Raw genomic sequence first — 57,671 nt, 5'->3', positions numbered from 1 at the left:
TGAAGGGCACATCCAGGTTAAGATGACGAACGACAGTAAGGAAGGAAAAATCGTGGAACTGTCTGCAGGCACAGGATTTGCACAGGGAATATTCCTGGAATACGGCATTACGGAAGATGACGAGGCGGATGCGGTGAGAAACGGAGGCTTCGGCAGTACGACAAAGAAGTAAACGTTCTGAATCGGCAGGGGAAGAGACGGGAGTGTGTTTCATGAAAAGGGGAAGTAAAGTATTTTTGGCGGCCGTACTGGCGGCTGTAGCGCTTTCGGCCTGCGGGAGCCGGAAGGAAGAGACGGAGCTCAGAATGACGGCGATCGAACAGCTGAATGCCGGCAATTATGAAGGAGCGATTTCCACCTTCGACCTGGCGCTGAAAGAGGCGGACGGAAGGGTCGGAAAAATGGAGCTGGATATTCTGAAATACCGGGGAGAGGCAGAGTATAAGGCAGGCGATTACGAAGCGGCGGCCCATACATGGGATGTTCTGATTCAGGTGGACCAGGAAGGTCCGGGTCCGGAGTATCTCTATGCCAGAAGCATGGCGAGAGCGGGAGCGGGCAAGGTGGACGAGGCTGTTGCGGACTATCAGGCGGCGGCTGATATGGACAGGCAGATGGACAGGAACGTAACAGGGCGGAGCGGAGCACTGATTGCAGTCGGGCGCGTGTGTGAAGCGGCAGGACAGCCGGAAAAAGCTACAGAGCTGTACGAGAAGGCGCTGGAAGAAGGAATCGGAAAGGAATCGGTGGAGGTCTACAACACGCTGGCCATGGCGCGTATGGCTGACGGCAGGTATGAAGAAGCGCTGAGATTTCTGGAAGAGGGAATTCGGACAGGCGACGAAAAGATCAAGCAGGACTTACTGTATAACCAGGCCGTTTCGTATGAATATACAGGCGACTATAAAAGGGCGCTCCAGATATTTGAAGATTATCAGAAAAATTACGGACCGGATGAAGGCGTGGAAAAAGAAATTGCCTTTCTGCGCACCAGATAAAAGATTCGTAAAGAGCAGGATGAAAAACAGGAGCCATATGGCGGAAACGTTAGAAATAAAAGAGATTGAAGAGCGGGTGATTCTGGTCGGTGTGAGCACGAAGGATGGGGACGATACGGAAGCATCGCTCGACGAGCTGGAAGAACTGGTAGAAACGGCCGGAGCCGTAACGCTGGAAAAAGTTATTCAGAACAGGGAAAGCGTGCATCCCGGGACATACCTTGGCAAGGGGAAAATTGAAGAAGTACGGGAGAGAATCCAGGAACTGGGAGCAACAGGGATCGTCTGCGATGATGAGCTTTCGCCCGCCCAGCTGCGCAATCTGGAGAACGCCCTGGAGGCTAAGGTGATGGACAGAACCATGGTGATTCTGGATATCTTTGCAAAGAGGGCAACCACAAAAGAAGGAAAAATACAGGTAGAGCTGGCACAGCTCAGATACAGGTCCGCAAGGCTCGTAGGACTGAGAAATTCCCTTTCCCGTCTGGGAGGCGGTATCGGTACGAGAGGCCCTGGTGAGACGAAGCTGGAGGTGGACAGACGGCGCATTCATGACAGAATCGGCCAGCTGAAAGCCGAATTGGAGGATGTCAAGCGACACAGGGAAACGGCGCGCCAGAAAAGAAGCAGAAACCATGTGACGGTGGCTTCTATTGTAGGTTATACCAACGCAGGAAAGTCTACCCTCTTAAACAGGCTGACGGATGCAGGTATCCTGGCAGAAGATAAGCTGTTTGCAACACTGGATCCGACGACGAGAAATCTGAAGCTGCCGAGCGGACAGGAAATTCTCCTTACGGATACGGTAGGCTTTATACGCAAGCTGCCCCACCATCTGATTGAGGCGTTTAAGAGCACGCTGGAAGAAGCAAAATATGCGGATATTATCCTGCATGTGGTGGATTGTTCCAATCCTCAGATGGACATGCAGATGTACGTCGTTTACGACACATTGAAACAGCTGGAAGTGCAGGATAAGGAAGTGGTTACTGTTTTTAATAAAATAGACAGGGCGGGAGAAGACGTGATTTTGAGAGACTTCTCTTCCGACTACCAGGTGAAAATTTCGGCGAAGACAGGGCAGGGCATCGATGAACTGATTGATCTTTTAGAAAAGCTTTTAAGGAACAGAAAGGTCTATCTGGAACAGGTTTATACCTATCAGGAAGCAGGAAAGATTCAGTTAATTCGCAAGTATGGAGAACTGCTGTCAGAAGAATATACAGAGGCGGGAATCTTGGTAAAAGCCTATGTTCCTGCGGAGGTTTACGGCAGTATTATGCTTCATAGGCAAACGAATTGCGCGGCGATAAAACAAGTTTGCAAACAATTATATCTTTATAAGACATGGTAATAAAACACAATATCTGGGGATAGAACAAAAATTCAACTAGATATTGTGTTTTTGTTTTGCTTCTGCTATAATGGGTACTACGGCATCAGTACCTTAGAAGGGGTACACAAGGAGAAAGGGGTTCTAATATGATAAGTGTTATTAAGCGTGACGGCGAGGTAGCAGATTTTAGTCTGAATAAGATTACGGAAGCGATTAAAAAGGCCTTTAAGGCAACGGGCAGGGAATATAATAATGAGATACTGGAGCTGCTGTCTTTGAGAGTAACGGCAGATTTTCAGGATAAAATGGAAGAGGGGTGCATTTCCGTAGAAGAAATTCAGGACAGCGTTGAGCACGTTCTGGAGCAGGCGGGATATACGGAAGTTGCGAAAGCATACATTCTTTACCGCAAACAGAGAGAAAGAATCCGAAATATGAAAAATACCATCCTGGATTATAAGGATGTTGTCAACAGCTACGTAAAGGTAGAAGACTGGAGAGTGAAAGAGAATTCCACCGTTACATATTCGGTCGGCGGACTTATTCTGAGCAACTCCGGCGCAGTTACCGCCAATTACTGGCTGTCTGAAATATACGATACAGAGATTGCAGAGGCGCACAGAAACGCAGATATTCATCTTCATGATCTGTCCATGCTTACAGGATACTGTGCAGGCTGGTCCCTGAAGCAGCTTCTTATGGAAGGGCTGGGAGGAATTCCCGGAAAAATCACTTCATCTCCGGCAAAGCATCTGTCGGTGCTCTGCAACCAGATGGTCAACTTCCTGGGAATCATGCAGAACGAATGGGCAGGCGCTCAGGCATTTTCATCATTTGATACATACCTGGCCCCATTTGTAAAAGCAGACAACCTTTCCTATCCGGAAGTGAAGAAGTGCATTGAGTCCTTTATATACGGCGTGAATACGCCGAGCCGCTGGGGTACACAGGCTCCGTTTTCCAACATTACGCTGGACTGGACGGTACCGGATGATATGGCTGAGATGAACGCCATTGTAGGCGGGAAAGAAGTTGACTTCAAGTACAAAGACTGCAAAGCGGAGATGGATATGGTGAACCGCGCATTCATCGAGACGATGATCGAAGGCGATGCCAATGGCAGGGGATTCCAGTACCCGATTCCGACCTACTCTATTACAAAGGATTTTGACTGGTCCGATACGGACAACAACCGCCTTTTATTTGAAATGACTGCCAAGTACGGCACACCTTATTTCTCCAATTACATCAACAGTGATATGAAGCCCAGCGACGTCAGAAGCATGTGCTGCCGCCTCCGCTTGGATCTGCGCGAGCTGAGAAAGAAGACGGGAGGATTCTTCGGATCAGGAGAGAGCACCGGTTCCATCGGCGTTGTCACCATTAATATGCCGAGAATCGCTTATCTTTCCAGGAACGAAAAGGAGTTCTACGATCGTCTGGACCGTATGATGGACATCTCCGCCCGTTCCCTCAAAGTAAAGCGCGAAGTGATCACAAAGCTTCTGAACGGAGGACTTTATCCATATACAAAGCGTTACCTGGGCACATTCGAGAATCATTTCTCCACTATCGGTCTTGTGGGAATGAACGAAGCAGGCCTGAATGCAAGGTGGATCGGAAAAGACATGACCAGCCCGGAGACACAGGAATTTACGAAGAATGTGCTGAATCACATGAGGGAGCGCCTTTCCGATTATCAGATGGAATACGGCGATCTTTATAATCTGGAAGCGACGCCGGCGGAATCTACTGCGTACCGCCTTGCAAAGCATGACGTGAAGCACTATCCGGACATCAAAACGGCTTCTGAAGGAGGGACTCCGTATTATACCAACAGTTCCCACCTGCCGGTCGGATATACGGCGGATGTCTTCGATGCTCTTGACGTTCAGGACGACCTTCAGACCTTATATACCTCCGGAACCGTATTCCATGCGTTCCTGGGAGAAAAGCTGCCTGACTGGGTGGCTGCTGCGAAGCTGGTGCGCACGATTGCAGATAATTACAAACTGCCTTACTACACGATTTCACCTACTTATTCCATCTGTAAGGAACACGGATACCTGTCAGGAGAGCATTTTACATGTCCTGTATGCGGGAAAGAAGCAGAGGTCTACAGCAGAATTACGGGATATTACCGTCCGGTCAAGAACTGGAACGAAGGAAAGTCTGCGGAATATAAGAGCAGAAAAACGTATGATATCATCCATTCCAGTTTGAAGAAAGAGGGCGGTACGGAAAAGATCAGGGAAGCTGTAGAGACAGCCGCTGCCAAAACGCCAGCGGGCGCGTACCTGTTTACTACGAAGACATGCCCGAACTGCAAGATCGCAAAGCAGTTTTTAAAAGGCGTGACTTACGAAGATATTGATGCAGAAGAAAATCCGGAGCTTTCCAGTAAATTCGGCGTTATGCAGGCACCGACGCTGGTACTGATCAAAGACGGCAAGATCCAGAAGTTTGTAAATGCTTCCAATATCAAAAAATATTCAGAAGAATTAAAGTAATAGTCCAGAGGGCGGTAAAACAGGTGGGGAACCGGGCTTTAAGCTTGCTTATAAGGTCGTTTCCCCACCTGTTTTCACATCGGATGATATCGGATGAAGAATGTTACAAAAGGAGTAAAGCGTTACAACTGATACCAGATGAAGTGACCTAGCTGCTGCCTGGAATGGAATCTGGTATCAGTTGCAATGCGGTTTTAACGTTTGCAACATCTTCAGACCGCCCCAACGATTGCAAAATAAAAAATACCCCAAAATAAAATACGAACCCTTTCCAAACCAGAATGTTTTTGGTATAATGACCACATAGAAGTGGTCATTATACCAGCGCATACCGGTTTCTGCGTTCACCGCAGAAAGCCGGGCGCATAGGATGGGCCGGAGGCCATAGCCGCGGAGCGGGCATGATAATGACCACATAGAAGCGATTTTAAGTTTGGGCAGACAGGAGGAGATTGAAGTGGCAGAAGCAGAGAAACGGGATACTCATCAGGTATATACGAAGGAAAAGATCGGTGAAGTACAGATTGCAGATGAGGTTGTTGCAATTATTGCAGGGCTGGCAGCTACAGAGGTTGAAGGCGTTGCTTCCATGGCGGGAAATATTACGAACGAGCTGGTGAGCAGGCTGGGAATGAAGAACCTGTCCAAAGGGGTAAAGGTTGATGTAACGGAAGAGCATGTTTCCGTAGAACTGTCACTGAATATCAAGTTCGGCTATAATATTCCGGCAGTAAGTGAGAAGGTTCAGGAGCGTGTAAAGACAGCTATTGAAAATATGACAGGACTGACTGTTCTGGATGTGAATCTGAAGGTAGCAGGCGTGGATTTGAACACAGAAGCATAGGCCGATATATACGGCAATGAAATAAAAATCAAAGGCGTATAAAGAGTATTGCCCTCGATACCGGATGGAGTGACTTGGCGGCTGCCATGCAACGAAATTCGGTATCGGGGGCGTTTTATATTTCCAGAAATCCTGCTATTTTACAAATGCGGTTCTTGTCTGGGCAGGATTATCAATCAAATTCCCATCATAATCAAAACGGGAACCGTGGCATGGGCAGTCCCAGCTGTTTTCAGCCGGATTCCATTCCAGCTCACACCCCAAATGCGGACACCTGGCGGAGATTTTGTGAAGTGTGCCCGATTTGTCCTTATAACAGGCATACCGCCGGAATCCAATTCTAACAATACCGCCATGTCCTGCAGGAAGTTGTTCTGCCTTAAAGGGCAGGTGGAAACTTCCTTTTGCAAGTCCCTTTATACTTTCTCCTATATCTACAAGCATAGCCTTTATTGACGCCCGGAAAAACCATCTCTGAGGGCGGAATAAGGATTCATACGGATTTTTCTTCCCACAGATCTGGTCCTTTATTATCATTGCTGACAGCATGGAAGATGTCATACCCCATTTTTTAAAACCTGTGGCTATATACCAGTAAGGCCTGAAATTGGAGTATTTCCCGATAAAAGGCAGACTGTCGTGAGGAATGCAGTCCTGGGCAGACCATCGCGTACGGATTTCGCAGCCAGGATAATACTTATCTGCCGCCTTTGCAAGCATTTCATACTCCGAACCGGTTCTGCTTTTTCCGGTTCGGTGAGAACCGCCTCCCAGAAGAAGCATCTGGCCGATCCAACGGAAGGAAAATCCCCCTTGATCTATGCTGTAATACATGCCAGGCAGTTTTTTTGTACCAAAGATTCCGAGAACATAGCTGCGTTCCTGATGCTGCCGGGCAAAGTAAAAACCAGGAATATTGATAAAAGGATAGTGAGAGGTAAAAATGATATGGTCCGCGGTTATAGTTCCGCGATTTGTATATACCACATGCTTTTTTACTTTCAGAACCTTTGTTTTTTCGTAGATGGTCAGTTTTTCCGACAGCACTTTTACGAATTCCAGTGGATGAAACTGTGCCTGATTATCAAACGGACGGCAGCAGCAGTTTCAAAGGGAAGATCATTTACTTTTGTAAAATGAGCGGATATTCCCAGAGAAGACGCTGCATGAGTTTCCTGTTCCAGCTCTTTTGCCCTGTTTTCGTCCGTTGTATAAAGATAAGAAGGCAGTTTTTCGAAATGACAGTCAATGTTCTCTTTTTCAATCAGTTTCTCATATGCGTGGACAGCGGCTTCATTTGCGCAGGCATACAGTCTTGCGTTTTTGGGTCCGATTTTTTTAATCAGTTTTTGATAGATCATCCCGTGCTGGCTTGTGATTTTGGCAGTGGTATTTTTTGTCTGCCCTCCGGCAATCCTGTCCGCTTCTAATATGACAACGTCGATCCCCTGCTGCTTCAGAAAAAAAGCAGTCAAAATTCCAGCCATTCCGGCACCGATGACGGCTGCCTCTACGGTGAGGCTGCCGGCTAAAGGCTTTCGGGGAGGAATATCCACGGTTTTACTCCAAATTGATTTTTCTTGAAATGTATGATCGTTCCGAATAGATTCCATTTTTACGCTCCATTCTCAAAGAAATTCCATTTTTTCAGCGAGGCTGGAAAAAGGAATGCCGCATGCATGATTTTTACACAAGTAGTAACGTACGCCGCTTTCAGGAATTGCATAATCCCTTGTAAACGGTGCGATCCGGCTGAGGTTTATTTCATTCGCAGGACATTTAAAGAGGACAAATACAGAGTGAGCGGCCTGCTTTTTTAAATAGGCGCTCAGTTCAACTGGAACCTCGTTAGAAGAGGAAACACAGATCAGCTCACGATTTTCATCCATAGCCCTCATAAATGCCATTAGTGAAAAGCAGTGTGCTGAGGGAGCGTTAACTGCACCGGAGGCAAGGAAATCCAACTGCCGTTCTGACAGCTGCCGCCAGCTTTCCTGCGCGGTAAGGCCCGCCAGTGACAGAAGGACATGGGCAGCGGCGGAATTACCGGACGGAACGGCTCCGTCATAGATTTCCTTTGGCCGTTCGATCAATTCCTGCGCATCGTTTCCATAGAAGAAAAAACCGGACTGTTCATGATCCCAGAATAAATCCACCATCTGCTCTGCCCTGCGAACCGCCATTTCCAGATAATTTACACTTAGTGTGACTTCGTACAGTGTCAGCAGCGCCAGGCAATTATATGCATAGTCGTCGAGGTTGCCCAGAAATGCACTCTCTCCGCCGCGGTATCTCACAAGGAGCCGGCCGTGTTTGTCGGTGAGACGGCGTTCCGTAAACTCCTGCGCATGCTTTGCCATATCCTCGTAAAAGGTGCAGTCCAGAAGAAATCCGCTTTTTGCGAAGGCCATGATCATCATGGAGTTCCAGGATGTCAGTATTTTATCATCCGTATGAAGAGGAGTGCGTTTTAAACGGTATTCATATACTATGCTGCAGAGCCGGTCCATACGGCGGTCTGACTGTTCGTATTCAGGAGTATGAATGAGATTCGGAATGTTTTTTCCCTCAAAGTTCCCTTGCTTTGTGATACTAAACCGACGGCAGAACATGGAGCTGTCGTCATCATGATCGAGTACCCGGCTGATTTCTTTTTTTGTAAAAACGTAATATTTCCCCTCGACGCCTTCGCTGTCGGCATCCTGCCCACAGTAAAATCCGCCTTCTTCTCCCGTCAGTTCCCTGGCGATATAGGATAAAATTTTTTGAACCGTTTCCTTATAATAAGAACGGTTTGTAAGCCGGTAACCTTCGAGATAGGCGAGTACAAGCAGGGCGTTGTCATAGAGCATCTTTTCAAAATGGGGTACCAGCCATTGGTCATCTGTGGAATAACGGGAAAAACCGCCTCCGATCTGGTCATGAATTCCGCCGCGTGCCATGGAGACTAGTGTTTTCTCCGCCATGGCAAGTGCCTGATGATTCCCGCGCCGTTCGTAAAACATAAGCAGGAACAGAAGGTTATGAGGAACTGGAAATTTGGGCGCTCTGCCGAAACCGCAGTAATTTCTGTCAAATATGGAATTCAGTTCTTCATAACCACGTTCCGCCATATCCCAGGAGACTTCTGCCTGACTGGAAACCGGCCGCTTTTGCTTCAGAGAAGACAGTAAATCTTCACTGAACTGGAGAAGCTGTTTCCGGTTGCTGCTCCATAGCTCGGCTGTCCTGACCAGAAGCTCCTGCAGGCCCGTCATATGATACCGTGACCTGGCCGGTAAATAGGTTCCGGCAAAAAAGGGCTTTTTTGACGGAGTCATGATGATTGTGAGCGGCCAGCCGCCCTGACCGGTCATGGCCTGGCAGACAGACATATATACCAGATCGACCTCCGGCCGTTCCTCGCGGTCAACCTTTACCGGAACAAAACGGGTATTTAAGAGATGTGCGATTTCATGATCCTCAAAGGATTCATGGGCCATAACATGGCACCAGTGGCAGGTGGAATATCCAATGCTCAAAAACACTGGTTTATCCTCGGCAGCCGCCTTTTCAAAAGCTTCATCCGACCAGGGATACCAATCCACCGGATTTTTTGCATGCTGCAATAGATATGGTGATTTTTCATTTATTAGGTGATTTGCCATTTTCAAACCTCGCTTTTTCGTTTCTGTAAAGAATAGACAGAAGTCCTGTTTTTCTGAACCGTTCCTGTACGTATAGCCGTTCAGTATAGTCTTTGCTGATTACCCGAATATTAAACGAAAAAAGCCCCGGCATTTTTCATGCCAAAGGCTTAAGCTGAGATTTAAAAAATGATTTTGAACAGGGGGTAATAACACGGCGGCGGAAAATCATTGATAGTCCGCAACGAGAAACAAAGGCTTTACTGCGACTACTTCATCATATTCTTCCTGTTCTACCTGTACGCTGGAGTTCAGAGCCTTCAGTTCGTCTTTAACGGCCTCTAAAGCGGCTTCAGAAGTTTCTGCTTTCCCATCCCTTATGGCCCGGATCATGCGGAGCAGGACGACAGGATGTGCATAGCGTGCGGGAACCGGAAAATCAGGGTACTTCTCAATGTAAGAAGCGGTTTGACTGCGGGCATCCTCCAGCCGTTTCGCTACCGCTTTTTTGTTATTGCGGCTGTCGGAAGGACGTTTGCGCCGGAAAAGAGAAAGATGGCAGCCAGGCCGAACAGGGTGAAATAAAAACTGTAGCCGGATTTGTGCACGAAAGACCATATACCGTATGCGAGAGCGGCCAGACCCAAAAGCGTAATAGCCAGGGCAGTCCATTTGTATGCCGGATTCGTCCGTTCGTTAACCCGCTTTGCCTTCGCGGCTGCACTTAAATTCACAGCCAGTTCCGGCTGCCTGTTCAGATAATCCAGTGCCAGTTCCAGCCGTTTCGCTTCCTTTTGGGCCTGATTGGAAATGACAGCTACAGGACGTGCAGCTCGTTCGGCTTCCTTTTCAGCCAGGCGCTTTTCTACGGAAGCGCTGACAAATTTCAACTCCGGATGCTCTTTCTGAAGACAGGCGAGCATGAGGTCCACGTTTTGTTCATATTTAAAATTGCACTGCTTTTCTTTTCCATTGTCGTATTCTACGACGAGATAAGGAATCGAGGCAAATATACCTTTTCCTGTAAACCCTCCCTTACTCATGGCAACCCGTTTGAATACGCGGGTAACGGATGGTATGGGGATATAGTACTGCCGGTCGATGTAAAAACTGTTCAGGTACAGGGCCTTTTTTCCCACACCGCAGGGGCCGAATTTCCTGCATGCTTTTTTGTCCTGTACCAGTTCGTTATCTGGCAGGCTGCCGGCGCCCAGCTGTCTTGGCTTAAAAATCATATCGTATTCCTCCCTGTAATCATTAATAATAGAAGAAGAGAGGGGCAAATAGGTAAAAGAACAGTCTCGGACCAGATTAATGACCTGGCGTGTGCCTGGGAATGAAATCTGATATCGAGGACGAGTCTGGTTTTACTTTTGCCCCCCTCTTCCTGGTGCCACTTTCCGTTGCGGGGAATGGTGTCTTATGTAGATCATCAACTATTCAGAACGATGTATCTTCTGGCATGACCTGCGGTCATTATTCCAGCCGTCCAAAACAGGTGCAGATTTATTTCTTAGCAGTTCCGTAATTTGGCTTTACATCACGCTTTTTGATGGTGTAGAGGAAGAAACCGAGGAATATTGCTGCTATGATAAGCCTGCAGGATATGCAACGGCTGTGCCCATGTTCAGGCATTCCTTGGCAAAGAAGAAATATGTCATGGAAACGGCGCTCATGAATGTTGCAGGAACGGCGGTGATCCAGTAATTCTTCTTTTCATAGAACAGATACATGCTGGCTGCCCAGAGTACGATCATAGCCAGAGTCTGGTTCGTCCAGCTGAAATAACGCCATACGATGGAGTAGTCAAGCTGGCTGATTACAGCGCCTGCGCCAAGAAGCGGCACACAGAGGTAAAGACGTTTCTGGAAGCCTTTCTGCTCGATACCGAACCAGTCGGCAAGAACGAGACGTGCGCTTCGGAATGCTGTATCTCCGGATGTAATCGGACATGCGATAACACCCAGCATTGCAAGTGCAATACCGATACCGCCCATAGTCTTTGCACATACGTCGTAGATTGCAGCAGACTGTCCGTTGGCAAGTGCTTCCTGAAGTCCTGTATTCAGGCCGCCGGTAACAGCGTACAGGGAGCAGCCGGCAGCAGCCAGATCAGTGCGATAATGCCTTCGCATACCATTGCGCCGTAGAATACGAAATGACCCTGGCGTTCACTCTTCATGCAGCGTGCCATCAGCGGGCTCTGTGTTGCGTGGAATCCGGAGATTGCGCCGCAGGCTACGGTGATGAACATGGTGCTCCAGATCGGTGTTGCAGCCGGATGCATGTTGGTGAAGTTGGTCCAGATTTCAGGTATGACGTATTCTGATTTCGTGAAAATTCCTATACCTACGCCGACAGCCATGATGATCAGGCAGACGCCGAAGACAGGATAAATCTTACCAATAATCTTATCGATGGACACGAATGTAGCGATAAAATAGTAAATCAGGATAACTGCTACCCAGAATTTTGGATTGACAAGCAGTCCAGTTACACCGTTATTGCTGCACAGGGTAACGATCAGGCCTGCAGGTCCTACTGCGAAAACGGTTCCTACCATGACGAGCAGGACAACGCTGAATACACGCATAACATTTTTCATGAAGTGGCCCAGATAAATACCAGCTATTTCTGATATGGAAGCGCCGTCATTACGCGCACTCAGCATACCGGAAAAGTAATCATGTACGCCGCCTGCGAAAATCGTTCCGAAGGTGATCCAGAGGAATACGATCGGTCCCCACAGAGCGCCCTGAAGAGCACCGAAAATCGGTCCCAGACCGGCGATATTCAGAAGCTGAACGAGAAACAGCTTCCACTGAGGCATAACAACATAGTCGATCCCGTCGTTGATTCTGACAGCCGGAGTTTCCCTGTCATCCGGCGCAAAGGTGTTGTCTACCAGTTTACCATAGACGAAATACCCTCCGATTAAAAGAAACAGGCAAATAAAAAAGCTAATCATAAAATTCCCTCCTCTTCTTTTTTAAAGAAGTTTAATTACAAAGTACTCCCGCAACGAGCTGCTTTGTTTGTGTTAAAAATAACACTTGTTGAGGGAGAATACAAGAGAAAATTTTACTAAATTTTATCAAAATTTTAGATATATCATTAAAATTTAATAATTATTACCAAAAAAACGAGAAAGTTAAAAAAATACGGCGGACAAGTTCGTTAAAAACTGAACAAAATATGAGCTGGATTTTTTCCTGCTGTTTAGTATTGTAGAAATTACCGGTTTACGTTATAATTAGAAACTAGTGTAGTATGCCATAAATCCAGAGTGGCAGATGATAAAGAGACAATACCAGGAGGAAGAGACATGACAAGAAGGGAACTGCGTGAACATTGTTTTAAGATGCTGTTCTGTGCAGATTTTTATAGCAGGGAAGAAGCAGAGAGCCAGCTGACGGAATATTTTGAGGCTCCCCAGGAGGATGAGATCGGTCCAAAGGGAGAGATTGAAATCCTTCATCTCGTGGAATTGAAGGATGAAGACAGGGAGTATCTCACGAAGCGCGCAGAAGCCATTATGGATAGAATACCGGAAATCGACGGAAAGATTAATGATGCCGCCCAGGGATGGAGCACTAAACGTATGGGAAAGGCGGAGCTTACAATTCTGCGCCTGGCTGTGTATGAAATGAAATACGATGAAGATATACCGGAAAAGGTAGCCATTAACGAGGCGGTGGAGTTGGCAAAGAAATTTGGAGGCAAGGATTCTCCTTCCTTTATTAACGGAGTCCTGGCAAAGCTGGTGTAGTATGGCGAGCATATATTCAGTATCCCAGGTGAATGCGTACATCCGCAACTTGTTCGTACAAGATTTTGCACTGAACAGAATTTCCGTAAAAGGCGAAGTATCAAACTGCAAGTATCATACATCAGGTCATATTTATTTTACGCTGAAGGACGGCGGAGGAACTCTGGCCTGCGTGATGTTTGCGGGACAGAGAAAGGGACTGGCATTTCAGATGCGGGAAGGCCAGCAGGTAGTTGTCTCCGGTACGGTTGATGTATATGAAAGAGACGGAAGATATCAGCTTTATGCAAAAGAAATCACTCTGGACGGGACAGGGGACCTGTTCCGCAGATTCGAGAAGCTGAGGAATGAGCTGGAAGAGATGGGGATGTTTTCGGCTGAATACAAGCAGCCGATCCCAAAGTATGCGAAGACAGTCGGAATTGTGACGGCTGCTACAGGCGCAGCCATCCGGGATATCATGAATATTGCAAAGCGAAGAAATCCCTATGTCCAGCTGGTTTTATATCCGGCCCTTGTGCAGGGAGAAAGCGCAAAATACAGCATTGTGAAAGGAATTCAGGCACTTGATGCATTGAAACTGGACGTGCTGATCGTCGGCCGGGGAGGCGGTTCCATCGAGGACCTTTGGGCTTTCAACGAAGAGATCGTGGCAAAAGCCATTTTTAACTGCCAAACTCCTGTAATTTCCGCAGTAGGCCATGAAACGGACGTGACGATTGCCGATTACGTAGCAGATATGAGGGCTCCGACGCCTTCTGCCGCTGCGGAGCTGGCTGTTTTCGATTACTATGCGTTTGAAGGCGAACTGGAAATGTATCAGCGCCGTCTGATGAGAGGAATCGGCAGGGTGGCAGAAAGAAAAAAATTTCAGCTTCATCAGCTTGAACTGCGCATGCAGATGTACCATCCGGGGCGAAGGCTCAACGAAAAGCAGCAGAGACTGGCTGATCTCGAAGACAGGATGAGAGCGCTGATGGAACGGAAGGCCGAGCGGAGCAGACACAGACTGAGCCTGCTTTCAGAAAGGCTGGAAGGTCTGTCTCCTGTAAAAAGAATTGCAAAAGGATACGGATTTGTTACGGATCAGGACGGCCGCGCACTTGATTCGGTGGACAGGCTTAAAAAAGGCGATACGTTCCGTGTTCAGCTGGCGGACGGCAGGATTACAGGGCGGGCGGAAGAGATTGTGAGAGAGGATTTATAGCCATGGCGAGAAAAAAGGAAGAAATTAAGGCGCAGGAAGAAGAAAAGACAATCGAGCAGACTTTTGCGGAACTGGAGGAGCTCCTTGAGAAAATGGAGGAAGGCGACTGTTCCCTTGAGGAGTCTTTTAAATATTACGAGGCAGGGGTCAAAATGGTGAAATCCTGTCATGAGAAGATCGATCAGGTAGAAAAACAGATCATTTTACTGAGCGAGGAGGAGTTGGAATCATGAATACAAAGGAACAGCTGAAACGTTATACAGAAGAGACGGAGGCTGTGGTGGAGAAATATCTTCCTGGAGAAGAAGGCCATCAGAAGACGGTTCTGGAAGCCATGAACTACAGCGTCCGTGCGGGAGGAAAAAGGCTCCGCCCGCTGCTTATGAGGGAAACGTACCGCCTCTTCGGAGGAAATGGTAAGGAGATCGAGCCTTTTATGGCTGCGATCGAAATGATACACACCTCTTCTCTGATTCATGACGATCTTCCCTGTATGGACAACGATACACTGAGAAGAGGCGTCCCTACGACCTGGGTAAAATATGGATATGACATGGCGGTACTGGCCGGTGACGGCCTGATGATCTATGCGTTTGAGACGGCTGCAAAGGCTTTGGCCATGACTGAGGACAAGGCGGCAGTTGGAAGAAGCATGGGACTTCTGGCTGAAAAGACGGGAATCTTTGGTATGATCGGAGGACAGACCGTGGATGTGGAGCTTACGAATAAGCTATCCCGAGAGAGAAGCTGGACTTTATTTACCGCCTGAAGACGGGAGCGCTGCTGGAAGCATCCATGATGATCGGCGCCGTCCTGGCGGGAGGTTCCGACAAAGAGGTCGGGACAATCGAGACGGTAGCCTCCCTCGTCGGACTCGCATTTCAGATTCAGGATGATATTCTGGATGTGACCAGTGATGCCAAGACGCTGGGCAAGCCGGTATTAAGCGATGAGAAGAACAACAAGACCACATATGTCACATTGGAAGGGCTGGAGAAGGCAAAGCATGACGTTGCCGAAATTTCTGCCAAAGCAGTAGAAGAGCTCCATTCCCTTGGAAAGACCAACGAATTCCTGGAAGCACTAATCGAAATGCTGATTACGAGGGAAAAGTAAACAGAAATGTCTGCTGACGCAGACATCACCAGTCATGAAAGCCGATTGCTCCGCGCCTTGCGCTCCCGCAATCGCCGCCGGTATTCGTAATCCGGGCCATCGCCCTGCTTACTCATACCGGCTTGCCCGCCCGATATCCATAGGTCTGCGCATGCGAGCATGCTCCGTCCCTATGGCCGCCGTCCGGGACTTTCACAGTAAAATTTTGCATCAGTTTGATGCAGTTAGGAAGCGATGTAGCATGATACTGGAAAAACTGCAGAATCCGGACGATATCAGAAAATTAAGTCCGGAGGAGCTGGAGACCCTGGCTCAGGAGATAAGAGACTTCTTAATTGATAAAATAAGCAAAACCGGCGGCCATCTGGCTTCCAATCTGGGAGTTGTGGAACTGACGATCGCCATGTTCCTGAGTTTTCATCTGCCAAGGATAAGATTATCTGGGATGTGGGCCATCAGGCGTATACTCATAAGATCCTGAGCGGAAGAAAAGAGCTGTTTGATGAACTGCGCCAGTACGGCGGAATCTCCGGTTTTCCAAAGAGGAAGGAAAGCCCATACGATGCGTTTGATACGGGACACAGTTCCACATCCATCTCAGCAGGTCTGGGCATGGCCCAGGGGCGAGACATTCTGGGAGAGGACCAGTTTATTATCTCCGTGATCGGAGACGGCGCCCTGACCGGAGGGATGGCATACGAAGCCCTGAATAATGCGGCCAGGATGAAGAAAAATTTTATTATTGTGCTGAATGACAACAACATGTCCATTTCGAAAAACGTAGGAGGAATGTCCAGATATCTCAATGGAATCCGTACGGATACAGGATACAATGACTTAAAACGCTGCGTCAACGACGCTCTGGAGAAGCTGCCCGTCCTGGGACGCCCTCTGATTGACAAGATAAGCAGGACGAAAAATGGGATCAAGCAGCTGATTATTCCAGGCATGCTGTTTGAAAACATGGGAATCACGTATCTGGGGCCGGTGGACGGCCATGATATCCGGGCACTCTGCAAGGTCTTCAAAGAGGCAAAAAAGGTGAACCATGCCGTAATTATCCATGTGAGGACAAAAAAAGGCAAGGGATATGCGCCGGCGGAAAGCAATCCTTCCAGATTTCATGGAATTTCGCCCTTTGATGTCACTACGGGCAAATCCAAAACAGAGAAGATATATCCCGACTATACGGACGTCTTCTCAAAAAAAATCTGTCAGCTGGCGGAAGAAAATAAGCGGATTGTGGCCGTTACGGCTGCTATGCCGGACGGCACAGGGCTGAAACGGTTTGCAAAAAAATTTCCGGACCGTTTCTTCGATGTGGGAATTGCAGAGGAACATGCGATTACCAGCGCTGCCGGAATGGCTGCCGCCGGTCTGAAGCCGGTGGTTGCGATTTACTCTTCCTTCCTGCAGAGAGGATATGACCAGTTGATCCATGACGTGTGTATTCAGAATCTGCCGGTGTTGTTCTGCGTGGACAGGGCAGGTCTGGTAGGGAGCGACGGGGAGACCCATCAGGGGATTTTCGATTACTCGATCCTTACATCGATCCCCAACATGAGCGTATGCGCACCAAAAAACCTGTGGGAACTCCGTGAAATGCTGGAATTTGCCGTAAATTACGACGGTCCTTTTGCAATCCGCTATCCGAGAGGAGAGGCGTACCGAGGGCTGAAAGAATTTGACGCTCCTGTGGAATATGGAAAGGGAGAGATGATTTATGAAGAATCGGAATACGCTCTTCTGGCCGTAGGAAGCATGGCGAGCACGGCAGAGCATATCCGGGAGAAATGGAAGGCAGACGGCCATCCGTGCAGCCTGGCAAACGGCCGGTTTGTCAAACCGATCGATACGGAACTGATTGACCGTCTGGCAAAGAACCATGGGAAGCTGATTACTCTGGAGGAGAATGTCCTTCAGGGCGGCTATGGACTACAGGTTACAGCTTATATCCACAAAAAATATCCGGATATGAAAGTGTTGAATATCGCCCTTCCGGATGCTTATGTGGAGCATGGAAACGTGTCAAAGCTCAGAGAGGCTCTTGGAATTGACAGCGATTCCATTGTGAAAAAGATGAAACACATTTTTCTGAATGAAGTGTAGAATATAAGAGGAAAAGTTAATGAAAGAACGTCTAGATGTACTTTTGGTAAAACGGAATCTGGCGGAATCCAGAGAAAAGGCGAAGGCAGTTATCATGTCCGGTATCGTATATGTGGATGGACAAAAGGAGGACAAAGCCGGAACGTCGTTTGAGGATTCTGTGCAGATTGAAGTACGCGGCCATACGCTCCCTTATGTGAGCCGCGGAGGTCTGAAACTGGAAAAGGCAGTCAACCATTTCGGGGTCAGGCTGGAAGGAAAAATCTGCATGGATGTAGCGCGTCTACAGGCGGATTTACCGACTGCATGCTTCAAAATGGAGCGGTAAAGGTGTACTCTGTAGATGTAGGCCACGGTCAGCTGGACTGGAAGCTGAGAAATGACGAGCGGGTAGTGTGCATGGAAAAGACCAACATCCGCTATGTAACGCCTGCCGATATTGATGACGCACTCGATTTTGCTTCTATCGACGTATCTTTCATATCACTGACTAAGGTTCTGGGACCGGTAAAGGCGCTTTTAAAAGAGGATGGGCAGATCGTGTGCTTGATTAAGCCCCAGTTTGAAGCCGGCCGGGAAAAGGTTGGAAAAAAGGGTGTCGTAAGGGATAAGGCGGTTCACCTGGAAGTCATTGAAATGGTTATCCGGTTTGCGGTGAGCATTGGCTTTGAAATTCTGAATCTGGAATTTTCACCGATCAAGGGGCCGGAGGGAAACATTGAATATCTGCTGTATCTGCAGAACCATAAAGAGGGAAATTATCCGGAATTTCCGGTAAATGCAAGAGAAACGGTGGAAGAGGCGCACAGGAGTCTGTAAAGAGAGGTCCGGAATGAAATATTTTTACGTAATCGTGAACCAGGACAAGCCATATGCGAGAGAGACGGCAAGGCATGTGCAGGAGCACCTGGAAGTCCGGGGAGCATCCTGCGTTGTAAAAATGGAAAAAAGGCGCAAGGCATCCGGCAGATATACAGAAGTCTCGGACGTACCGCTGGAGGTGGAATGTGTCATTACCATCGGCGGTGACGGAACTCTGATTCAGGCAGCAAGAGATCTGGCCGCCCTTGAGATACCATTTATTGGGATAAACAGAGGACATCTGGGTTATCTGACCCAGGTGAGTAGAGAAGAGGATATCGGGAATATGCTGGATGCCCTTCTGTCAGATAACTATCAGATTGAAGAGCGTATGATGCTGGAGGGACAGATTATTCAGGGGGAAGAGATCCAGTTTGAAGATATCGCACTGAATGAAATTCTCCTGACTAGGACAGGGACGCCCCGGGTGCTGCATTTCCGTATTTCCGTAAACGGTGAATTTCTTAATGAATACACGGCTGACGGGATTATCATTGCCACGCCTACCGGTTCTACGGCGTATAATCTTTCGGCCGGAGGACCGATTGTGGTGCCTCATTCGCAAATGATGGTCATGACGCCGATCTGTTCTCATGCGCTGAATACGCGGAGTATCGTTTTCCCGGCACAGGCGCAGCTTCAGATCGATATTATGGGAACAGAACAGTGCGTCGCCTTTGACGGAGACATGGTAAGGCAGCTGGAAGACGGCAACAGGATAATAATTGAAAAGGCAGACTGTGTCACAAGGCTGATTAAGCTGGACCGGGTTTCCTTTTTAGAAAATATAAGAAATAAAATGACCGGTATTTAGAGGAGGAGAAGAATGAAACTGGAGCGGCACAGCAAAATTGTGGAATTGATCGGAAAATACGAGGTAGGCACACAGGAAGAGCTGGCAGAGTATCTGAACAAGGAAGGTTATAATGTGACCCAGGCAACTGTTTCCAGGGATATCAGGGAGCTGCGCCTGAGCAAGGTGCCGACGGAGAATGGAAAACAGAGGTATGTTGTTCTCCAGAGCCAGGAGAATTTTAACGACAAGTATATCAGAATTTTAAAGGATGGATTTATGAGTATGGATATGGCTCAGAACATTCTTGTAATTAAGACGGTATCAGGTATGGCCATGGCGGTTGCCGCTGCTTTGGACGAACTCCATCTCCATGAGATTGTGGGCTGTGTGGCCGGAGATAATACGATTATGTGTGCAGTTAGGAGTGTTGATGATACGATTATTGTTATGGATAAACTGAAAAAACTGATTGTAGGTTAAAGGGGTGAAAGTATGCTGCTGGAACTTCATGTAAGGAATCTGGCTTTGATCGAAAAGGCCGATGTGGAATTTGAAGACGGCCTGAATATACTTACGGGTGAAACAGGCGCCGGAAAGTCAATTATTCTGGGCTCTGTAAACCTGGCCCTGGGGGCAAAAGCATCAAGAGATATTATCCGCAAAGGGGAGGATTATGCCTATGTGGAGCTTATTTTTTCTGTAACAGAGCCGGAAAAGCGCAAGGCTCTGGAGAAAAAGGAAATCCATCTGCCTGAGGATGGAATATTGATCATTTCAAGAAAAATCATGCAGTCCCGCAGTATGAGCAAAATCAATGACGAGACGGTGACGTCAGGAAGGCTGAAGGAAATCACGAGTCTTCTTCTGGATATTCACGGACAGCATGAGCATCAGTCCCTTCTTTATAAATCAAAGCATCTGGAAATTCTGGACGATTATCTGAAAAACAGGACCCAGCCGTTAAAATTAAAAATAAGAGAAGCTTACAGGGAGTTTTCCGCTCTGAAGAAAAAAATTTCCTCCTATTCGACAGATGAGGAAACGAGACTCAGAGAGGCGGATTTTCTGCGCTTTGAAATTGATGAAATTGAAAATGCCGCCCTGAAAGAGGGAGAAGAAGAAGCATTAACGAAGGAATACCGCCGCTTCATGAACGGCAGAAAGATCATAGAAGCGCTTTCGGAAGCTTATGAAGCTGTCAGCCGGGCTGACATCAGCTCCGCGTTAAAAGGCATAGGAGAAGCAGCTGAATATGAAGAAGATTTAAAAAACATTAGAGATCAGCTGTTTGATGCGGAATCTATTTTAAATGATGTAACCCATGGAATATCCTCCTATATGGAAGACTTGACCTTTGATGAAGAAGAATTCGCCAAGACGGAAGAACGGCTGGATTTGATTCACAACATTCAGGCCAAGTACGGCAACAGCGTGACAGAGATTACAGAAAGTCTGGATAGGAAGCGGACGCGGCTGGAAGAACTGGAGAATTTTGACATTTTAAAGAAAAAAACGGAAAAAGAATTATCAGATACGGAGAATGAATTAGAGAATTTATGCGGACAATTATCTGTAATCCGTAAGAAAGCTTCGGAAGGGCTGACTGAAAAAGTAAAAAAAGGCCTGGATGACCTGAATTTTATCGGCGTCGAGTTCGCAGTTGCATTTACACATCTGGACCACTATACGGCCGATGGCTTCGACGAGGTGGAATTTATGATATCGACTAATCCAGGAGAACCGATCCGGCCGCTTGGCACGGTTGCTTCCGGCGGCGAGCTGTCCAGAATTATGCTTGCGATGAAAACGGTGCTGGCGGATTCCGACGATATTCCAACGCTGATTTTCGATGAAATAGACAGCGGTATCAGCGGACGCACGGCGCAGAAGGTTTCAGAAAAGCTTCATTATATTGCAAAAACGCATCAGGTATTGTGCATCACGCATCTGCCGCAGATTGCCGCCATGGCGGACAGCCATTTCGAAATTGCAAAAGAGGCAAAAGATGGACGGACTGCTACGGAAATCAGAAAACTTTCGGAAGAAGATATGGTCAGGGAGCTGGCCAGGCTTCTGGGAGGCGCCGAAATAACGGAGGCTGTTCTGAAAAATGCCCGTGAAATGAAAAAAATGGCTACAGAAGGAAAGTAATCAGCTAAAAAATAACAGATTGATTTTTTTCAAATATCACATACTAGAAGAGGAGCATAAAAGTGCTCCTTTTCCTTTACGAAAAAATGGCGAAAAATGCTGGAATTCAGGTGAAGAGGAGGTATGTGATGTGACGGGAAGAGAAAAATTTCATAAAAGGATAGTCATTCTATTTTGGGCAAGCCTTATATTTTGTATCGGGTTTACATGGTATTATGCGGGGAGAATGGTGCCGGACAGGCTGAGTATTGTAGAGAATGAAGAAGAAATCTTTCATTTTCCAGCCTTATTTGATACGACAATCCACAGCGAAAGCGAAGAAGTGGTTCTGGGAAATGGTTCCAATATACCGGCAAATGAAATTCATATTACATCAGGGGATTCATTTTCCATTTGCGGGAAGAATCAGGGTAGCTATAAACTGGGAATGAAACTGTTCGGCCTGATTAAATTCAAGGATATTCAGGTGGATGTGGTGGATGAGCGGTATGCCGTTCCCTGCGGCCTTCCCGTAGGAATCTATCTGAAATCCAAGGGTGTGATGGTGATCGGTACCGGGGAGGTGATAAAAAAAGGCGGGGAAGCAGCGGAACCGGCCGCCGGAATCCTTCGCTCCGGCGATTATATTGAAGCGTTTAACGGACAGCCGCTGGATAACAAGGAAGCTTTGATCCAGCAGGTCAACCAGAATAAGGAACAGGACGCGGTTCTGACGGTACGGCGGGAAGGGGAAGAAATCGATGTAAAAGTCAATCCTGTCTGTACGGAAGAAGGAGATTATAAGCTGGGAGCCTGGGTAAGGGACGATACCCAGGGAATCGGCACGATGACATATGTGGACTTAAACGGCCACTTCGGGGCGCTGGGCCATGGGATCAGCGACAGCGATACGGGAAATGTTGTAGAGATCGCTAAGGGGAACCTGTATGATACGGAAATACTGGGAATCAACAAGGGAAGCGTGGGAAATCCGGGAGTGATGTCAGGCGTTATCTATTATGGACCGGGATCACTACTGGGGGATATCGAATCCAACACGGATGAAGGGATTTTTGGCACGGTGAATCAGCGGTTTACAAAAGGTCTGACAGGAGAGGCGATCGAAATCGGCTACCGCCAGGACGTCCACAAAGGGAAAGCAGTGATCCGCAGCAGCGTATCAGGAGAGCTGAAAGACTATGAGATCGAGATACAGAAAGTGGATTACAGCAGTACACATAAAAGCAAGGGAATGGTAATCAAAGTGACCGATCAGTCGCTGATCGATCTGACCGGCGGAATCGTCCAGGGAATGTCAGGATCGCCAATCATCCAGGATGGGAAGCTGGTTGGGGCGGTGACCCATGTGTTCATACAGGACTCAACCAAAGGCTACGGGATATTTATTGAAAACATGCTGGAGCATTGAGGATGGGCAGGACATAGTGAAAAGGAGGTGATGCAAGCTTGCTTGCGTGAACCTCCTTTTTGTGAGTGGCCTATGCGGCGACAAGGTGAATTGGCCGAAGGCCAAGAGAAGGCCCCCTGGGGGGGAAGCCGCGCAACCGATGGTGTCCGAAGGGTGCCGGCGGTTGCGCCCGGACGGACTAGCGGGATGCGACAAGAAAATTCGCAATCTTGAAAAGAACCAATATCGTTGGTTGATTTTATTCGTAGTTTGGAGTATAATACCTTTGACATATTGTGCACGAAGAACGGCGAAAAAGCCGCAATGAGGTGGATTATGGAATACTTATCTATCAAGCAAACATCCGAAAAATGGGAAATCTCTGTGCGGAGAATTCAAACCTTGTGTACGACGGGCAGAATCCCCGGAGCACAGAAGATAGGCTATTCTTGGATTATTCCAGCTGATGCAGAAAAACCAGCTGACGCAAGAGTAAAGAGTGGCAAATATCGTAAATCAGATGTCTGATTGTATTTGATTCATATTTGCTGAGAGAACAAAAGACAAGGAGACAGCGTTATGGTTGATTTTGCTCCCGGAATGAGAACCATCATTCGTGACGAAGAATGGATGGTCAAAAAAATTGAAACAAATAGTCTTGGCAACAAGGCTTTATACTGCATTGGCATTTCTCCGCTTGTGAAGGATAAAGAAGCGATCTTTCTGACAGATTTGGAGCAAATTCAAATCGTGAACCCTGCCGAAGTTAAGCTAATTCCGGACAATTCGCCGTTTTATAAAAGAACTCTGCTGTATTTGGAGAGTCAATGGCGTCAGAAGATACCGACAGATGCTAATTTACATATCGGTCATCAGGCCGCAATGGACTTGATGCCTTACCAGCTTGACCCGGCAAAACTTTCTTTGCAGCGTCCTCGCCAGCGCATTTTGGTTGCCGATACCGTTGGTCTTGGTAAAACTTTGGAAGCGGGCATCTTGATGTCCGAGCTGATTGCCCGTGGAAAAGGGAAACGAATTCTTGTTGTTACCGTAAAAAGTATGATGACGCAGTTCCAAAAAGAAATGTGGAACCGTTTCACCATTCCTTTAGTGCGTCTTGATTCAAACAGAATCCAAAAGATTCGTGCCAGTCTGCCGACCAATTACAATCCGTTTTTTTATTATGATAAAACCATTGTTTCGATTGATACATTGAAGCGAGATGTTGAATATCGCACCCACCTGGAAAATGCCTATTGGGATATTATCGTCATTGATGAAGCACAGAATGTTGCCGAGCGTGGCGACCGTCAGGCGCAGCGTTCCCGTTTGGCAAAGCTGTTGGCTGACCGAAGCGACACGATGATTATGCTTTCGGCTACACCGCACGATGGACGGGCTAAGAGCTTCGCTTCTTTGATGAATATGCTTGACCCAACTGCGATTGCTGATCCGGAAAATTACACACCGGAACATATTAAGGGACTTTGTATCCGTCGTTTCAAGAAAGATGTAAAAGACCAGGTAAGCGGTTCGTTCTTGGAAAGAAAGATTACCCTGGAGCGCTGCAACGCTTCAGCACAAGAAGAATATGTGTTTGATATATTTGCGGAAATGCAGCTTGAAATGGATTTAGGTAAGACCAGGGGAACCGGTCAGTTGTTCAAGACCAGTTTGGAGAAATCTCTATTTTCCAGCCCAGCTGCCTGCATCAAGAGCATTGATGCCAGATTGAAAAAACTCTATAAAAAATATAATGTAGACGATATCAAAGACATTCGTCTGTTGGAAGAACTGAAAGCTGCACTTGAAAAAATCACACCGGAGAGCTTTACCCGTTATCAGAAGTTGCTGACACTTCTCCGCAGCAAAGATTACGCCTGGAACCCGAATGACACCGGAGACCGTGTTGTCATTTTCACAGAGCGTATTGAAACCATGAAGTATCTGGCCGAAAAACTTCGTGCGGATCTTGGTGTGAAAGCAAATGCTATTCAGGAAATTTCCGGCAGCATGAGTGATGCCGAACAGCAGAAGATTGTCGAAGATTTTGGTCGTACCGAGTTACCAGTTCGTGTGCTGGTTGCATCTGATGTCGCCTCCGAAGGCTTGAATCTTCATTACCTCAGCCATCGACTGATTCACTTCGATATTCCTTGGTCCCTGATGGTATTCCAGCAGAGAAATGGTCGTATCGACCGTTATGGTCAGCAGAAGCGTCCTGATATCCGCTATATGCTGATTGAGAGCGACAACAAGAAAATCAAGGGTGATATGCGTATCATTGAAATCTTGATTACCAAAGAAGAACAAGCACTCAAAAACATTGGCGACCCATCTTTGCTCCTTGGTAAATTCACGGTAGAGGACGAAGAGCTTGTTGTTTCCGAGGCTATCGAGGGCGGTTCTGACGAAGCTGCATTTGAAAAGACTTTGAATGCCAGCGAAGCTGACTTTGATCCGTTTGAAACATTGATGTCTGCGGCAAGTGAAGCAGAAAATGCCGAAACAAAAGAATCCACAATTGTGGAAGATGACACTCTGTTCACTGATGTGGACTATCTCTACCAGGCGCTTGACTTTTTGAACCAGACTGAGAGCCATCCGGTTGAAAAGCTCCAGACTGTTTCTGGTTTGGATATTAAACTGACTCCGGATATGCTTCGCCGTCTGAAAGCTCTTGTACCGGAAGAAGCATTGCCGCATGGGGATACGCTTCGTGTATCCAATGATAAAGCTTTCTGCATGGAGCAGATGCGTAACAGTATGCAGAAGAACATGGATGAATCTGCATGGCCTTCCACGCAATACCTTTGGAAACTGCACCCGGTTCTTTCCTGGGTAAATGACAAAGCCGGTTTGCTGTTTGGTCGTGGTGAAGCGCCTGTGATTGGATTACCCGATAAACTTGCTGCGGGCGAAAGCATTTATATCGTCTCCGGCAGTATGCCGAATCTGAAATCGACCCCTCTGGTTGATGAATGGTTTGGTTTGTTTTACCAGAATGGCAAATTTGTAAAAGTGCTGACAATGAACGAGGTCGTTCAAAAAGCTGGACTTAGTAACGAGAAGATTCCGAACACCAACTGCATCGGTGAAGCAGAAATTGCGAATGCAAGTGGCCTTCTGGCGGATGTGGTTGCCCATGCCAAGCAGCACTTGGACGAGCATTATGAAAAATATCAGGTTGAGATGACCCCTATGTTAGATGAAGAAGTGGATAAGCTGATTTCCCTGCAAGAGAAGCACCATGAGTATTATCAGCTGACACTGTTTGAACAGGAGCGCAAACTGCAAGAGCAGGAGCGCCGTGTGGATGAACTGTTCGACCAGTTTATGAATTGGGTAAAAGAGACTTTGACAATACAGAACAATCCATACATTCGGATCGTGTCTGTTCTGATGGGGGTATCGCAATGAGCATTGATTTAACAGGTATCACCAATAAAAACGAATACTACACCAACCATTATTTTGCAACGGTGTTTGAAGAAAACGCAAGTTCCACCATCAGCAGTTGGAACGCTGCGGCCAAAGAGGCGGTAGAATTCCACACGCCATGGTCGTTGCTGCGACAAAACGCCAGACAGTATTATGCTGCACATGATCGTTTTGTTCGTTCCTCTATGAACTTGCACGCATTAAGCAATATCCGCACCTTGGCGGATAGCTACCTGGCTACCTTGGGTTACCCTGAAGCAAAACCGGAAGTAATAACAGTGAACGATACCCTGACGGTACCGGTCTATCTGGAAATGACTAAGAGCAATGGCGCACCGTTACTTTGGGTTATTCTGTCAGCTTCAAAAGAAACCGATACCGGCATTATGGAAAGCTATGCTTTTAACTCGGCTGATGTTGAGGAAGATGCGAACGGAGCACTGTATAAAGGCATTTTGAATGAAATGCCGAACGAGGACTTGGCGACGAAGATTCTGTTTGGTTCTGCAGAACCTCCTCGCTTTTTGGTATTTATCAGCATGAACCAGATTGCGCTGATTGACCGTAACAAGTGGAACGAAAAGCGTTACTTGCAATTTGAACTGGAAGAAATCTTCTCCCGCTTGGAAAACACCACCTTGCAGGCGATGGCAGTTTTGCTTCACAAAGATTCTCTTTGCCCGGACGATGGCAAAATCTTATTGGACGAGTTGGACGAGCAAAGCCATAAAAACGCTTCCGGTGTTTCTCAAAATTTGAAATATGCACTGAGAGAGAGCATTGAACTGCTCGGCAATGAAGTGCTTTACGATATGGCGCACCGCCTTGGACGTGACCTGGAAGTTGACCCGGTGGATGCCGGCAAGCTGACCTTGGAATGCCTGCGGTATATGTACCGTATGCTGTTTGTGCTGTTTATTGAATCCCGCCCTGAACTTGGATATGCACCGATCAAAGCGCAGACCTATTACTCCGGTTACTCCCTGGAAAGCCTGCGTGACATTGCAGACAATATCCGGGAGGATGTTGCAGAGGTAGGAAACGGTTACTATCTGCACGATACACTGGCAAAGCTCTATGAGCTGATTTATGACGGCTACCCGAAAACAGAGGAAGAACTGCGGCGGGCTGCCGGTTCCGACAGCCTGCATGATATGTTCCTGATTGCACCGTTGAAGGCACATATCTTTGACCCCGAATATACCGAGATGATTACTGCGGCAAGGCTGCGCAACAGCTGTATGCTGCGAATCATTGATTTGATGAGCTTAACAAAGTCCACCGGCAAAAAGAATGACCGCCGTGGGCGTATTTCCTATGCCAATTTGGGCATCAACCAGATGGGCGCTGTATATGAAGCCCTGCTTTCCTATCGTGGCTTTATTGCCGAGCACGACTTGTATGAAGTAAAGCGTGCAGGCGACAACTTTAACGAGCTGGATGTTGGCTACTTTGTTACGGAAGCCGAGCTTGATCAGTACACCGAGGACGAGCGTGTGCGCTATGAAACCGGTGAGAAAAAAGGCAAGCTGCGAATGTATGAAAAAGGTACTTTTATCTATCGCCTTGCCGGTCGTGAGCGTGAGAAGTCCGCTTCTTATTATACACCGGAAGTTCTGACAAAGTGCCTGGTTAAGTATGCCCTGAAAGAATTGCTGGAGGGAAAAACAGCCGATGATATTCTAAAACTGACTATTTGTGAACCTGCTATGGGTAGCGCAGCTTTCTTGAATGAAGCGATCAACCAGCTTGCCGAAGCATATATTTCCCGCAAGGAAAAAGAAACCGGCGACATCATCAGCTATGAAAAACGCTTCAATGAGCTGCAAAAGGTCAAGATGTATATTGCTGACCGAAATGTGTACGGTATTGACTTGAATCCGGTTGCTGTGGAACTTGCAGAGGTATCGCTGTGGCTGAATACCATTTATGAGGGTGGCTTTGTGCCTTGGTTTGGAACACAGCTTGTAAATGGTAACTCTCTGATTGGCGCAAGGCGGCAGTGCTATCGGGTGGCGGATGTACAGGCAACGAGCAAAGGGTTGCGGTGGTATGAAAAAGAACCAGAGCGAGCACCTCTTAATGCAAAGAAGATGCTGCCCAAGCGAATTTTCCATTTTCTGCTTGGTGATCCAGGAATGTGCAGTTACACTGACAAGGTGATTAAATCGCTGGAACCGGAAAACATCAAAAAAATGGCGGACTGGAACAAACGGTTTATAGCACCTTATTCCAAGGATGATACCGAAACACTGCTAGCCCTATCAAAAACTATCAATGCGTTGTGGAAAGCACAAATCAGGAATCGAAAGATGCTGGAAGACAATACACACAGCACCTTATCAGTGTATGGACATCAGGATTCCAGTAAGGATTCCATGACCAGCATCCGTGAAAAAGACAAATTTTTGCATATTATTTATAAATCCGAACACGCACAGAATGCCGGCCCTTATGCCCGTTTGAAGTTTGCTATGGATTATTGGTGCTCTTTGTGGTTTTGGCCGATTGAACAGGCGGATATGCTGCCTTCGAGAAGCGAATTTCTGAATGATATGAACCTAATCTTGGTCGGTGTAATACAGACACAGCGCCCAAATGATTACCATCAGGTGAAGCTCTTTGATGAAGGCTCTGATGATGAGGAAGAGAATATCTGGGAAAATACTGAAGTAAACCTTGACCAACTATGTCAGTTGTTTCCACGACTGGCGTTGGTGCGTGGGATTACCGAGCAGAACAAGTTCATGCACTGGGAACTAGAATTTGCGGATTTGTTTGAAAAGTGTGGAGGGTTTGATTTGGTTATAGGAAACCCGCCGTGGATAAAAATACAATGGAATGAACAAAGTGTGTTGGCAGATAAAAATCCGATGTTTGCAGTAAAAAAACTGAATGCAAGTCAAACCGCCCAGAACAGAGAAGCTGCAATGGAGAATCGAAGCACTTATGATCTATATTTTGCAGAATATGAATCTTTGGCAGGAGAACTGTCGTTTTTAGATGCGATACAAAACTACGCGGATTTGAAAGGCCAGCAAACTAATTTGTTTAAGTGCTTTTTGCCGCAGGCATGGAACTTCAATAATAAATGCGGTGTTAGCGCGTTCGTTCATCCAGAGGGTGTCTATGACGACCCGAAGGGTGGTGTACTTCGGGAAAAATTATACACAAGACTTCGCAAACATTTTATGTTTGCGAATGAGCGAAAATTATTTCTCGAAGTGGACCACCATACACAATTCAGTTTGAATGTGTATGGTAGTCCACAGATGGTTTCTTTCGACACCATCTGTAATTTGTATGATGTTTCCAGTATCGTACAATGTTACGAAGGTGACATTTTTGCGCCCATTCCGGGTATTAAAGATGATAATGGAGAATGGAATGTTCAGGGGCATCCCAAGCGAATAATCCATGTTACAAAGAAAGAATTACAAGCATTTGCTACTGTGTTTGAAGGTAATACAGAATGGCGTCAAACAAAGCTACCTTCTTTACATGAATCCACACAAATGGAAGTTTTAGAAAAGTTTGCAGAACAGACAGAAACAGTTGGCACATCAGGACTTGCGATTCAAACAACAAAAATGTGGGATGAAACTAATTCGCAAAAAAATGGAGTGCTTACACAAAACATTTGCTTTCCAGAATCAAACAATGACACGATTTTTGTTGGTGCATATTGTAGCCTTGGAAATCCTTACTTTCAAACAGTTCGCCGAAAATATATAAGTAATAGCGATTATGATACAATAGATTTGACGCAATTGAACGAATACTACTATCCAAGAACAAAATACACCATAGCTTGCGACAAGGAAAGTTTTATCTCTAAAATTCCAGGGACACCGTGGGGAGATAAGTTTAACGCCAATTATACTCTTGTGAATCGGGAGTTTGTTGGCACAATGTCTGAACGAACATTAACTGCGTGCTTGTTACCGCCTAAATCAACATTTATTTGCACATTGTTTGGTGTAGCACTTCAGGATGTTCGGATACTATCTTGTTTATGTGCATGTGAGAATAGTTTACCGTATGACTTTCTTGTGAAAATTATTGGTAAGAATCATGTTGGATATGGAACAATTAAATTGTTCCCATTGTTTGATTTAAAAAAAGCATACCCTATTACATTAAGAGGATTATTGCTGAATGCATTAACCGCTCAATATGCTGAGCTGTGGAGAGAGTGTTGGCAGTCAAACGCAATAAACGAAGCGTGGGCTAAGAATGAGCCTCGACTTCGACCAGAAAAATTCTCATCCTTAACTTCAAAATGGAATTGGAATATACCTATACGTACAGACTATGAGCGTCGTCAAGCGCTTATCGAAATTGATGTTTTAACTGCAATGGCATTGGGTATGACACTGGAGCAGCTCAAAACCATCTATCGTATTCAGTTTCCAGTGCTTCAAAGTTATGAAGCAGGCACGTGGTACGATGCCAACGGACGTATTGTATTCACGAACAATCGCAGTCTGACAGGTGTTGGTTTTGACCGAATAACGTGGGAAAACGAAGTCAAGGATGCCCCGGCAGGTAGAAAGTTTTACCGTACCATCACGGATGACACCATGCCCGGTGGCCCGGTAGAGCGCACCATTGAATATATTGCACCATTTGACCGCTGTGATCGTGAGCAGGACTACGAAACCGCCTGGAAATTTTTTGAAGAAAAATACGGGAAGTAAGGAGAAGGACAGATTTGAATCATATAAAAACATTAGACATTATGGGATTTAAGAAATTTGTCAGTCTTCATGTGGACTTCAATGAACACATGAATATCTTAGTTGGAGAGAATGAAGCTGGGAAAAGCACAATTTTGGATGCTATTAAGACCGTCTTAAACCAGCAATATCGCAATGTTGACAAGTCGGTTCTTAGAGACTTATTCAATATGCAGATGGTAAATGAATATTTGATGAACCCAAACGTTGATACTTTACCTCGTATTCAAATTGAAATAGAGCTAATGCTAGATCCAAGCAAAAAAGGTGCTGATTACTTTTACGGTGAGGTATATGGTTCAAAAAAAAAACAAGGTGAAAAATACGGGATTCGTTTTGAATGCAAATTTGATGAGGAAATTGGATCCGGATTAGAAGAATCTATTACAGATGGTAAGATTCCTTATGAGTATTATTCACTGACATGGACAACTTTTGCAAATCGCCCTTATCAAATGGTAAAACGTCCACTAAAATTCATTTCCGTAAACACGACTAGTAGTGCAGTTGCGCCTTCCTTCAACTATTATAATCGTACGCTCTTTGACAGCAAATACGATGAGCAGACACGGATGAAGGCAAAGAATAAGTTTCGAGATAAGCTTGAAGAAGCTTTTGATTTGGTAGAGCTACCACAAATTAGTGACACCCGGAAATTTGGAGTAGATAGCAAGAAAGTGATACTCGAAACGGTTATATCCGTATATGAAAATTCGATTGCTCTTGAAAACCGAGGCAGTGGTATGGAAAGTCTCATAAAAACACAGATTGCGTTGGATAGGGCAAATGGTCTTGATGTTATACTGATGGAAGAACCTGAAAACCATCTTGGTTTTACGACCCTACGCAAGATGCTACAGGAAATATCAGACAGGCAAGACGAATCTCAGATAATTGTGGCAACTCATAACAATATGATTGCCAGCAGACTGAACTTAAACAATGTTTTATGGATTACAGAAGACGGTGTGCAATCTTTATCTGGTGTGGACAAGGCTGTTGCAGAGTTCTTTGTTAGAGCAGACGATAATGCTTTTTTGCAATTACTGCTTTCAAAAAAAGTTTTTCTTGTTGAAGGAGCTACTGAATTTTTGCTACTCCCTTATTTTTATATGCAGCTCATAGGACATCCCATCGAAGAAGATGGAATATCTGTGATTTCGTGTAACGGAATTTCCTACGAAAAATATTTAGCAATTGCCAAAGGCACAGGCAAACGTATTGCTGTAATAACTGATAATGATAAAAAGACTGGCAACATTACAAAAGCAGACGAGTTCAATAGGAATAATGAATTACAGCATATCTTTATGGGGGCAACAATCGAGGATTGGACTTGGGAAATCTGTGTTTACAATATAAATAAAGCGGCACTCGACAAAATGATTACTGTTCAGGCAGGAGCAGATTATCTTTTTCACGGAAATGACTATGGAAAAGTGGCTGGAAAAATGTTAAATAATAAGGTGGATGTTGCATATCAGATGCTTATGTCTGGAAAAGTTTTTGAAGTTCCACAATACATTAAGGATGCAGTCAAATGGATAAACGAGTAATATTGGCTGTTGCGGATTCAGGAAAAACATATCATATCTGCCATATGATTAATCCCTCGAAAAGAAACCTGCTGCTCGCATTTACGAATGAAAACATCCACAATATCCGAAATGAACTGTGCGACGCTTTTGGTTCTGTGCCAGAACTGACAACTATTATGACGTTCGATTCTTTTATGTATCGACATTTGATAAATCCATACGAACCAAGTATCGCTGAGCATTTTAAGTGTTCTTCTTTTGCAAGTAATGGCATTTGTATCATTGACCCTCCACCTAAGCAAATATCGATCTCAGGAGGGGGGATGATCGCAAACAGAAGATATACTCCGAAGGATAAACTTGAGCACTACATAACCAAGAGTAAACAGTATTATTGTGCTACCTTATCTGAACTTGCAATGCAGGTGAAGAAAGGTAGGGAATCTCTTGTGAAAAGAGGTGCAGCAAGATTGAACTTGTTCTACGACCAAATCTTTATTGATGAGTTTCAAGACTTTCGTGAACATGATTTTGATTTGATAATTGAACTGTCCAAGCATTTAAACAGTGTCTTACTTGTTGGAGATTATTATCAGCATTCTGTATCTGGAACAAATAATTCCGGCAAACCATTTAAAATCAAAAAGGTTGAAGTTTGTTACAGCGATTTTGTTGCCACCTTAAAAAAATCTGGGTTTGAAGTTGATGAAGAAACATTAAGAAAATCAAGACGATGCGCTACTTCGGTATGCAATTATGTGAAAGAAAAGCTGGGCATACAGATAAAATCCGCTAATAACAATCAAGGTGAAGTTCTTTGGTGTGATGATTCAGCTGAAGCTATACTTGATAATCCTGATATTCTGAAACTCGTCATTCAGAAAGCAGCAGATTATAAGTTTAACGCTATGAATTGGTCATATTCTAAAGGAGATACCTTTAGTAGCGTGTGCGTAATACTTACAGATAAGTTCGACAATATGGATGACGAAGAATTTACGACGAAAGGGATAGCCACCTCAACAATAAATAAGCTTTATGTCGCTATGACAAGAAGTAAAGGCAATTTGTATCTCATGAAATCTTCTACTTTCAAGAAGATTAAAGATGCATATATAATAAAGTAATCATTGGCATGATACAGATGCTCACTCAACATAAGCACCTTCCTGATGAAGGAATAACTTTATTTCTATCGGATTTTCTGAAAGGATATGTCCGTAGTGGAGAGCAGTTGGTAAAAAACCACTATATGATAATAGAACTGGTGACGAACAATAGGAGGAAACAGTATGCTACCATCCATACTTGCAAAACAATTAGAGAAAGGCATTGGGGACTACATAGAAACCACATTTCCAATGACGAACGAACCGTTTAAAGGTTCGGTTCAAAATATGCTTGCGACGAAAGGCTCGGTTTATCATGAGCCTTATGTTGCTGTGCGCCTGCCGTTTCGTGTGGCAGATGAGAAGCCGACTTGCTTTGAAGCAATCCACCCTGCTTACCTCCCTTATGTTCATCAGCAGAAAGCATTTGAGCGACTGACCGGAGATGATGGTAGATCTACGTTGGTCGCAACGGGCACCGGTTCCGGTAAAACGGAATGTTTTCTTTATCCGATTCTGGAATACTGCTATCAGCATCGTGGTGAGCGTGGTATCAAAGCGTTGATTATTTACCCGATGAACGCCCTTGCCTCCGACCAGGCAAAGCGTATTGCCGAGCTCATCTATGGCAGCGATGAGCTGCGTGGCAATGTGACTGTTGGTATGTATGTCGGAGGACAAGAGCATACCCCTGCCCGTATGATGGGTGAACATGGTGTTATTACGGACCATGAAACCATGCTGAACAGCGCACCGGATATTTTGCTGACCAACTATAAGATGCTCGACTATCTGCTTGTTCGCCCCAAAGATGCTCTTTTGTGGCGGGACAATGACCCGGAAACACTGAAATATATTGCGGTCGATGAATTGCATACTTTTGACGGTGCACAGGGTACCGATCTGGCTTGTCTGCTTCGCCGTTTGAAACGCCGTCTTGGAATCTATGACGGATATTTGTGCTGCATTGGTACTTCGGCAACAATGGGTTCTGAAGACAATAACGGCAATATACTGGAGTATGCTACAGAAATCTTTGGCGAACCCTTTGATAAAGACGCGGTGATTACCGAAGACCGTTTGAGTTCACAGGAATTCTTTGAGGACAAAGAGATTACAGAGTTCACCTTGCCGTCTGCCGACCAGGTGGCTGAACTTGATTTGCTGGCAGCAGAGGATGAACTGTCTTCATATCTGAACCACGCAGTACAAGATTGGTTCCCCAATTTTACGCTTGATGCGCTGAGCGATGAAGGCAGAATGGAACTTAGTGAGGAACTGGTGCATCACAGCTTCATGCAGGCGGTACTTAATCTGACGGGTGGTACGTATTATCAGGTTTCTAAAATAGCTGAAGAATTGTCTGCCCATTATCCGGAACTGAAAGCTCTGCAAGACCCGACTGTTCTTATCAACTCATTGTTTGCGTTAATCTCTCATGCTCGTACCGGAAAGGCGGGCAAGCTGCGTCCATTTCTCAACGTTCAGGTGCAGTTATGGATGCGAGAGCTGCGTCGTTTGGTTGCCAAAGTTGACCCAGATGAAATCAATTATGGGATTGCAAATGATTTGAATAAGCAGCAGGCAAAACAATATCTGCCGGTTGTAAACTGCCGTGATTGCGGTATTACCGGCTGGGTATCTATCCTCAACGAGCGCAGCAATGCCACGATGGTCAATCTGGATGCGTTCTACAACCTTTATTTCCGTGCGGACGATAAGATTGTAATGTTGTTCCCTCATTCCCATAGGGAACATATTGCCGGCATGATTCCGGGCAGAATTTGCCTGATTGTCTACAAGTGAAGTTGGGGGAAGACGGCACCGGCGATTGCCCAAGCTGCGGTGCTAAAATGGTGGATGTGTTAATTCCGAATCCGATTAAAACATCCGGTTCCAAAGATCATAAGCAGTATGTCTGCCCTTGTTGTGGCAGCCGCCGAGGTCTTTCGCTGATGGGTTTACGAAGCGCAACAGAAATCAGCGCAAGCCTATCTCAGATGTTTGCTTCTCGGTTTAATGATGATAAGAAAACGCTGGCATTCTCGGATAATGTGCAGGATGCTGCCCATCGTGCAGGTTTCTTTAATTCCCGCACCTGGCGTTTTGGCTTGCGTACCGCTATTCAGAAGTATTGCAATGAAGCTGGCGCAGGACTGTCACTGACAGATTTCCAAAACGATTTTATTAAGTATTGGCATGAACACATGACACTGGAGCAGTTTGTCAGCTTCTTTATTGCACCGAATATGACCTGGAAAAATGCGTATGAGGATATGGTAAAGAACCGTAAGCTTGGCACAGACAGGCAAGCCCAGATTCTGGTTTATGAAGTGGAACAGCGTATCAAATACGAAATCATGCTGGAGTATGGACTTGCTGGTAAGATTGGACGAACCCTTGAAAAGTCCAGCTGTTCTGTTCTCTCGTTTGCCGAGGATGATGTTGTGGCGATTGCTGATGCCGTGCAGGAAAGAACTGTTAATGAGCTTGGTGTATTGACTACGGAAAACATCAAGTCTTTCCAGCGCATGGTGCTTGGCTATCTGAACCTGATGCGTACCAACGGTGCGTTTGAGGATCACGTTTTTGATGAATATACGATTGGCAACGGCAATGGCTATATGCTGTCAAATGATAGAAACCGCTGGCTGCCTGGCCGCCAGTCTGGTCGTAATACACCTCGTTTCATTGCCGAGCATATTGGCGGCGGTAGAAAGTCGCTTGAATTTGATGCGCCATCTGCCAACAAGTATGTGGATTGGATTGTATCTTGCTGCACAGAGGTAATGGTTGAAGAAAGCAATTTTCGTGCAATCAGCAAGTTTATTTTGGAAGAAGCAACAAAACAGCAGGTGGTAGCTGCCCTGCCTTCTTCAGCGGATTATAAAGTATATGGTTTGAACAAAGAGCGTGTGTTCATTACCGACAATGTGGTTCAGATGCGTTGTGAAAGCTGCGGCTCCCTTTATGCTATTGCTGCCATTAATGCGGAGCTTTGGGAAGGTGCGCCTTGCCAAAGAGCCAACTGCGGTGGCTTCCTGGAGGAATATCGATCTTCTGAGATTAACTATTATGGTCGGTTATACAGTGCCGGTAACCTTGCTCGTATCAATGCAAGAGAACACACCGGTTTGCTGGAGCGTCCTGACCGTGAACAGCTTGAAATCGACTTTAAGCGTGAGAAAGATACCCAGGAGATTTGGGACCCGAATGTACTTTCCTGTACCCCGACGCTTGAAATGGGTATTGATATTGGCGATCTTTCGACGGTTATCCTTTGCAGCATGCCGCCTGCACAGAGCCAGTTCTTGCAGAGAACCGGTCGTGCCGGCCGTAAGGATGGCAATGCCCTGACATTGGCGGTGGCAAACGCGAGACCACATGACCTCTATTTCTATGCTGACCCGCTGGATATGATTGCCGGTAATGTAACACCGCCCAAAATCTTCCTTCGTGCATCCGCTGTGTTGGAAAGGCAGTTTGTCGCCTTCTGCCTTGATTCTTGGGTAAAAAAAGGGATTCCTGATGGTGCAATCCCGGATAAAGTCGGCGTGATTTTGAACAAACTGGACAAGCGCCCGGCGGATATATTTCCGTTCAATTTCCTTGATTATGTGCAGAGTACACAGGCAAGACAGCTGAACTCTTTCATGCAGATGTTTGCCGCATACCTTGACCAGAGTTCCAGAGATGAACTGCAGGACTTTGTGCGTGGGAAAGGTTCTGGCGATAGTCCTATGTATGTGAAGATTCTGGATGCTTTTGAAGATTTGAAAAAGCAGCAGGACGCACTGCGTACCAGTGTGGAAGCACTGAAAGGCATGATTAAGGAGCTGGAGGCAAAGCCAAAAGACAGCTCTTATGATGAAGAAATCAAAGACCTGAAAAGCGAAGAAGCAGCTCTGCTTGGTGTACTGCAGGAGCTTGGTAAAAAGAACATCTTCAACTTCCTATCCGATGAAGGATTGTTGCCGAACTATGCGTTCCCGGAAGCAGGCATTATTCTCCGTGCCATCCTGTATCGCAAAGAGAATGACCAGGCAATACAGACTGACAGCAAGAAAAAGTATGAGAAGATGGTGTATGAATATAGCCGGTCTGCTTCATCGGCTATCAGTGAGTTCGCACCAAATAACAGTTTTTATGCGGATGGCCGCAAGCTGACGATTGACCAGGTTGACGTGACTACGGCGCAGACAGCCAGGTGGCGTCTATGCCCGAATTGCTCCCATGCACAGATTGAAGAAACAGGCAAGAACACTTCTGCCTGCCCTCGGTGTGGCAGCCCTGCTTGGGCAGATGCCGGTCAGGTTCGCACGATGCTGAAAGTTCAGATGGTGTACTCCAACATGGATTATACCAAGAGCTTGATTAATGATGAGACGGAAGAACGCTCCAATGTCTTTTACTGTAAGCAGCTGTTAGTTGACGTGGATGAAGACCACGATATTTCCAGTGCCTATCGAATGGATAACGAGGAATTTCCATTTGGTTATGAGTTTGTCCGTAAGGCAACGCTGCGTGAAATAAACTTTGGCGAAAGTGATATGACCGGCGAAAAACTGTCAGTATCCGGCGTGGAGGATGTGCGTAAAGGTTTCCGAATTTGCAAGTATTGTGGAAAAATTCAACCGGAACACGGGAAACCAAACCATAGCTTTGCCTGTAAAACAAGAAAAATGACATCCATTATGCAGGCAGATGCCTATGAGGAGTGTCTGTTCCTATATCGTGAGTTTAGCACGGAAATTCTTCGTCTGCTGGTTCCTGCAACGACGATGGATTCCTCTACGGTAAAGATGGAGTCTTTCGTGGCGGCGTTTATGCTGGGCATGAAAGAATACTTTGGAAATGTTGACCATCTGCGAGCAACGGTAAGTGAGGTTCCGGTAGCGGATGCCAATTACCGTAAACAATACTTGGTTGTCTATGATTCCGTTCCGGGCGGCACCGGCTATTTGAAACAGTTGATGCACGAAAAGAATGCCTTAATTGAAATCTTTGAAAAGGCACTTCATGTGATGGAGAACTGTTCTTGCAAAGACGATCCGCAAAAGGATGGCTGTTATCACTGCCTGTTTGCATACCGTCAGAGCCAGCAAATCGGCAACATTTCAAGAAGTACAGCAATTCGCATTTTGAAGTCGATACTATCTGGCAAAGATAATGTACAGAAGATAAATAAGATTAACGACATCCCTGTAAACCCGCTGTTTGACAGCGAACTCGAACAGCGTTTCATGGAAGCAGTGCGTACCAGGGTGGGTGCTGCTAATGTCAGCGATACCATTCGTAATGGCAAGCACAGCTATTATATCAAAGTGGACGATGTGGCTTGGGAAATTGAACCCCAGGTGCTGTTAGATGCCGCAGATGGTGTAAAGATTGCCTGTAAACCGGATTTCATGTTCTGGCCTGTGTCAGCACCGAATCACAAATCGGTGGCAGTTTTCACAGATGGATTCTTGTATCACAAAGATATTGTAGCTGATGATACGGTTAAGCGTGAAGCGATCCGTAGAAGCGGAAACTATCGAGTTTGGTCTTTGAGCTTCAGGGATGTCCAGAATGTGTTTGTTCCCCAAGGCGATTATGCTACGGCAACATTAGAAGCAGAGAAAATGCCTTATGGGAAAGTCATGTACCAGAACATTGTCAAAAAAGCTGGTGTGGATGTAATCGAACCCGCAAAACTATCGGCTTTTGATTTGCTGATTGCATATTTGAAACTGCCAGATGCAGAAAAAATTTTTGAGGGGCAGGCTTATGCGTATTCTCTTTCACTACTTGAGCCAAAACTAATAGGCAATAGCCTGGCGTTCAACAATTGGAAAACGATTATGGACGCAGTAATTGAGCAAACACACTTTACAAGCACAGACTTTGTCTTTCCGGGAACAGCTTATGGAAGCTGGATTCCAAGAAATTCCAACGCTCATTTGGCGTTCCATGCCGGTATTATTGCAACGGAATTAAAGAAAGATGGTGCGGTTGCTGTTTGTGCGGTTCTGAGTGATGAAAAGGATAAGCGCACTGATAAATATGAAGCCGAGTGGAATGGGCTTTGGCAATTTTACAATGTCATGCAGTTTGCCAGGGAATTCATTGCTGTTTCCTCTACGGGCGTGACACAAATGGATTATCTTGCACTTCCGGTGACATTCAATTCTGATATTGATACCGTAACAAGCGCTGATACAGTTGGCAACGGAGCATGGGAGGCAATCAGAGAATTGCTGTTTGATGATGAAGCTAAAGCTTTTGTGGATACAGTTAAGAGTCTTGTTATTCCTGTGCCGAATGAAGATGATATTGGTTATGAAGTAGAAGGCGATGACGGAGAGGTTGTTGCAACGGTTGAGATTGCATGGCCTGACAAAAAGATTGGGTTCATAACCGAAGAACAAATCGGTGACAAAGAAAAATTAGAAACAATGGGGTGGACAATAATTGGCTTGTTTGATGCTGCTGATGCAGTCAACCTGTTTCGCCAAAGCGAGCAGGAGAGTCTGCCACCGGCAGACTCTATCGTAGGAGGTGATAACGAATGACAGAAAAATTAAAAGTTGCAATTTCTTCTGACTTTTTGACTGCTTTTGCAAAGCTGCCAAGGCAGATACAAGGGAAGGTGACGGAATTTGTCAATAAATTCCGTAATGACCCAACTTCATCAGGCATTTACTACGAAAAGATTTCTTCCGGGCTGGATAAGAAGATTTATTCTGTACGCATTGATGATACCTACCGTGGTATTGTGGTTCGTCAACCGGAAACAGGTGTTTATCTGCTCTTATGGGTGGATCACCACGATGAAGCATATCAATGGGCTGCAAATAAGCGGTGTGAAGTGAACCATAAAACCGGTGCAATCCAAGTGTTTGACGTAAAGAGTGTTACCGAGGAAATAAGAACGCCTGCGAACCCCTCACTGTTTGTAAAAGCAACGGATGAGGACTTGCTGAAACTTGGAGTGCCAGAAGCACAGCTTAAGTATGTACGGGCTTTTTCGGACAAAGATAAGTTCTACAAAGCAGAACCGTCTATTCCACATGATGTCTATGAATATCTTTCCTGGATTGTAGAAGGCTTCGATATCGCTGAAGTGTTGGAACTGGCGGAGGAAGAACAGTCAACAGCTGAAACCAATGAAGATTTGGCGGCAGCATTAGATACGCCATCAACATTAAAATCTTTTGTCGTTATTGATGGTGAAGATGAACTTCGTAGAATTATGGCAGAACCGCTTGAAAAGTGGCGTGTATTTCTCCACCCTACACAGCGTAAAATCGTCTGTAAGAACTATTCCGGGGCAGTTCGTATACTTGGTGGTGCTGGTACAGGGAAAACAGTTGTTGCCATGCACAGGGCAAAGCATTTGGCTTCTACATTAACAGGGCAACAACGAATTTTGTTTACAACATATACGGCAAATTTGGCGGCTGATATTCGAGAGAATCTCCGTAAAATTTGTTCAATGGAAGAACTTAGAAAAATTGAAGTGATTCATCTTGATGCCTGGGTCAATCAGTTCCTGAAAGTGTCTGGGTTTACCGCTCAGATCGGATATGATGAGGAAATTGAACCACTGTGGGAAAAGGCTGTCTTGCTTGCTAATGTTAATTTACCTTTTGATAAGGCGTTTTACGAAGAAGAATGGAATCGTATTGTAATTGCACAGGAAGCCCTTACTCTCGAAAAATATGTAAAGGCAACTCGCAATGGCCGTGGAACTCGTCTTGACCGTAAAAAGCGTATGATGGTCTGGAAAGTATTTGAAATTTATCAGAACCTGATGAAAGAAAATCAGATACGAGATATTAACACCGCTATGTACGAAAGCACCAAGCTTCTTGCTGCCGCAGCGGGCAGACCCAGATATACAAATATTATTGTTGATGAAGGCCAGGACTTCAGTGATAATGCGTACCGGCTTTTGCGTGCGTTAGCTGGTGAAGAACATTCCAATGATATTTTCATTGTTGGTGATTCGCACCAAAGAATATATCGAAACCACCCAACATTATCTAAGTGTGGTATCAATGTTCGGGGGCGCAGCAGCATTTTGAAAATTAATTACCGTACCACAGAAGAAACCCGCCAATATGCGTTTGCACTTTTGAATGGTATAGCGTTTGATGATCTTGATGAAGATACGGATTTGGGCGATAGGTGTCAATCATTGACCCACGGTGAAAAGCCAGTAGTGGAAAAATTTAAGGATGCCAGTGCAGAGTTTGAATATCTGCTGGGCGAGGTAACTCGACTTAGGAGCAATGGCGTTGCACTTAAAGATATTTGTATGGTTGCCAGAACGAAAAAGCTGGTGGATGATTATATCGCTCAGTTTACCAAAGCTGGCATTCGTTCTTATGTAATCAAACGAAACAAAAGTGACGACCGTAGCTTCGATGGCCTGCGTATTGCCACGATGCACCGTGTAAAGGGCCTGGAGTTCAAATATGTATTTGTTACAGCCGTAAATAGCCGCATTGTTCCATTGGCATCTGCTATTAACAAAACGGATGCCGTTTCTGAAGCGGAATCTATTACATCGGAGAAATGTCTGCTTTATGTGGCACTTACTCGTGCACAGAAAGGCGCATATATCACAAGCTATGGTAGAGAGTCGGAGTTTTTGTGTTAAGGAAACATTACTATGACAAATGCAGAAAAAGAAACAGCTTCTCGAACAGCTCAATGCAAACTGTAACTTTCGGGAAACGGTGTACTATAAGACTCTTGAACAGCTGGGAGATTTGATAACAAATTGCGATGATTACATGATTACCGAACTGATTAACTGCGATGAGGAGCTGAAAAGACTTCCAGAAGCAGACTATGAGTTTTGTGCAGTCTTGTTGACAATGCTGCTCCGTGAGGTTCACCTTTGTGATGGCTCTTTTGGGAGCGGGTGTGAAACTGGACGAGTGCAGCTGGTTGCTGATAGAATGATTGTGTTGTTATAAGAAATAAGACTGTTGAAATGTGGATAAACTATTTTGAAGGAGGTGTATCCTGTGGATTCCAAAGCCCTAAAAACAATATTGAAAATTGGCGAAACAGTCGCTGTAGAGTTCAAACGTTGCGGGAATGGTATAGAATCAGATACTTATGAGAGTGTATGCTCCTTTTTGAATCGCTTTGGTGGAGATATATTTATGGGAGTATTGAATAACGGAACGGTCAATGGCGTTCCACCGAAAGCTGCACCCGACATGGTGAAGAATTTCATCACCGTTATTAGTAACCCGGCCCTGTTTACTCCAACAATTTATCTGTCTCCAGAGATATTGGAATATGAAGGGCATACGATTATTCATGTCCACGTGCCGCCGAGTGCAGAGGTTCACAGCTATAAGAAGGTTATTTATGACCGGGTAAATGATGCAGATGTAAAAGTTACAGCGACGACACAGATTGCACAGATGTATATTCGTAAACAGAGTATTTTTACCGAACGAAAGATTTATCCGTATGCTGCGATTGATGATTTGAGAACAGACTTGCTTCCACGAATCAGGCAGATGGCCGTAAATCATGCCGGCGGTAGCCATCCGTGGGAGAATATGACGGACGAAGAATTGCTGAGAAGTGCCGGCCTGTATGGAAGGGATGTGGCAACGGGAGAGTCTGGTTATAATCTGGCTGCGATTTTATTGTTAGGAAAAGATGAAGTGATTCAAAATGTCTGCCCTGCTTATGAAACAGATGCATTGGTGAGAAAAGTAAATGTGGATCGCTACGATGACCGTGAGATTGTCCGAACCAATCTAATCGAGAGCTTCGACCTTCTTATGGATTTTATTAAAAAGCATTTACCGGATAAGTTCTTTCTGGAAGATGAAAACAGAGTCAGTCTTAGAAATATCATTGCCAGAGAGATTGTCAGCAATACGCTTATGCATCGCGAATACACGAGTTCTTATGCGGCGAAGCTGGTGATAAAGAAAGACCAGATGTATACGGAAAATGCAAGCAGAGCTGCGGGCAATGGATTCATTACACCGGAAAATCTGGAGCCAAATCCAAAGAATCCATTGATTGCTTCTTTCTTCAGAAATATTGGCAGAGCAGACAGATTAGGCTCTGGTGTGCATAAGCTATTCAAATATACAAAGTTCTATTCTGGAAAAGACCCTGTGTTTGAAGACGGTGATGTGTTCCGAATTGTTGTGCCGTTGGATAATGATTACTCATTTGATATGGGAATTGGCCCAGAAACCAAACGAGAAACTAATCAAGAAACCAAACGAGAAACCAATCGGAGAGATTTCCTTGAAGTCAATATGGCGAAAACTCTTGCGATTATCACAGAGGAACCGTCAATTACGCAGTCAGAATTGAAGGATAAACTACAAATATCTCTGATGTCTGTTAAGCGTCTTATGAAAGCGTTGCAGGATAATGGTATGATTGAGAGAATAGGTTCCAATCGAAAGGGATATTGGAAGATTACAAAAAAGGAAGGTCATTCAACCCCATGATTTGGTTAAGGGATAGGGCAACCGCGAGCATGAGAAGAATGCACAGGTGTGCTTTCCGTGCCATTTTAGAAAGTGCCTGTCAGACCGAAAAAAGTAAAAAGTTTCGGATTCCTTTATTCTGGGGGATTCGGAACTAACTTTGCATAACATCGTAGCTATCTCCATCCGTCCAGCATTCAGGTGGCTGTATATGATGACCGTGTAGAAGTGACTTCTCTCGGAATGGTTTTTGGCAGTTTGAAAATTGAAGATATCAATGTTGTCCCTTACTTGACTCAATCGTGTCAGGATCGCCAATCATCCAGGATGGGAAGCTGGTTGGGGCGGTGACCCATGTGTTCATACAGGACTCAACCAAAGGCTACGGGATATTTATTGAAAACATGTCCGGTCGGAGTAGTGGGAAGCGTTTCAAGCCTGCTAGTTATTTCCTGAATATATCGACCGCATGGCTCGTAATTCCGGTCATATCTGCCCTTTCACAGACCGCATAATGGTATTTTAAATACAATTGAAATTCATCGTCACTCATTGCATCGACAGCCTCACGCATAAATAAGGCGCATCCGTCTGCCGCGATGTAATGCAGCCGGACGACTGGAAATACGGCCATTAAATCGTCGATGTCTTCTTTGCGGACAAGCTCAAATAAGTCCTTGGGTTCGGATTTGGCGGCGAAGGTTTCAGAATCAAGCAGGCCATTTTTGATATATTCCGCCACATTGATATTACCGCGGCGGAAACCTTCATCGAGAAGGCAGCCGTCGGATATGACATATGCGGCAAAGATCACTCCGCCGCGTTTTGTTACACGAATTGCTTCGGCCAGAGCCTGGCGTTTGTCTTCTGTGCTGTAAAGGTGATACAGCGGTCCTAACAGCAGCGTAATGTCATATTGATTGTCTGGGAAGTCGGATAAGTCCAAAGCATTGCCCTGGATAATCGAGATACGCTCATCGGACTGCGTATTCTGACGGAAGATTTCTATATTATGTTCAACCAGCTCCACCGCATCAACCGTATATCCCTGGCGTGCCAGGCGTGAGAATACCGGCCGGTTCCAGCGCCGATTTCCAGCATATGGCTGTCTGGTTTTGCATACTTTTCAATATAACGCATTGTGGTAAGAAACTCTACTGATCCATGCTTTGGCGCAAGCCGGCTATCCTCGTTAAAACTGCTGTAAAAGTCGATTAAATACTGGTTTGTTTTCATATGATAATCCTCCTTCAACTGGTTTGTAATCGGAAATTAGGAAACAATAGATAGACTTATACTGGTAAATTCCAGTCCGGTTTTACCTGCCTGATAAAAGCCGATAATATGTTGATGATCATTTTTTCAGCGCTGCTTCTGTCTAATGTGATTTTTTTAGTAGCTGCCAAAGAGGCTATTCCATGAGTATAGAGGAATAAGTCTAAAAAAATAGATTTTCCCTGTTCGCATTCTACTCCAATGGTTTCTGAAAATGTTCTGGCCTTTTCTTCATTGTCGGTTTCTCGGTAAAAATCCTTTGCTTCTGTCATATTTAAATCCATATCGTTTATAAAGATCAGTTTAAATAAATGAGTTTCTTTCTGAGCAAAGTCTATATAGGAAAGAGGATCGGTCAGCAGGGGGCTGACCATCACACGATTCTGATAATCAGCGACATACTGCTCATAGTATTCATATGCAAAAGCAAGAAAGTCTTTTTTTAACTCATCCATGTTTTCATAACAAGTAAAGATCGGCCGGGTGGAACATTGCAATTTCCCTGCAATACTTCTGGCATTTACTGTTTCAAATCCTGTTTCTCTTGTAATATTAAGTACTGTATTCAAAATCATTTCTTTTGTTATTTTTGCTTTAGGCGGCATACAGAGGGGCTCCTTATAAAGAAATTAATAAATTACATATGTTGCATAACTATTGTTACACAATGAGAAGAAGATGTCAAGAAAATTTCTTCCAGGTGTTTTTTGGAAATGAAGGGATTCGATTACTTTAAAGAAATGATAGTGGTTTTTGTACGCAGCACAATTGACCAGTGCCGAAACATATAAGCCATCATTTTGATTTTAAACAAAAAGTCGATTAATCTTCGATTGCGCCCGAAAACCAGATGTGCTATATTGTGAATCAGGTAATGTTCTTTGTACCTGCCGATATAAGAGGAGAAAATATGATAACTTATCAGAACACAAAGACCATCCGTGACCTGGTGCTGCATGCAGGTAGGAAACATGGAGAACGCATTTTTTTACGTTATGAGGATAATGATGTAATGTATGATGTAACCTCAGGGAATTTGCAGAAGAATGCAGTGCGGTCGCCGCCTGGGTGAAGGAACAGGATAAAAAAGCGGGCCATAAGGTAAAGATCGGACTGATGGGAAGCAGCAGCCATCACTATCTCGCTGTGCTTCTGGGTGCGATGAGCAACGGCAATGTGGGAATCCCACTGGATGTGCAGATGGACATGGAAACCTTCTGCGACTGCCTGAACCGCTCCGATGTGGACATCCTGTTTTACGACTGGGAGCATCGGGCGCTTGCTGAAGGAGCCGAAGAAAGGTGCCCTGCTGTTACAGACTGCATATCTCTTCAGCACGGAAAGCACGCACCCTGTTCCGACAACATTTTAAAGGCATACGCCGGAAAGGCGTCAAACGCATACATATCTGAAAAAGACTGCGCCATGATTCTTTTTACCTCAGGAACAACAGGAAGAGGAAAGGGAGTCATGCTCTCTCATGAAAATCTGATCGACAATACATTCTGTACTACTGACACCGACCATCCCGAAAAAGAAATTTATCTGAATATCCTGCCTATTCATCACGTGTTCTGCTTAAATGGAGATGTTTTTCTTGCCATGCGCTATGGGAGCATGCTCTGTCTGAACCGGGACATGGCCAAGCTGGCTGCCCATATCCAGTTATTCCAGCCGACAGTGATCCGTATGGTTCCCATGGTAGCAAAGGCGCTTTATAACAGGATTTCCATCATGATGAAGCAGGAACCGGAGCGCCCGATCCGTGAAATTATGGATGCTGTGCTTGGGAAACGCCTTCATAAGATCATCAGTGGAGGCGGATATCTGGCACCGGAACTGGCGGACAATTACAGCAGGCTTGGTATTGCCATTGCCCAGGGGTATGGGATGTCGGAATGTTCGCCGAAAATATCCTCTCCTGACTGGACAAGGCCGGATAAGGTTTCGTCAGTTGGTAAAATTGTAGACCGCTGCAAAGTGCGGATCGCAGATGGAGAGATTCAGGTAAAAAGCCCTTCCGTTATGATGGGATACTATAAGGAACCGGACAAAACGGCGGAAGTGATGACGGAAGACGGTTGGCTCCGTACCGGTGATATCGGATATGTAGATGAAGAAAATTTCCTCTATCTCACAGGCCGGAAAAAGAATCTGATCATACTTAGTAATGGAGAAAACGTAGCGCCGGAGCAGCTGGAAAATATGTTTGAGGATGAGCAGCTGATCGAAGATATTCTGGTGTTTGGAGATGAAGATACCATCTCGGCTGAAGTTTATCCAAATTTTAAATTTGCAGAAGCGGCTGAAATTGCGGATATAGAATCGGCGGTGAATGAAATTATAAAAAGCCATAATCAGGATCTTCCTACATATAAACGAATCATGAAATGCAGGGTGAGAGAAAATCCATTTGAGAAAACTTCATCCAAAAAAATCATTCGAACGGCCTATTTCAGCCAAAGAAAAATGGAAGAGGAGCAGCTTGCCAGCGTGCATCGTCCGGAAAATGAGCTGCAGGCAGAAATCTATGAGTGCATTGCAAAGGTGCTGGGACACCGCCGGTTCGGCATTGATACGGATATCTATGAAGCAGGAATGGACTCTCTCGGCAGCGTGCTGCTCCTGACCAGCCTTTATGACAGACTGAATATCTCCATGACATTGAATGATCTTATGGTATATACGACCGTTCGGAGGCTGGAAGGGTTCGCAGTTGAGAGCAGGAAGAAAGAACAGGTGGATTTTACGGTGAGAGACGTCTATCCTCTTACGAATCTCCAGCTTTTCTTTGCGTATGTAATGCGGGGAAACACAACGGCCAATCTGCCGTTTCTGTTCCGCCTGGACAAAAGCGTAGACCTTCTGCGCCTGAAAAAGGCGGCGGAAGATTTATTCGATGTCCATCCTGGGTTGAAAGACATTATACAGCAGGATCAGGGCGTGTATAAGAATTTTCGTGATGATGAACGGAAAGTAGAGATACCAATCGTAAACTTGAGCGGTCCGGAGTGGGAGGAAACGCAAAAGAGGCTGATCAGGCCTTACATGTACGGGGAAAATGAACCTCTCTACCACGGAGGGATCTACGAGACAGATTCCCACAATTATTTCTTCCTGGACATTGCTCACATTATGGGAGACGGCATGACCATGAACATCCTGTTCGAAGATCTTAATGACCTCTACCGCGGAAGAACCGTAGAAAAAGAAACATATACGTTTTATGAGTATATCCTGGATGAAAAAGACCGGGATGCAAGGGGACTTCGCACAGAAAATGAGCAGTATTTTCAAAATCTGATGAAGGACTTTAAAATCAGGAAGAGCATTCTGACACGCAAGGACTGCCATGACCTGCAGCAGGGCCGGAATGCAGCTATAAAAAAGCGTTTTGACAGCCTGAATAAGAAAAAGGTAACGGCGTTCTGCCGCAAAAACGGCGTTTCAGAAAATGTCATGTTTTTGACCGCTTTTAATTACTGTATCAGTATTTTCAGCAATGAAAAGGATACGGTGAGCACCAGCATTCACAGCGGCAGAACGGACAGCCGATGGAACAGGCTGGCCGGTCCCCTTTTTTTGACTTATTATTTCAGGTATACAAATGCAGCCCATGAAACGGTCCCTCACCTGCTGAAAAAGCATGGAAAGCAGATTATGAATACGATGCGCTGCTATATCTCCACGCTGCATGCAGATGAAATGTTCTTTCAGTACCAGGGAGATATTCTGAACATCGATGAGATTGGAGGCGCGCCGGCAGAGCGGATGAAAATGCAGCTGGATTCCCTGCCATTCCATCTGCAGGTGATGGCGGATACAAGAGGATACTATTACGAGCTTCGCTACTGGGAAAACAGATTTGATAAACAGCAGCTTGACATATTTATGACCTGTCTGGAGGTGATTCTGGAAGCCATGCTGGACGAACCATCCGTGCGCAAACTGAAAAAGCATCTGCCGGAGACGATGTTTCCCAAACATTATTTTATTGCGGCTGGAACCGTTAATAAGGAAGCCGGCTGCGAACTGATTGGAAATGTCGATGCAGATACGAAGGTAAAAGCATATATTCTGGATGAGAACTGCCGCAAGCAGCCGTACGGAGGCTGGGGAAATCTTTATATTATGGACTATGAGACGAAGGGATGGATGGATAAAATTACGAATCCCTATGGTAAAGGCGTACTCTATCAAACTGGGCGGACTGCCCGTATTCTTCCCGACGGTTCCATCGATATGATCGAAAATGGGGGCAGGACGGTCATGTCGGAAGGGATTGCAGGCCGTTTCTTCCTGAATCTTCATAAGCTGGAGCATGTTCTCTGCGAATATGAGGGAATCCGGTCGGCAGAAGCATATATCAGATATGCAGAAGAGAATAAGCTAGTGCTGACAGCGGAGATTTATGGGACAAAGGAACCGGATATGGAAAAACTGAGGCATATCTTGCCGTCCACTGTGAAAATCAGCTGATTCCTGGAGAAATACGATTTAAGGGAATCGACATGCAGTAAGGGAGGACCGAACACCGACAGCTTCTTATTTTGCTGCCGATTTTCGACAGAGAAAAAATATCAGATATCATACAATAAGTAAAAAAAGAGGCTTCTGAAACGGATGAAAATTCGTTCAGTCCGCCTCTTTTTTCGACGTTTTAAAAGAAGCAGGGAAAATAAGGTAACTTTATATAAAGATTATGGAAAAAAATGCAGGAATTTCGTAAAAAAAGAGTTGGAAACATAGGGGCGTGTTGTGTATAATAGGTAGGAGTGCTTTTTGTCGAAAAAAGGCATACCGCCATGAATTGACAGGACAGTGAAAGCACGGAGTGAAGAAAGAAAGAATACTGACGGCCCGAAGAGGGCGTTCTGATAGATAAGGGGATAATACATATGGTTTTTTCTAGTCTGTTTTTTGTACTGTTTTTTTTACCTTTGAACCTGATTTTGTACCGTTTTATGCCGAACATAAAGGCAAAAAATATAGAGATGCTCATCTTTTCGCTGATCTTTTATTCATGGGGCGGACCGCGCTATCTGATCCTGCTGATCGGCATGGTATTTATCGCGTGGGGATCGGCCGTACAGATTGAGCAGAACAGAGAAGACGAGAAAAGGAAAAAGCAGTGGATGGCCGCCGGCTGTGCAGGCCTTGTCATCGTACTCGGAATTTTTAAATACCTGACCTTTCTTTTGGGAAATGTGCAGGCAGTATTTCACGTTCCGGCAGTCGTGCCTCAGATTGTTCTTCCGATCGGTATTTCTTTTTACACCTTTCAGCTCATTTCTTATGTGGTGGACGTCTACCGTGGAGAAGTGGAGGCGCAGAAAAAGTACTGGATGCTTCTTCTGTATGCCGGACTGTTCCATCAGTGCATCGCCGGTCCGATCGTGCGCTATGAATACGTTGCAAAGGAGCTGGAAGACCGTTCCGTCAGGCTTTCCGGAGTAGGATCAGGAATACGCCGTTTTTTTATCGGACTGGCAAAGAAAGCTGTGCTGGCCAACAGCTGTGCAAGTATCGCGGATGCCCTTCTTCCGGTAGCGGCAGGAGAGCTGGCGAAGATTCCAGCAGCAGGTCTGTGGGTGGGAGTACTCATGTACATGTTCCAGATTTATCTGGATTTTTCTGCCTATTCGGATATGGCAATCGGAATGGGGCAGATGATCGGCCTTCACTACGAAGAAAACTTCAATTATCCATATACGGCAGTATCCATTAAAGACTTCTGGAGAAGATGGCACATGACTTTGAGCAGCTTTTTCAGGGATTATGTATATATCCCGTTGGGAGGAAGCCGCTGCAGCCTTTTAAAGAACGTCAGAAACCTGTTTGTGGTCTGGCTCCTGACCGGCTTCTGGCATGGAGCCAGCTGGAATTATGTTCTCTGGGGATTGTATTTCTTCGTTTTCCTGCTGATCGAGCGGGCATTTCTGGGCAGAGTTCTGGAGAAAATACCATCCTTTTTCGGTCATGTTTATGCCCTGATCGTCATTTATTTCGGGTGGATTCTGTTCCGTTCTGAGAACCTGGGCAATGTTGCGGTAATCATAAAGGGTATGTTTGGCCTGAACGGCAATGGAGTAATGGACATTCAGACAGAAATTGTGCTGAAAAATAACATTTTCTTTATGATCTATGCACTCCTTGCTGTGACACCGCTGTTTAAGAAGATAAAAGAATGGCTGCTGAAATGGTATTCTTATAATTTCCGCATGCCTTATCCGGTATATATCGGTCAGGTGGCCATCATGGTATTCCTTTGGGGATTATCGATTCTGGCCCTTGTTGGAAACAGTTATAACCCGTTTTTATATTTCCAGTTTTAGAAGAAGGTTGAATGAAAAATATGAGAAGTTATCAGATGAAATTAAAAAAGCGAAGGCTTATGAGGCGCAGAGATGCCGTGACGGCATATCTGTTTGCTGCGGGCCTGTTTATATTCTTTGTGATTGGAATTATTATGCCTCTCAGGCCGAAGGTGTCGGAAGTGGAGAAAAGAGAACTGGAGAAGTTTCCGGAATTTCAGCTGGAAACATTCCTGAACGGGGAGTATTTCAGCCAGATTTCTACATGGTATGCGGATACCTTTCCTTTCCGTGAAGCCCTTCTGACGGCTAATTCCAGCCTGAAGGAACTGTACGGGATCAAGACGCAGCAGATATTCGGGAACACATCGGTGGGAGATGATATTCCGGATGTCATTCCTTCAGAAGGCAAAGCAGATGGTCCGGACCAGTCTCCGGAAGGCGGGGAGCAGGGCGGCGCTTTGACTGCTGAAAGTGAGTCCGGAGAGGATGCAGCAGAAGCGGCTGCTACGGAAGCCACAGAGGAGACAGAAGAGCCAACTGAGGAGAGTACGGAAGAACAGCTTCAGGACGCTACCATTCATACGGAACCGGAGGTGGCGGGAACGGTCTATATCGCGGAAGGAAGAGGCTTTGAACTCTACTACTTCAGCAGAGAGGGCGCTGATCTCTATGCTTCTGTGATCAATGAGGCAGCCCAAAAATTCCAGGGCGTAGCAACGGTTTACGACATGCTGGTACCGACTGCTGTAAGCGTATGCCTGGACGAGGAGATTCAGAAGTCGTTAAAGAGCTCTCCACAGGACAAGGCGTTCGACTACGTATACGGTCAGATCGACAATTCCGTGAAAAAGGTATCTATTTTCGATACGCTGAAAAAACATAACGCAGAGTATATTTACTATAATACGGACCACCACTGGACGGCATTGGGCGCGTACTACGCATACAAAGAATTTGCCGCGGCCAAGGGAATCGAGCCAAAGAGCCTGGACGAGTATGAGAAAGTGGTATTTGAACACTTTGTAGGAAGCTTTTATGCATTCAGCAACCAGTCCGAGGTTTTGAAAAATAATCCGGATGACATTGAGGCTTACGTACCCAGCAGCACGAACAACATGATGTTTGTTGAGAAGAGCGGAGAGGAACGGAAGTGGAAAATTATCAATGATGTCAGCAAATATGCGCCAGGTGTAAAGTACAGCTGCTTTATCGGCGGAGACAATCCATATTCCAGAATCGACAATCCAGTCATTACGGACGGCTCTTCCTGTGTCGTAATTAAGGAATCTTTTGGAAATGCGTTTGTTCCGTTCCTTGTAGACCATTATCAGACGGTGCATGTTATCGATTACCGGTATTACAAAAAGAATCTTGTCAATTTTGTAAAAGAAAACAATGTTCAGGATGTGATTTTCATCAATAACGCAGACGTGCTCAGCGTTAAAAAACCGCTTCAGATCCAGGCGCTTTTGAACCAGTGATGAAAAGTCTTTCATTTCCGACAAAAATGATAGTTGTGAGTTTGTATGCCATCAGATAGAGAATTGTGTCACAAGATGGCTTTCTGTAAAATGAGAGTCTGACTTGTCAGACTCTTTACTTTTTGGCGGATTTTGAAGCGGATTTTACAGAAGTTGTGGGAAAAATGACCCTTCATCACAATATATGGGATAGAAGTAAGATGCCGGGCAAATTTGTCGAAACTTGCGGTTGAATATCGTTGCAAGATAAGAAAAATGAAGTCTATAATACAGGTACGAAAAGGAAAAAAGAGGAGGAAAGAAAAATGGGAGAATTAAATATTGCGATTGCTGATGATAATCCACAGACTTTGCGTCTGCTTGGCGATATACTTGAGGGGGAAGATGGTTTCCATGTAGTTGGAAAGGCAGAAAATGGGGAAGAAGCCTATAATATGATCGTAAAAACGAATCCTGACGTGGTTTTGCTCGATATTATTATGCCGAGACTGGACGGAATTTCTGTTATGGAGAAGGTGAAAAAGAATAAAGAACTGCCGAAAACGCCGTCGTTTATCATGGTTACGGCAGCCGGAAGCGAGAATATTACGGAAGAAGCTTTCAGTAAAGGAGCCAATTATTACATCATGAAGCCCTTCAACAAAGAGGTTATTGTTGATAAGGTGAGACGTGTCGGAATGGGTCGTCAAAAGGTACTTTCCATGGGCGGTACGAGGAAGGTAAAACCGTATATCAACAAGGAAGAATACATAGAGCAGAACTTAGAACATGACGTAACTCAGATGCTTCATGAGATCGGCATTCCGGCTCATATTAAAGGTTATCAATATTTAAGAGATGCCATTGGAATTTCTGTAGAAGAACAGGATATGCTGACGTCGGTTACAAAAATCCTCTATCCTACGATTGCCAAGCGCCACCAGACGACTCCGAGCCGTGTAGAACGTGCCATCCGCCATGCGATTGAAGTAGCATGGAGCCGGGGTAAGATGGATACTATCAACGAGATTTTCGGATATACGGTGAGCAATGGAAAAGGAAAACCTACAAACTCGGAATTTATAGCTTTAATTGCGGATAAGATCAGACTGGATTATAAAAGAATCTGACAGAATAAGGATTGCTGCGGTGCGTGATAAAACGGCGGCGATCCTTTTCTTTTTGCAGAAGGCTCCCTGCACGCTGACCGAAATCAGGAATGATGGGAGAGAACTGCTCATAAATAAGTTAAGGGCACTATGATAGGAAGGCCGGGCAAGCTCTTCTTGGCACAGGAAGAGTCCGCCAGGCAAGCTCGATTGCGCTGCGCGCCATCCCGCTTAGCGGCTGTCGCCGCATAATTTAGAAAGAACATAATCCAATCCGTGAGCAAGCTCTTCTTGGCACAGGCGGAGTCCGCCAGGCAAGCTCGATTGCGCTGCGCGCCATCTCGCTTAGCGTCTGTCGCCGCATAATTTAGAAAGCACATAAGCCAATCCGTGAGCAAGCTCCCTTCTTGGCTTATGCGCTTTCTAAATTGCCTGGCTCGTAGATATATAAAATTGCCTGGCTCGTAGATATGTAAAAAAGTTGGAAAAAAGAAGGAATAGTGCTTTCTAAATTTTCTGAATTATTGTATACTATTAGGAGAAAGAGTCTGTTGGGGAAGGCAGACGATTCTGGCTTTTACAGCTATCAAAGGAGGGTTTTATTCATGAAGAAAATATTATTCGTAGCTTCGGAAGCTGTACCTTTTATTAAGACGGGTGGACTTGCCGATGTAGTTGGTTCACTGCCGAAGTGTTTTGATAAGGAATATTTTGATGTGCGTGTCATGATACCAAAATATCTGTGTATCAAGGAAGAATGGCGCAGCCAGATGACGTATGTAAATCATTTTTATATGGACTATCTGGGGCAGAGCCGTTATGTCGGAATTCTGCAGTACGTCTATGAGGGAATTACATTCTATTTTATCGATAATGAAAGCTATTTCTGTGGGCCGAAGCCCTATGGCGACTGGTATTTTGATCTGGAGAAATTCTCCTTCTTCTGCCAGGCAGCCCTCTCATCCCTCCCAGTAATCGGATTCCAGCCGGATGTTGTACATTGCCACGACTGGCAGACAGGACTGATTCCTGTTTATTTAAAGGACAGATTCCGTGCCGGCGAGTTCTTCAGCAGTATGAAATCCGTAATCACCATTCATAACCTGAAATTCCAGGGCGTGTGGGATGTCAAGACGATACAGAGGTTTTCAGGCCTTCCGGATTATTACTTTACGCCGGATAAGCTGGAGGCGTATAAGGACGGCAACATGCTGAAGGGAGGCATCGTGTATGCGGATGCCATCACTACAGTAAGCGACACGTATGCAGAAGAGATTAAGATGCCGTTTTACGGCGAGGGCCTGGACGGTTTGATGCGTGCACGGGCCAACAGCCTGAGAGGGATTGTCAATGGAATTGACTACGATGAATTCAATCCGGAGACAGACACGGCGATTGTACAGAAATACAACGCAAAGAATTTCCGTAAGGAGAAGGTAAAGAATAAAAAGGCGCTTCAGGAAGAACTTGGACTTCCTGTTGACGAGAAGAAATTTATGGTCGGTATCGTATCGCGTTTGACGGATCAGAAGGGCTTTGACCTGATTCAGTGCGTTATGGATGAGATGTGTACGGATGATATGCAGCTGGTGGTTCTCGGCACAGGTGATGAAAAGTATGAGAATATGTTCCGCCATTATGACTGGAAATATCATGACAGGGTTTCTGCCAATATCTATTATTCCGAACCGATGTCCCATAAGATTTATGCAGCATGTGATGCATTTCTTATGCCGTCTCTGTTTGAACCGTGTGGCCTGAGCCAGCTGATGGCCCTTCGTTATGGGACGGTTCCGATCGTCAGAGAAACCGGCGGACTGAAGGATACGGTCGAGCCGTATAACGAATATGATAGCAGCGGTACAGGATTTTCCTTTGCCAATTACAATGCTCACGAAATGCTTGGAAGCCTTCAGTATGCAAAATATATTTATTACAATAAAAAGCGTGAATGGAATAAGATTATAGACCGGGCGATGGCAAAGGATTATTCCTGGAAGACATCAGCCATGAAATACCAGGAATTATATGACTGGCTGACCGGGATTACAGTATAATTGCCCATAAATCAGACATGATATCATGTACGTGCCGGCTTTTGTGCCTGCCGTCAATGTCCAGGTGATGAAATCCGTGGAGTCACTGTATCTGCGGAGGGAATATGATATAATAAGAGCGATTGGCAGGTAGCTTCTGGGCTTGGTTTACAGATTAAAAAGGTGTCAGGTGATAGGATATGGAACGGTTTGAATTATCCCGTAAAGAGCGGGAAAAAGCAGTGAGATGGGTGGAAGACGATTCCTGGATCAGGCGAGAGGCATACAGGGATGATCAGGAGTATCTGGCATGTGTCAGTGACATTCTGGAGAATCCTGTCTTTCAGTCTATGGATAACTATATTCAGCACGGCCATACTACATGCAGGGCACACTGCATTCAGGTATCGTATCTGAGTTACAGGATATGCAGAAAACATGGATGGGATTTCGTGGCAGCAGCCCGGGCAGGGCTGCTCCACGATTTATTCTTGTATGACTGGCATACGCATGCAAAGGAAACGGGAAATTATTTTCACGGCTATACTCATCCGCGGGTAGCAATGGAAAATGCAGTAAAATATTTTGATATACCGGAAAAGGAACAGAAGATCATTTTGCGCCATATGTGGCCGCTGACGGTCGTGCCGCCTTCTTCTATGGCGGGAATGGCAATTGTATATGCAGATAAATTCTGCAGCCTGTCAGAGGTAGGAGGCCATGTAAAACGGTGGTGTTCAGGCATGCTGCGGCGCAATAAGATTGCTTAGGAGAGAAACATGACATTTTGGGAAGAACTAGGGAGTAATCAGGTGCTTGTCAGTTCAATTGTAGGCTGGACAGTGGCTCAGGTGCTGAAAACAATTATTGATCTGAGTCTGAACAAAAGCTTTTCGGCAGAACGACTTGTAGGTTCGGGGGGCATGCCAAGTTCCCACTCGGCTACGGTGTGCGCGCTGACTACATCGGCAGGCCTTGTCTACGGCGTTGGATCATTTCAGTTTGCTATTTGTTTCGTATTGGCTTCAGTCGTTATGTATGACGCCATGGGAGTGCGCCGTGAAGCTGGGAAACAGGCAAAGCTCCTCAACCTGATTCTGGAGCAGGACTTTTTTAAATTAGATAACGAAGCTTTTCAGCAGAGGCTGAAGGAGCTGATCGGCCATACGCCTCTTCAGGTGCTGGCGGGAGCAATACTTGGGGTAATTGTAGCAGTGGTAATGGATGGCCGATACGCATAAACGGAGTTGGGAGTCCATTCATAAAAACGTAAGAAAAATAAATTTGTATTCCGGGGAGATTCGTATTATACTTATTAACAAAAAATTAACACGAGAAAGAACGGAGGAATCATATGACAAGATATCACATGATTATCTGGTTTTTTATTCTGAGTTTCCTTGGATATCTGCTGGAGTGTGTTGTACTTAGCTATGAAAACAGAACTGCTGTGCTGGACAGGGGATTTGTC

General features: G+C 45.5%; 36 protein-coding genes and 6 pseudogenes (2 of these 42 cut by a window edge). 34 read left to right on the top strand and 8 right to left on the bottom strand.

What is annotated here, in order from left to right:
- From DXA13_RS03415 to DXA13_RS03395, 5 genes are all read left to right on the top strand, one after another.
- On the top strand, window positions 1-172 hold the 3' end of the coding sequence (locus DXA13_RS03415) for a deoxyuridine 5'-triphosphate nucleotidohydrolase (protein ID WP_118241934.1). Its footprint begins 344 nt before the window's first position; only the last 172 of its 516 coding nucleotides appear in the window; its start codon lies off the left edge, out of view; it ends in the stop codon at window positions 170-172.
- 40 nt (window positions 173-212) lie between these two features.
- Window positions 213-998 (top strand): tetratricopeptide repeat protein, encoded by a 786-nt coding sequence (locus DXA13_RS03410; protein ID WP_118241933.1) that lies wholly within the window; start codon window positions 213-215, stop codon window positions 996-998.
- A 37-nt stretch (window positions 999-1,035) separates the two neighbouring features.
- Window positions 1,036-2,352: a GTPase HflX gene (gene hflX, locus DXA13_RS03405; protein ID WP_118241994.1), complete on the top strand. Its 1,317-nt coding sequence runs from the start codon at window positions 1,036-1,038 to the stop codon at window positions 2,350-2,352.
- A gap of 128 nt (window positions 2,353-2,480) precedes the next feature.
- Entirely contained in the window at window positions 2,481-4,844 is a 2,364-nt protein-coding gene (locus tag DXA13_RS03400; protein WP_118241932.1) for a ribonucleoside triphosphate reductase, read from the top strand.
- 457 nt (window positions 4,845-5,301) lie between these two features.
- On the top strand, window positions 5,302-5,688 hold the full coding sequence (locus DXA13_RS03395; RefSeq protein ID WP_118241931.1) for an Asp23/Gls24 family envelope stress response protein: 387 nt from the start codon (window positions 5,302-5,304) through the stop codon (window positions 5,686-5,688).
- A 135-nt stretch (window positions 5,689-5,823) separates the two neighbouring features.
- Here DXA13_RS03395 and DXA13_RS22725 read toward each other — a convergent pair whose 3' ends face one another.
- The 6 genes and pseudogenes from DXA13_RS22725 to DXA13_RS03375 all read right to left on the bottom strand — a co-directional run bounded on the left by DXA13_RS22725 (window position 5,824) and on the right by DXA13_RS03375 (window position 12,282).
- The gene (locus tag DXA13_RS22725; RefSeq protein ID WP_347559675.1) at window positions 5,824-6,735 is read right to left on the bottom strand and encodes an FAD-dependent oxidoreductase; all 912 of its coding nucleotides are present in this window, start codon (window positions 6,733-6,735) and stop codon (window positions 5,824-5,826) included.
- 2 nt (window positions 6,736-6,737) lie between these two features.
- A complete protein-coding gene (locus DXA13_RS22720; protein ID WP_347559674.1) occupies window positions 6,738-7,301 on the bottom strand; it encodes an FAD-dependent oxidoreductase in 564 nt (187 codons plus the stop codon).
- A 15-nt stretch (window positions 7,302-7,316) separates the two neighbouring features.
- Window positions 7,317-9,335 carry a thioredoxin domain-containing protein gene (locus DXA13_RS03385; protein WP_118241930.1) on the bottom strand — a complete coding sequence of 673 codons (2,019 nt, stop codon included), beginning with the start codon at window positions 9,333-9,335 and terminating at the stop codon, window positions 7,317-7,319.
- Window positions 9,336-9,542: 207 nt separating this feature from the next.
- On the bottom strand, window positions 9,543-9,707 hold the full coding sequence (locus DXA13_RS22715) for a hypothetical protein (RefSeq protein WP_347559673.1): 165 nt from the start codon (window positions 9,705-9,707) through the stop codon (window positions 9,543-9,545).
- A gap of 104 nt (window positions 9,708-9,811) precedes the next feature.
- Window positions 9,812-10,549: an ATPase P gene (locus DXA13_RS03380; RefSeq protein WP_347559672.1), complete on the bottom strand. Its 738-nt coding sequence runs from the start codon at window positions 10,547-10,549 to the stop codon at window positions 9,812-9,814.
- Between the two features lie 271 nt (window positions 10,550-10,820).
- Window positions 10,821-12,282, bottom strand: a pseudogene (locus DXA13_RS03375) (carbon starvation CstA family protein).
- A 357-nt stretch (window positions 12,283-12,639) separates the two neighbouring features.
- On the opposite strand from DXA13_RS03375, the gene nusB reads away from it, so the two are divergent.
- The 20 genes and pseudogenes from nusB to DXA13_RS03275 all read left to right on the top strand — a co-directional run bounded on the left by nusB (window position 12,640) and on the right by DXA13_RS03275 (window position 44,024).
- Complete coding sequence (gene nusB / locus DXA13_RS03370; RefSeq protein ID WP_118241929.1) at window positions 12,640-13,083, top strand: transcription antitermination factor NusB; 444 nt, start codon at window positions 12,640-12,642, stop codon at window positions 13,081-13,083.
- A 1-nt stretch (window position 13,084) separates the two neighbouring features.
- Window positions 13,085-14,290: an exodeoxyribonuclease VII large subunit gene (gene xseA, locus DXA13_RS03365; RefSeq protein ID WP_118241928.1), complete on the top strand. Its 1,206-nt coding sequence runs from the start codon at window positions 13,085-13,087 to the stop codon at window positions 14,288-14,290.
- Between the two features lie 2 nt (window positions 14,291-14,292).
- Window positions 14,293-14,523 (top strand): exodeoxyribonuclease VII small subunit, encoded by a 231-nt coding sequence (xseB, locus tag DXA13_RS03360; RefSeq protein WP_118241927.1) that lies wholly within the window; start codon window positions 14,293-14,295, stop codon window positions 14,521-14,523.
- Window positions 14,520-15,406: pseudogene (locus DXA13_RS03355) on the top strand (polyprenyl synthetase family protein). Before xseB ends, DXA13_RS03355 begins: the two are co-directional and overlap by 4 nt.
- A 241-nt stretch (window positions 15,407-15,647) precedes the next feature.
- Window positions 15,648-17,515, top strand: a pseudogene (gene dxs, locus DXA13_RS03350) (1-deoxy-D-xylulose-5-phosphate synthase).
- A gap of 19 nt (window positions 17,516-17,534) precedes the next feature.
- A pseudogene (locus tag DXA13_RS03345) lies at window positions 17,535-18,334 on the top strand (TlyA family RNA methyltransferase).
- A gap of 13 nt (window positions 18,335-18,347) precedes the next feature.
- Window positions 18,348-19,190: an NAD(+)/NADH kinase gene (locus DXA13_RS03340; RefSeq protein WP_118241926.1), complete on the top strand. Its 843-nt coding sequence runs from the start codon at window positions 18,348-18,350 to the stop codon at window positions 19,188-19,190.
- 12 nt (window positions 19,191-19,202) lie between these two features.
- Complete coding sequence (gene argR / locus DXA13_RS03335; protein WP_118241925.1) at window positions 19,203-19,652, top strand: arginine repressor; 450 nt, start codon at window positions 19,203-19,205, stop codon at window positions 19,650-19,652.
- 12 nt (window positions 19,653-19,664) lie between these two features.
- Window positions 19,665-21,323, top strand: coding sequence for a DNA repair protein RecN (gene recN, locus DXA13_RS03330; protein ID WP_118241924.1), 1,659 nt, complete (start codon window positions 19,665-19,667; stop codon window positions 21,321-21,323).
- A gap of 130 nt (window positions 21,324-21,453) precedes the next feature.
- Entirely contained in the window at window positions 21,454-22,731 is a 1,278-nt protein-coding gene (gene spoIVB / locus DXA13_RS03325) for a SpoIVB peptidase (protein WP_118241923.1), read from the top strand.
- A gap of 315 nt (window positions 22,732-23,046) precedes the next feature.
- Entirely contained in the window at window positions 23,047-23,238 is a 192-nt protein-coding gene (locus tag DXA13_RS21455) for a helix-turn-helix domain-containing protein (RefSeq protein ID WP_243008946.1), read from the top strand.
- A gap of 51 nt (window positions 23,239-23,289) precedes the next feature.
- Window positions 23,290-26,130, top strand: a complete 2,841-nt coding sequence (locus tag DXA13_RS03310; RefSeq protein ID WP_118241921.1) for a DEAD/DEAH box helicase — start codon at window positions 23,290-23,292, stop codon at window positions 26,128-26,130.
- Window positions 26,127-30,851, top strand: coding sequence for an N-6 DNA methylase (locus tag DXA13_RS03305; RefSeq protein ID WP_118241920.1), 4,725 nt, complete (start codon window positions 26,127-26,129; stop codon window positions 30,849-30,851). The genes DXA13_RS03310 and DXA13_RS03305 overlap by 4 nt, the downstream gene beginning before the upstream one ends.
- A gap of 14 nt (window positions 30,852-30,865) precedes the next feature.
- Window positions 30,866-32,446 carry an AAA family ATPase gene (locus tag DXA13_RS03300; RefSeq protein ID WP_118241919.1) on the top strand — a complete coding sequence of 527 codons (1,581 nt, stop codon included), beginning with the start codon at window positions 30,866-30,868 and terminating at the stop codon, window positions 32,444-32,446.
- Window positions 32,431-33,555 (top strand): UvrD-helicase domain-containing protein, encoded by a 1,125-nt coding sequence (locus tag DXA13_RS03295; RefSeq protein WP_118241918.1) that lies wholly within the window; start codon window positions 32,431-32,433, stop codon window positions 33,553-33,555. The genes DXA13_RS03300 and DXA13_RS03295 overlap by 16 nt, the downstream gene beginning before the upstream one ends.
- A 165-nt stretch (window positions 33,556-33,720) precedes the next feature.
- Window positions 33,721-35,343 (top strand): DEAD/DEAH box helicase, encoded by a 1,623-nt coding sequence (locus DXA13_RS21450; protein ID WP_243008945.1) that lies wholly within the window; start codon window positions 33,721-33,723, stop codon window positions 35,341-35,343.
- A gap of 47 nt (window positions 35,344-35,390) precedes the next feature.
- Window positions 35,391-40,091: a Zn-binding domain-containing protein gene (locus tag DXA13_RS03290; protein ID WP_243008944.1), complete on the top strand. Its 4,701-nt coding sequence runs from the start codon at window positions 35,391-35,393 to the stop codon at window positions 40,089-40,091.
- The gene (locus DXA13_RS03285) at window positions 40,088-42,184 is read left to right on the top strand and encodes a UvrD-helicase domain-containing protein (protein WP_118241917.1); all 2,097 of its coding nucleotides are present in this window, start codon (window positions 40,088-40,090) and stop codon (window positions 42,182-42,184) included. Before DXA13_RS03290 ends, DXA13_RS03285 begins: the two co-directional genes overlap by 4 nt.
- Window positions 42,185-42,203: 19 nt before the next feature.
- Entirely contained in the window at window positions 42,204-42,506 is a 303-nt protein-coding gene (locus tag DXA13_RS03280; protein ID WP_118241916.1) for a hypothetical protein, read from the top strand.
- A gap of 51 nt (window positions 42,507-42,557) precedes the next feature.
- Complete coding sequence (locus DXA13_RS03275) at window positions 42,558-44,024, top strand: RNA-binding domain-containing protein (RefSeq protein ID WP_118241915.1); 1,467 nt, start codon at window positions 42,558-42,560, stop codon at window positions 44,022-44,024.
- 424 nt (window positions 44,025-44,448) lie between these two features.
- Here DXA13_RS03275 and DXA13_RS03260 read toward each other — a convergent pair.
- Window positions 44,449-45,239, bottom strand: a pseudogene (locus tag DXA13_RS03260) (methyltransferase domain-containing protein).
- Between the two features lie 56 nt (window positions 45,240-45,295).
- Entirely contained in the window at window positions 45,296-45,733 is a 438-nt protein-coding gene (locus DXA13_RS03255; RefSeq protein ID WP_347559671.1) for a TetR/AcrR family transcriptional regulator, read from the bottom strand.
- A 586-nt stretch (window positions 45,734-46,319) separates the two neighbouring features.
- On the opposite strand from DXA13_RS03255, the pseudogene DXA13_RS22310 reads away from it, so the two are divergent.
- The 9 genes and pseudogenes from DXA13_RS22310 to DXA13_RS03210 form a co-directional block, all read left to right on the top strand.
- Window positions 46,320-47,306, top strand: a pseudogene (locus DXA13_RS22310) (AMP-binding protein); the annotation flags it as partial.
- Window positions 47,304-49,757, top strand: coding sequence for a condensation domain-containing protein (locus DXA13_RS22305; RefSeq protein WP_347559683.1), 2,454 nt, complete (start codon window positions 47,304-47,306; stop codon window positions 49,755-49,757). The pseudogene DXA13_RS22310 and the gene DXA13_RS22305, both read left to right, overlap by 3 nt.
- Before the next feature lie 419 nt (window positions 49,758-50,176).
- Window positions 50,177-51,613 carry an MBOAT family O-acyltransferase gene (locus DXA13_RS03245; RefSeq protein ID WP_118241911.1) on the top strand — a complete coding sequence of 479 codons (1,437 nt, stop codon included), beginning with the start codon at window positions 50,177-50,179 and terminating at the stop codon, window positions 51,611-51,613.
- Between the two features lie 11 nt (window positions 51,614-51,624).
- Window positions 51,625-53,076 (top strand): DHHW family protein, encoded by a 1,452-nt coding sequence (locus DXA13_RS03240; protein ID WP_118241910.1) that lies wholly within the window; start codon window positions 51,625-51,627, stop codon window positions 53,074-53,076.
- A 305-nt stretch (window positions 53,077-53,381) separates the two neighbouring features.
- Window positions 53,382-54,185: a sporulation transcription factor Spo0A gene (gene spo0A / locus DXA13_RS03235; RefSeq protein ID WP_118241909.1), complete on the top strand. Its 804-nt coding sequence runs from the start codon at window positions 53,382-53,384 to the stop codon at window positions 54,183-54,185.
- A 584-nt stretch (window positions 54,186-54,769) separates the two neighbouring features.
- A complete protein-coding gene (gene glgA, locus DXA13_RS03225) occupies window positions 54,770-56,221 on the top strand; it encodes a glycogen synthase GlgA (protein WP_118241907.1) in 1,452 nt (483 codons plus the stop codon).
- A 179-nt stretch (window positions 56,222-56,400) separates the two neighbouring features.
- Complete coding sequence (locus tag DXA13_RS03220; RefSeq protein ID WP_118241906.1) at window positions 56,401-56,970, top strand: HD domain-containing protein; 570 nt, start codon at window positions 56,401-56,403, stop codon at window positions 56,968-56,970.
- A gap of 9 nt (window positions 56,971-56,979) precedes the next feature.
- Window positions 56,980-57,441 carry a divergent PAP2 family protein gene (locus DXA13_RS03215; protein WP_118241905.1) on the top strand — a complete coding sequence of 154 codons (462 nt, stop codon included), beginning with the start codon at window positions 56,980-56,982 and terminating at the stop codon, window positions 57,439-57,441.
- Window positions 57,442-57,554: 113 nt separating this feature from the next.
- A protein-coding gene (locus DXA13_RS03210) for a putative ABC transporter permease (RefSeq protein ID WP_118241904.1) crosses the window boundary here: on the top strand, window positions 57,555-57,671 show its start. Its footprint extends 438 nt past the window's final position; the window shows 117 of its 555 coding nt (coding positions 1-117); the start codon lies at window positions 57,555-57,557; its stop codon lies off the right edge, out of view.

It is taken from the genome of Clostridium sp. AM58-1XD (genome assembly GCF_003464085.1).
Lineage (GTDB): Bacteria > Bacillota > Clostridia > Lachnospirales > Lachnospiraceae > Lachnoclostridium_A.
This window is presented reverse-complemented; position numbering and strand designations above follow the sequence as displayed.

Coding starts and splice junctions, on each gene's coding strand:
- DXA13_RS03240 (WP_118241910.1), top strand. CDS start 51,625: ATGAAAAATATGAGAAGTTATCAGATGAAATTAAAAAAGCGAAGGCTT.
- DXA13_RS03280 (WP_118241916.1), top strand. CDS start 42,204: ATGCAGAAAAAGAAACAGCTTCTCGAACAGCTCAATGCAAACTGTAAC.
- hflX (WP_118241994.1), top strand. CDS start 1,036: ATGGCGGAAACGTTAGAAATAAAAGAGATTGAAGAGCGGGTGATTCTG.
- DXA13_RS03385 (WP_118241930.1), bottom strand. CDS start 9,335: ATGGCAAATCACCTAATAAATGAAAAATCACCATATCTATTGCAGCAT.
- DXA13_RS03245 (WP_118241911.1), top strand. CDS start 50,177: ATGGTTTTTTCTAGTCTGTTTTTTGTACTGTTTTTTTTACCTTTGAAC.
- spo0A (WP_118241909.1), top strand. CDS start 53,382: ATGGGAGAATTAAATATTGCGATTGCTGATGATAATCCACAGACTTTG.
- DXA13_RS21455 (WP_243008946.1), top strand. CDS start 23,047: ATGGAATACTTATCTATCAAGCAAACATCCGAAAAATGGGAAATCTCT.
- DXA13_RS03255 (WP_347559671.1), bottom strand. CDS start 45,733: ATGGATGAGTTAAAAAAAGACTTTCTTGCTTTTGCATATGAATACTAT.
- DXA13_RS22720 (WP_347559674.1), bottom strand. CDS start 7,301: ATGGAATCTATTCGGAACGATCATACATTTCAAGAAAAATCAATTTGG.
- recN (WP_118241924.1), top strand. CDS start 19,665: ATGCTGCTGGAACTTCATGTAAGGAATCTGGCTTTGATCGAAAAGGCC.
- xseB (WP_118241927.1), top strand. CDS start 14,293: ATGGCGAGAAAAAAGGAAGAAATTAAGGCGCAGGAAGAAGAAAAGACA.
- DXA13_RS03290 (WP_243008944.1), top strand. CDS start 35,391: ATGGTGGATGTGTTAATTCCGAATCCGATTAAAACATCCGGTTCCAAA.
- DXA13_RS03380 (WP_347559672.1), bottom strand. CDS start 10,549: ATGATTTTTAAGCCAAGACAGCTGGGCGCCGGCAGCCTGCCAGATAAC.
- argR (WP_118241925.1), top strand. CDS start 19,203: ATGAAACTGGAGCGGCACAGCAAAATTGTGGAATTGATCGGAAAATAC.
- DXA13_RS22305 (WP_347559683.1), top strand. CDS start 47,304: ATGATGGGATACTATAAGGAACCGGACAAAACGGCGGAAGTGATGACG.
- DXA13_RS03220 (WP_118241906.1), top strand. CDS start 56,401: ATGGAACGGTTTGAATTATCCCGTAAAGAGCGGGAAAAAGCAGTGAGA.
- DXA13_RS03305 (WP_118241920.1), top strand. CDS start 26,127: ATGAGCATTGATTTAACAGGTATCACCAATAAAAACGAATACTACACC.
- DXA13_RS03285 (WP_118241917.1), top strand. CDS start 40,088: ATGACAGAAAAATTAAAAGTTGCAATTTCTTCTGACTTTTTGACTGCT.
- xseA (WP_118241928.1), top strand. CDS start 13,085: ATGGCGAGCATATATTCAGTATCCCAGGTGAATGCGTACATCCGCAAC.
- DXA13_RS21450 (WP_243008945.1), top strand. CDS start 33,721: ATGCTACCATCCATACTTGCAAAACAATTAGAGAAAGGCATTGGGGAC.
- DXA13_RS22715 (WP_347559673.1), bottom strand. CDS start 9,707: ATGATCCGGGCCATAAGGGATGGGAAAGCAGAAACTTCTGAAGCCGCT.
- DXA13_RS03400 (WP_118241932.1), top strand. CDS start 2,481: ATGATAAGTGTTATTAAGCGTGACGGCGAGGTAGCAGATTTTAGTCTG.
- DXA13_RS03340 (WP_118241926.1), top strand. CDS start 18,348: ATGAAATATTTTTACGTAATCGTGAACCAGGACAAGCCATATGCGAGA.
- nusB (WP_118241929.1), top strand. CDS start 12,640: ATGACAAGAAGGGAACTGCGTGAACATTGTTTTAAGATGCTGTTCTGT.
- DXA13_RS03215 (WP_118241905.1), top strand. CDS start 56,980: ATGACATTTTGGGAAGAACTAGGGAGTAATCAGGTGCTTGTCAGTTCA.
- DXA13_RS03295 (WP_118241918.1), top strand. CDS start 32,431: ATGGATAAACGAGTAATATTGGCTGTTGCGGATTCAGGAAAAACATAT.
- DXA13_RS03310 (WP_118241921.1), top strand. CDS start 23,290: ATGGTTGATTTTGCTCCCGGAATGAGAACCATCATTCGTGACGAAGAA.
- DXA13_RS03410 (WP_118241933.1), top strand. CDS start 213: ATGAAAAGGGGAAGTAAAGTATTTTTGGCGGCCGTACTGGCGGCTGTA.
- glgA (WP_118241907.1), top strand. CDS start 54,770: ATGAAGAAAATATTATTCGTAGCTTCGGAAGCTGTACCTTTTATTAAG.